The organism is Candidatus Planktophila lacus, assembly GCF_002288325.1.
Taxonomy (GTDB): Bacteria; Actinomycetota; Actinomycetes; order Nanopelagicales; family Nanopelagicaceae; genus Planktophila; species Planktophila lacus.
Window position 1 is genome coordinate 1 of the sequence record NZ_CP016780.1, and the last position, 57671, is coordinate 57671.

Consider the following 57671-nt stretch of genomic DNA (forward strand, 5'->3'; position numbering starts at 1 on the left):
CTGGGTTGAGGGTTGTGGATAACCGCTTGCTTTTCTTAGGAAAGAGCCTTACTTTTCACCTCTGTCCACAGGCATCCGTCAAAGTGGCTCTAAATGAAGGCTAAAGCCCAACTTTAGACCACAGCCTGTGGATAACATTGTGGATAGTCCAAGGGGGCAATTATGGCAGTAGTTGAGATAGAACTCGCCGACCTTTGGGACCGGGTTATTGAGCACGTCTCACTCGGAGAACCACAACACCGCGCCTTTCTAACAATGACTAAACCGCTCGGTTTGATCCAGAGTGATGGTGGAATCACAAACCTACTTGTTGCAGCCCCAAATGTTTTTGCAAAAGATGTTCTCGAGTCCCGACTTCGTGTTGTTGTTAATGAAGTTCTTACTCGCGAACTTGGAGATAAAACAAATATCGCAGTGATGGTCGATGAGTCGCTCGAACTCGCAGATCACCCAGCGCCAGCGGTTGTTATTGAAGCAGCGCCATCACGTCCGGGCACTGGCCGCGACAACACCGAAACTGGCACTCGTAAAAACGATGAGCCTTCGCAATTAAATCCTCGTTATATTTTTGAAACTTTTGTTATTGGTGCATCAAACCGTTTTGCTCACGCCGCGGCTGTTGCAGTAGCTGAAGCGCCAGCAAAGGCTTACAACCCACTCTTTATTTACGGAGAGTCTGGGCTTGGCAAGACTCACTTGTTGCACGCTATTGGCGCCTATGCCAAAGAGCTTTATGGCAGCGTGCGAGTTCGGTATGTTTCATCTGAAGAATTCACCAACGATTTTATTAACTCTATCCGCGACGATAAAGCCTCTGCTTTCCAGCGACGTTACCGCGACTTAGATGTTCTTCTTGTCGACGATATTCAATTCTTGGAAAATAAAGAACGTACCCAAGAAGAGTTCTTCCATACTTTTAATACGCTCTATAACGCCAATAAACAAATAGTTATTTCATCTGACCGCCCACCAAAGCAATTAACAACTTTGGAAGATCGACTACGTTCTCGTTTCGAGTGGGGTTTGATTACAGATATCCAGCCGCCAGAGCTTGAAACCCGTATTGCGATTCTGCGCAAGAAAGCTGCGCAAGATAAATTAAATGCACCGGATGATGTTCTCGAATATATTGCAAGTAAAATTTCTACAAATATTCGCGAGTTAGAAGGCGCTCTTATTCGCGTTACTGCTTTTGCAAGCCTTAACCGCCAAAGTGTTGACTTAGGACTTGCTGAAATTGTTTTGAAGGATTTGATTCCAAGTGGAGCCGGCCCAGAAATCACCGCGCCGACAATCATGGCCCAGACCGCCGCTTACTTCAGTTTGACGATCGATGATCTCTGTGGAACTTCACGTTCTCGGGTTTTGGTAAATGCGCGCCAGATCGCGATGTACTTGTGCCGCGAGTTAACTGAGCTTTCGTTACCGAAGATCGGCCAGACTTTTGGCGGTCGCGACCACACAACTGTTATGCACGCCGACCGAAAGATCCGCCAGTTGATGGCTGAACGCAGGTCTATTTATAACCAGGTCACCGAGTTAACCAACAGGATTAAATCTCAAAATAGGGGTTAGGTGCTTTGTCCGATTTCTTACAATTTAGGGTGCCTACCCCCAACTGTGGAGAAATTGTGGACAACTGTGGATTTCAACGGGAAATCTGTGGTTAAAACGGAGTTAAAGAAGTTTCGTTTTTAAGAAAAGGGGGTTTGCGATGAGAGAAGCGCTTAATACACACAGAAACGTTGGGTTTGTCCACAACTTTCCAACAGGTAAAAACGCCTCTGAGCAGGACTTTTCTTCGTTATCCACAGATATCCGCGGTGGTTACTACTACTACCTATATATACAAGAAACCCGCCCCCAAACGAACCCCACAGCTTTTAAATCTCTAAAAACCCAACTAACTAAAAACCTACCTGCTGTGCAAGACTTTCAACTAAAGAAAAAGAGGGTTACGGCGTGAAATTCACTGTAGATCAAGGCGCGCTTACAGATGGCGTCAACTGGGTATCCCGGAGCCTTTCAACCCGCCCAATTAAAACCGAGCTACTCGGAATCGTTATCGACGCCACCGGCGATGAGGTGATCCTCTCTGGTTCTGATTTAGAAACCTCAAGCAAATCTTTCTTTAAAGCAGATATCGCACAACCCGGAAAAGTATTGGTTCCCGGAAAGTTACTTGCGGAAATCTCTCGCTCTCTTCCAAATAAACCAATCACAATCACTTTAGATGGTTCTCGTGTTCTTGTTACTTCAGGTTCAGCGAAATTCACACTGCCAACCCTTTCAATCTCTGAATACCCAAACTTGCCTGAACTTCCAGAAACAACCGGAGTTGTTGCAAGTGATGTTTTCGCAACCGCAGTTGCACAAGTTGCAATTGCAGCAGGGCGCGATGATTCACTACCAACACTCACCGGTGTTCATATCGAAATCAACGAAGAGACTGTCACGTTGGCTGCAACCGACCGCTACCGTTTAGCAGTTCGCGAATTTAATTGGCAGCCAACCTCACCTGGCGTCTCAACAACATCACTGTTGCGCGGGCGCACAATTGCCGATGCTGCTAAATCTTTAACTGGTTCAAAGAACGTTTCGCTATCTTTCGCACCAGCAACTAGCAACGATCGCCTCGCAGGATTCTCTGGCGAAGGTAAGTCGATGACATCGCGCATGTTGGATGGAACCTTTCCTCCATACCGCCACCTGTTGCCACAAGAAGTAACAACCACTGCAATCGTTGAAGTTGCACCATTCCTAGATTCAGTTCGCCGCGTTGCACTCGTTACCGATAAAACAGTTCCACTTCGCCTTGAGTTTGCAAATAACTCAGTCTCACTTGAAGCGGGCGCCGGCGAAGAAGCGCAAGCAACTGAAGCAATTGAAATCTTGTTAAACGGTGAAGCGATCTCAATCGCCTTCAACCCAGTCTTCCTAGCGGATGGCCTGCAAGCTGTCGGAACTTCATTTGTACAAATTTCATTCACTGGTTCAAATAAACCAGCGATCCTCATGGGCAAATCAGAGCGCGATGGCAAGGTAATCGAAAACTATCGCTACCTCTTGATGCCGATGCGCTACGCCTCTTAAGGCCACTTAAGTGCGCGTTAAAAAATTAGCGCTGACTAATTTCCGCTCATATAAGTCCCTCGAGCTAGAACTAGATCCTGGACCAACCACCTTCGTTGGCAATAACGGCTCCGGCAAAACAAATATCGCCGAAAGTTTGATCTATCTCGCATACCTTTCTTCACACCGTGTATCGCAAAATCTTCCACTTCTACATCTTGGAACCGATCAAGCGATCATCCGCGCCGAGATTGAACGTGATGATCGCACTTTACAAGTAGACCTAGAGATAAATGCCAGTAAAGCCAACCGCGCGCGGTTAAATCAAAACCCAACCAAATCACAACGCGAGATTCTGGGCGCCCTACAAGTTATTTACTTCTCACCCGAAGATTTAGATCTAGTGCGCGGTGAACCAACCCACCGCCGCGATTTTCTAGACAAACTTTTAATCACGCGAGCCCCAAGACTTGCTGGAGTTATTTCTGATTACGACCGCGTTGTTAAACAACGCAACACTTTGTTGAAAACTCGCGCGCCCGAAAACGCGCTGGCGCCATGGACAGAACAATTAATTAATTTAGGCGCACAATTAAGTGCTGAAAGAATTGCCTTGGTTGAAGAGTTAAACCCATATGTAACCGCAAACTATGCCAATTTAAATGAAGTAAAACCTGCTTCAATCTTTTATAAATCTGCAACAGATGGCTTAACCACAAATACCGACGAAAACATCCAAGCCCTAACAACGCGCCAACTAGAAGTAGCCCGTCAAGAAACCGAGCGCGGAGCATCACTTATTGGTCCACATCGCGATGACCTACATCTACAACTCGGCGATTTTCCAGCAAAAGGTTATGCCAGCCACGGTGAATCCTGGTCGATGGCTATCTCACTTCGTATCGGATCTTTTAACTTACTTAAATCTGAAGGCGCCGAACCCATTTTAATTCTCGACGATATCTTCGCCGAACTTGATACCGCCCGCCGCGCACAGTTAACTTCAGTTACAAAGATGTCTGAACAAACAATTATTACAGCAGCAGTTGAAAGCGATCTTCCACCAGAGTTATTATCAAGTAAGTACTACGTATCCCCAGGTGTAGTAAGTAAAGAAAGGGCAACCGATGTCTAAACGCGACCTTGCCTTAGATTTATTTCGCAGCTACAAAACCGGATTTATAAAGAAAACAAAAGTTGTTGAAGAGCGCACCTCAAAACCCGGCGACCCAACTCTTATCAATGAAGTAATTGAAGATTTAATAACGCAGCGCGATTGGCATTTAGGTATCGCCGAAGGAACGCTCTTCTCAAATTGGAAATCAATTGTCGGCGATGAGATCGCATCTCACACAACACCACTCTCACTTCTTGAAGGCGCACTACTTGTGCAATGTTCATCAACTGCATGGGCAACACAATTAACTGCGGTTGGTTTAGATCTTCTGCACTCGGTTCAAAAAAGCGCTCCTGATGCCGGCGTGGAATCTTTAAACTTCATCGGGCCTCAAGCGCCTTCCTGGAAGCGTGGACTTCGGACCATCAAAAACGAACGCGGCCCGCGCGACACCTACGGCTAGAAAAAACGTCCACCCACTAGGAACCCTCACCCCTGCACGGAAAACGGCGCATTACCCACACCTAAGGCTTATTGTGGCTAGCGCCTTTTCTTTTTACCGATAGGATTAGAGCGCTTAGTTAAGGAATTCCCCTTCTAGGTGCCTTTTAAGACCAGAACCTGATTTTGTGAGGAGCCTTTAGTGTCCGAGAAGTCCGGCGGTTACGACGCCAGCTCGATCACCGTCCTTGAGGGCCTCGACGCTGTCCGTAAACGCCCCGGCATGTATATCGGCTCAACTGGCGAACGCGGCCTCCACCACCTGGTCTATGAAGTCGTCGACAACTCTGTAGATGAAGCGCTCGCAGGTTACTGCGATGAAATCAATGTGACTTTGATGCCTGATGGCTCACTGCAATGTATCGACAATGGTCGCGGTATTCCGGTTGATATCCACCCAGTTGAAAAGAAGCCAGCGCTCGAAGTTGTTCTTACAGTTTTACACGCCGGAGGAAAATTCGGCGATGGTGGTTACTCAGTCTCTGGTGGTCTACACGGTGTAGGTATTTCTGTAGTTAACGCACTTTCTACTGATCTTTCAGTTGATGTACAACGCGATGGTTTCTTCTGGTCACAAAGTTACAAACTTGGTGTTCCTACCGCGCCAGTTAAAAAAGGCGAAGCTTCAACCAAAACCGGTACAACAGTTCAATTCTGGCCATCTGCCGAAATCTTCGAAACCACAGATTTCTCATTTGAGATTTTATCTACCCGTTTCCGCGAAATGGCATTTCTAAATAAAGGTTTACGTTTAACCCTTACCGATCTGCGCCCTGGCCATGTTGACGATAAAGGCGAACCACTACACGTAAATTACAAATACGACGGCGGTATTGCAGATTTCGTAAAGCACTTAAATTCAACGCGCGGTGAAACCCACAAATCAATCATCTTCTTCGATGCCGAAGATAAGAAAGCCAAACTTTCTCTCGAGATTGCCATGCAATGGAACGCCGGCTTCTCTGAATCGGTCTACACCTTCGCAAACACAATTCACACCCACGAAGGCGGAACCCACGAAGAAGGTTTCCGTACCGCACTTACATCAGTTGTAAACAAGTTTGGCGAAGAAGCCGGATTCATTCGCAAAAAAGAAGATCGCCTAACTGGTGATGATGTTCGCGAAGGTTTAACTGCAATTGTTTCTATAAAACTCGGCGAGCCACAATTTGAAGGCCAGACAAAAACTAAACTTGGCAACACTGAAGCAAAATCATTTACCCAAAAGGCTGTCAACGAATTCTTAACACAATGGTTTGAACAGAACCCACAAGAAGGTAAAGACATTGTTCGCAAGAGCATCGATGCCGCAGCAGCACGCGTTGCAGCGCGCAAAGCGCGCGATCTATCGCGCAACCGCAAAGGTTTACTCGAAGGCCGCGGCATGCCCGGCAAGTTGGCCGATTGCCAATGGACCGACCCATCAAAGTGTGAGCTCTACATCGTCGAAGGTGACTCTGCAGGCGGTTCCACAAAAGGTGGACGCGATTCGCGTAACCAAGCAGTTCTGCCAATCCGCGGCAAAATCCTTAACGTTGAAAAAGCACGTATCGACCGCGTATTACAAAATAACGAAGTACAAGCGCTAATTACTGCACTCGGCACTGGTGTTCACGAAGATTTCGATATCGAAAAACTTCGCTACCACAAGATTATTTTGATGGCCGATGCTGACGTCGATGGACAGCACATCCGCACACTGCTCTTAACTTTGTTATTCCGCTTTATGCGCCCACTTATTGAAAAAGGTTTTGTTTACTTGGCGCAACCACCACTTTATAAAATTAAATGGGGCGGTAAAGATCCGATTGAATATGCATTCTCTGATCGCGAACGTGATGGCATGATCAAGATCGGTCTTGATGCCGGAAAGCGTTTACCAAAAGATGACGGTATCCAACGCTTTAAAGGCCTTGGCGAAATGCCAGCGAAAGAACTTTGGGATACAACAATGGATCCAGAACACCGCGTGCTAATTCAAGTAACTCTTGAAGATGCATCTGCAGCTGATGATCTCTTCTCCGTTCTTATGGGTGAAGATGTTGAACAACGCCGCGCATTTATTCAACGTAACGCTAAAGATGTTAGATTTTTGGATATCTAAATGGCTGACGATAAAAAACCTAAAGATGTAACACCGGTCGATCGCACTGGCATGGTTAACCCTGGTGATGATTTCGATCGCATTGAAACAGTTGACCTTCAAGTCGAAATGGCGCGTTCGTATCTCGACTATGCAATGTCTGTCATTGTTGGTCGCGCGTTGCCAGATGTGCGCGATGGTTTAAAGCCAGTTCATCGCCGCGTTTTATATGCGATGTACGACGCTGGTTATCGACCAGATAAGGGTTACTACAAATCTTCACGTATCGTCGGTGATGTCATGGGTAATTACCACCCACACGGTGACACCGCGATCTATGACACCGTTGTTCGCTTAGCCCAGCACTGGTCTCTGCGCTATCCATTGGTAGATGGCAACGGAAACTTCGGTTCTCCCGGCAACGATCCAGCAGCAGCTATGCGTTATACCGAAGCCCGTCTATCGCCTATCGCGATGGAGATGATGCGCGATATCGATGAAGACACCGTTAACTTCTCACCAAACTACGACGGCCGTTCGCAGGAACCAGATGTTCTACCAAGTCGTTTTCCAAACCTGCTTGTAAATGGTTCTGCAGGTATCGCAGTTGGTATGGCAACAAATATTCCGCCACACAACCTGCGTGAAATTACCGAAGGTGTTATCTACGCACTAAAAAATCCAGATATCAAACCTGAAGAGTTATTAAACGAACTTCTAAAGATTGTTAAAGGCCCAGATTTCCCAACCAAAGCTTTAATCGTTGGACGCACTGGCATCGAAGAGGCCTACCGCACAGGCCGTGGTTCAATCACGATGCGCGCAGTTGTGCAGGTTGAAGAAATCAATAAGCGCACCTGTCTTGTAGTTTCCGAACTTCCATATCAAGTTAACCCAGATAACTTAGCCCTTAAGATCGCCGAACTTGTTAAAGATGGCAAGATCAAAGGCATCGCCGATGTGCGCGATGAAGGCAACGAGCGTCTTGGCCAACGTCTAGTAATTGTTCTTCAATCTTCTGCAATTCCTAAAGTTATTTTAAATAACCTTTATAAACAGACTCAATTACAAGATACCTTCGGCGCAAATATGTTGGCACTTGTCGACGGCGTGCCACGCACCCTGCGTTTAGATGAATTCATCAAGTTCTACATCGAACACCAAGTAGAAGTAATCATCCGACGTACTAAATATCGTTTGGCCGAAAAAGAAAAACGCGCCCACATCTTGCAGGGCTACCTCAAAGCACTCGATGCTCTTGATGCGGTTATCGCTTTAATCCGTGCATCTACCACCCCTGAAGAAGCGCGCACCGGTTTGATGAAGCTACTTGATGTCGATGAAGTGCAAGCAAATGCAATTCTCGATATGCAACTGCGCCGCATCGCGGCGTTGGAGCGCCAGAAGATCAACGACGAATACAAGGGGCTTATGGCCGATATTGTCGAGTTAAACGAGATCTTGGCCAGCGAAGCAAAGCAGCGCCAGATAATCATTTCAGAGCTCACTGAACTCACTGCAAAATATGGCGACGAACGCCGCACCCAAATTGTTGCTAGCGAAGGTGATTTCTCGGCTGAAGATTTAATTCCAGATCAAGATGCGGTCGTCACAATTACTCGTGGTGGCTATGCCAAACGTACCAACGCAGATCTTTATAAATCACAACGTCGCGGTGGCCGCGGCGTAAAAGGCGCAGCGCTAAAACAGGATGACGTGGTGGATCACTTCTTTGTTGCCAGTACACACGACTGGTTATTGTTCTTTACCAACCAAGGTCGCGTCTACCGCGCCAAAGTTCACGAACTTCCAGATGCTGGACGCGATGCGCGCGGACAACACGTTGCAAACTTGATGGCCTTTAAGCCGGACGAGTTAATTGCACAAGTCTTGTCATTTAAGGATTACACCGCATCTCCTTATCTAGTTCTTGCAACTAAAACTGGTTTGGTTAAGAAGACGCCACTTACTGAATACGACTCACCTCGTACTGGTGGCTTAATTGCAATCTCACTAAAACCTGGCGATGAAGTTGTATCCGCAGCGCTTGTCAACAAAGGCGATGAATTGTTATTAGTTTCCAAGAAAGCGATGTCACTTCGCTTTGCTGCAGATGACGAATCCCTTCGCCCAATGGGTCGCTCAACTAGTGGTGTTATCGGAATGAAGTTCCGCACCGATGATGAACTTCTAACAATGGCGCGCATTGATTCACAAACAGCGACAGCATTTGTATTTACCGCAACCGATGGTGGTTACGGAAAGAAAACTCCACTCGATGAATATCGTTTACAAGGCCGCGGTGGTATCGGTATTAAGGCTGCCAAGATCGACGAAAATTCCCGTGGTTCACTTGTTAGCGCGCTAGTACTCGCAGATACCGATGAAATCTTGGCGATCACATCTGCAGGAACCGTTATGCGCACACCAGCTGCTGAAGTCCGCCAAACCGGCCGCGACTCAATGGGTGTTCGCTTAGTAAACCTCGATGAAGGCGTTGCACTGGTCTCTGTTACACAGAACCAGGAAGATGAGATTTCGGGCAAATAACGCTAGTCTTGCCCACCTGCGCTAAGGCGCGTTTTGGTCTCTTGAAGAAGTTCAAGTAACCTAGCGCTTCTGCAATAAAGAGAGATCTTTCTTGCGGGCCCATAGCTCAGCCTGGTTAGAGCGCTTCCCTGATAAGGAAGAGGTCGGTGGTTCAAGTCCACCTGGGCCCACCCGTTCTAACACGGGGACCTAGCTCAATTGGTAGAGCACCGCCTTTGCAAGGCGGGGGTTAGGGGTTCGATTCCCCTGGTCTCCACAAATTTTAATTTTGGAACCAGTAAAACTGGTCTCCACACAGTTCTTATTTAATGTAATTCATCCACTTAAACGATTGGCTACAAATATGTCATCAACAGCAACTCTTCACACATCACTCGGCGACATCGTTATCGAGCTCTACCCAAATCACGCACCAAAGACAGTTGCAAACTTTGTTGAACTTGCAACCGGTGCGAAAGAGTGGACCGATCCACGCGATGGCAAGAAGACAACTGCAAAGTTGTACGACGGAACAATTTTCCACCGTGTCATTTCAGGTTTCATGATTCAAGGTGGAGATCCACTAGGAAAAGGTTTCGGCGGACCTGGCTACCAATTCGCTGACGAATTCCACGGCGAACTTCAATTTGATGCGCCATACATTCTTGCAATGGCTAACTCAGGCCCAGGAACAAATGGTTCACAGTTCTTTATCACTGTTGCACCAACAACTTGGTTGAACCGCAAGCACACCATCTTTGGAGCAGTTAAAGATGCTGCTTCTCAGGCTGTTGTAGACAAGATCGGTTCAACTCCAACAGGTGCACAAGATGTTCCTGTTACACCAGTTGTAATCAATAGCGTCACAATCGCTTAACTTTTAAATATGTACCAAATGAAGCGTTCTGCAACGCTCTCATTAATTACAGTAATTTCAGGTGCGTACTTATTAAATCTGGTCTATCCAGAGTTTTACGATTACACAGCCCTCTTTCGCCCATTTGTAGACTCTGGTGAATACTGGCGACTCTTCACTGTCGCACTTGTTCACGGCGGACTCACACATCTATTTTTTAATATGTTCTCACTTCTAGTTTTAGGAAATCCCATCGAAGCTGCTCTTGGCAAAGCGCGCTTTCTTGTAATTTTCTTTACTTCGCTTTTAACCGGATCCCTATCTTCGATCTACCTAACAAACGATCTCTACGTTTCGGTTGGTGCATCAGGTGCAATCTTCGGCTTATTCGGCGCCTTCATCGCACTTCGCAAGCGGATCAACGACGGCGTACGCGATATCTATGTAATCGTCGGACTGAACTTCGTATTCGGCTTCATCCTGGGCGGGGTCGACTGGCGCGCCCACCTTGGAGGCCTTGTCGGGGGCTACCTAACCACCGCGGTATTGCTTCGAATTACACGCGTGTAATTCCTCCACACCTGTGGATGCGGCCTGTGGATATCTTTCTAAACGTGAAACTAAGGATTCCGAAGCGCAAGGACTGTAAAAGGCTTTTCCCCAGTCCTTAGCAAGGAATCCTTAGTTCTTAAGATTTCGAAGCAGAACTTGAGCCACATCCAAAACCTCAACGTCGCTTTGTCGCGCAACCATTCCATCGCCAACCATCACGCGACAGAACGGACATGCAACTGCAACTTCGTCGACGCCGGTTGAAATAGCTTCGTCAACACGATTTAAATTAATACGCGTTCCAATTTTCTCTTCCATCCACATACGTCCACCGCCACCACCGCAGCAGAATGAACGCTCCTGGTTACGTGGCATCTCAGTGATGTCGCAACCCGATGCTTCAAGTAATTCACGTGGTGGTGCATAGATCTGATTATGACGACCCAAGTAACAAGGATCATGATAGGTAAGTTTCTGTTCGCTCTTATGTGGACTTGGCTTTAAACGCTTCTCTTTAATCAAAGTGTTAAGTAATTGAGTGTGGTGCAACATCTCAAGCTCGAAGCCACTCTGCGCGTAGTCACGACCAATTGTTGTAAAGCAATGAGGACAGGTAACAACAACTTTCTTCTTACCCTTTGGGCGACCTGCGAATACTTCATTAAAGGTTTCGATGTTTTCGCGTGACAGGATTTGATATAGGAATTCATTGCCAGCACGACGTGCGGGATCTCCCGTACACGTCTCGCGCTTTCCAAGGACTGCGAAGTTAACACCGGCCATGTGTAGAAGTTCTGCAACAGCCTTAGTCGTTTTTTTGGCGCGTTCTTCATAGGCACCAGCACAACCAACCCAGAATAAATATTCAACTTCATCTGGCAATACACCTTCAACAACGCGAACTGGGAAATCACACTCAGCAATCCAACCTTCACGATCTTGTTTATTTGCGCCCCATGGGTTGCCGGCTTTTTCCAAGTTACGGAATGTGCCACCTAGTTCCGATGGAAACTCTGATTCAACTAATACTTGGAAGCGGCGCATATTTACGATGTGATCTACGTGTTCGATATCAACCGGGCATTCATTTACGCAAGCACCACACATCGTGCAAGACCAAAGCACGTCAAGAGAAATAGGGGCGTTTTCACCTACTAGGGCCTCTGTTTCAACGACCTTAGCCATAGCGTGATCGCGCATCGCCATAATCAAAAGCTTTGGCGAAAGCGGTTTATCTGTATGCCAAGCAGGACATTGCGATTGGCAACGTCCGCACTCGGTACAAGAGGTCATATCGAGCAGACCCTTCCAAGAAATATCTGCCCGGTTACCTAAACCAAAGACATCATCTTCGGCAGGATCTTCAAAGTTAACTGGTTTACCGTGCGACAACATTTCAGGCAGTGCGCCAAGTGAATTACTGCCATCGCTATTGCGCTTGTAGAAAATATTAAATGGCGCAAGGAAGCGGTGCCAGGCGATACCCATTGTGAAATTACTTGCAATAACAATGAACCAAGCCATTGATGTAACAATTTTTGCAGTGGCAACCCAAACGATCGCACTCTCCAAAGCGCTAACGCTCATTCCTTGGAAAGCTATAACAGCAGGCCAAGAGATTGCGTAATGCCAATTCCAACTTGTCTCACCAGCAAGTGCGCCTTCAAGACCGCGCAGTGCGATTACACAGAAGATAATTACAACAATTGTTGCTTCAACGTAATACGCCTTACCCATACCCGAACGAGCAAAACGGTTGAGCATGCGAAAACGTGTAACTTGGCGAATACCAATCAAAGTAACAATTCCAACACCGGTTGCCATCGCAATAAACTCCGCGAAGAGTTCGTAAACAACCCAATGCCCAATAAACGGCAATGCAAACTCCGGATTTAAAACCTGACCGTAAGCGGTAACCAAAGTTCCAAACAACGCACCGAAACCGATCATGACAAACCAGTGTGCAATTCCAGTTGCAGTGAAGTTGAGCATCTTGGTGTGGCCCAAAACTTCCTTCAACATATTCTTAAAGCGCGCGCCCTGATCATTGCTGCGCGTTGGATCAGCTTGGCCCTTGCGGTAAATCCCAATCAACTGGCGCACCCGAACCGTCGGCAGAACCAGAGCGACAACGGTGATCGTGTACGAAAGTGTGGCCAGGGCGATACGCATAACGCGAGGTTACCGAGCGGGGCGGGAATAAGCAGGCAGGCCGAGGAGTTATACGGGATGCCCCAACCTTGAGTCGCACCTACTCAACCTTTTGAGTAAGATGGACTCAGGTTAGAGCAGCCTCAACCCCAGATCGGGCTTGAGATGAGCTAACAAGCTAAGAAACGTAAAAAGGAGCAATACATATGGCTAGAGCAGTCGGAATCGACCTCGGAACTACAAATAGCTGCGTATCGGTACTTGAAGGTGGAGAGCCAACAGTTATCGCAAACGCAGAAGGCGCTCGCACAACCCCATCGATCGTCGCCTTCGCAAAGAATGGCGAAGTCCTCGTCGGTGAAGTTGCTAAGCGTCAATCGGTGACAAACGTTGAACGCACAATCCGTTCCGTTAAGCGTCACATGGGTACTAACTGGACTATCGATATCGATGGCAAAAAGTACACACCACAAGAAATTTCTGCACGTATTCTGCAAAAGCTAAAGCGCGATGCTGAGGCTTACCTAGGTGAAACCGTTACAGATGCAGTTATTACTGTTCCTGCTTACTTCTCTGATGCAGAACGTCAAGCAACAAAAGAAGCCGGCGAAATTGCGGGCCTCAATGTTCTTCGCATTATCAACGAACCAACTGCAGCAGCGCTCGCATACGGTCTTGATAAAGCAGATCAAGAACAAACAATTCTCGTATTCGACTTAGGTGGCGGAACGTTCGACGTTTCACTTCTTGAAATCGGCGATGGCGTTGTTGAAGTTAAAGCAACCGCTGGTGATAACCACCTCGGTGGCGATGACTGGGATCAAGCACTCGTTGATCACTTGGTACAAACATTCGGTTCTAAGAACGGAATAGATTTAACCAAGGACAAGATGGCGATGCAGCGCGTTCGCGAAGCAGCTGAAAAAGCGAAGATCGAACTCTCATCTTCACAGCAAGCTTCAGTTAACTTGCCTTACATCACTGTTGATGCAGAGAAGAATCCACTCTTCCTTGACGAAACAATTACACGTGCACAATTCCAAACACTTACTGCACCACTTCTAGATCGTTGCAAGAAGCCATTCCAGCAAGTTCTTAAGGATTCTGGAATCGCAATCGGCAATATCAAGAGCGTTGTTCTTGTTGGCGGTTCAACTCGTATGCCAGCGGTCGTTGATCTAGTTCGCGATCTAACCGGCGGAAAAGAGCCAAATAAGGGCGTAAACCCTGATGAAGTTGTTGCAGTTGGTGCATCACTTCAAGCCGGTGTTCTTAAGGGTGAAGTTAAAGATGTTCTCCTTCTCGATGTCACACCGCTAACACTTGGTATTGAAACCAAGGGTGGAGTTATGACCAAGATGATCGAGCGCAACACAACTATCCCTACAAAGCGCAGCGAAATCTTTACAACCGCTGATGACAATCAGCCTGCTGTTCAGATCCAGGTTTACCAGGGCGAGCGTGAAATGGCTGCTTACAACAAGAAGCTAGGTATGTTCGAACTAACCGGAATTGCTCCAGCCCCACGCGGAGTTCCACAAGTTGAAGTTACCTTCGACATCGACGCTAACGGAATCGTTCACGTTGGTGCAAAGGATCTAGCAACCGGAAAAGAACAATCAGTCACAATCAGCGGTGGCTCATCCCTTTCAAAGGAAGAGATTGATCGCATGATGGCAGATGCTGAAGCTCACGCGGCAGAAGATGCACAGCGTAAGGAAGAAGCAGAGATCCGAAACAACGGAGACTCACTTGTCTACCAGACTGAAAAGTTCATTGCGGATAACGCAGAAAAACTTTCAGAAGGCGAAGCAGCTGAGAAGAAGACCGAAGTTGAGGCAGCACTTGCTGAACTTAAGACTTCACTCGGTGGCGCAAACTTCGAAGCAATTAAGTCAAACACTGAAAAGGTTGCAACGCTTAGCCAAGCACTTGGTTCAGCGATGTATGCCGCAGCAGGAGCCGCAACCGGTGACGGTGCAGCAACTGAAGATGGTGTTGAAGACGCTGAAGTAATCGACGAAGGCAAGGAATAAGAGTGACAGAGCAAACAACTTCTGAAGTTGTTGAGCCTGTTGAAGAAGTAAACGATGCAGTGGAGGCTGCCCCGGATCAGGAGACTGATCCGGTGGCAGTGCTCACCGCTGATTTACAACGACTTCAGGCCGAATACGCCAACTACCGCAAACGTGTAGAACGCGATCGCGCACTTGCTCACGAGCTAGCGATTGGTGGAGTTTTAACCGAACTCCTTGCAACTCTCGATGACATTGCCCGCGCAACCGAACACGGCGAACTGACAGGCGGATTTAAATCTGTTGCAGATCAAATTGCAGCAGTGACAACCCGCCTTGGCTTAGAAAAGTACGGCACCGCCGGTGAGGAATTTGATCCACAAATTCACGAAGCCCTTCTGCATGACACAAGTGCAGATGTAAAGGTGCCGACTGCAACAAAGATTTTGCAGCCTGGATATAAATTTAAAGAACGTATCTTGCGCCCTGCTCGCGTTGCAGTTACCGATCCAGCCGAAACGCCTGCGGAGTAATTACTTTCCATGGCCGCTAAAGACCTTTACGAAAAGGATTTCTACAAGATCCTCGGAGTTGGCAAATCTGCCAGCGGCGATGAGATCAAGAAAAAATACCGTTCTTTAGCGCGCGAACTTCACCCTGATAAAACAAAAGGTGATGCTGCTCTTGAAGAGAAGTTCAAAGCTGTCTCTGAGGCTTACGACATCTTGTCTGATGGAAAAAAGCGCGCGGAGTACGACCAAGCGCGTGACATGTTTGAACGTGGCGGCATGCGCGCACCACAAGGTGGACAAAATTTCCAAGGTGGAGATTTCTCCGACATCTTCGGTGGCGGCAATCCTCAAGATATCTTCGCTAACTTATTTGGTGGCGGCGGCCGACGCGGCCCGCGTAAGGGACAAGATCTTCAAACCGAAGCAACAATTACCTTTAAAGAAGCGGCTTTTGGTACAACTTTAGAACTTCGTTTATCTGCAGATGGTGGACCCTCACAAACTATTTCAGCGCGTGTTCCTGCTGGTGTTAACGATGGCGCAAAGATTCGCGTCAAAGGTAAAGGTTCTAAAGGCGAAGCGGGTCCAGGCGATCTATTTATCTTGCTACATGTAAAGCCCCACGCTGTTTTTTCACGCAAGGGAGAGAACATTGCACTAACCGTGCCAGTTACATTTACTGAAGCAGCACTTGGCGGAGATATAAAAGTTCCAACACTTACTGGTGATGAAGTCACCTTACGTATTGCACCAGGAACTTCCAATGGTCGCGTACTTCGCGTTAAAGGCCGCGGAATCACAAAAGGCGCAACTGTTGGAGATTTACTAGTAACTATTGAAGTACAAGTTCCACAACGCGTTGAAGGTGAAGCACTTGATGCGCTAAAGAAATATGCAGAAGCAACTGCTGATCAAGAAGTGCGTAAAGAATTTAACACAAAGGCCTTGCAATGAGCGACAAAGAAAATTTAGATAACCAGCAACCGGATGACGAAGCAGGTTTATACGTCATCTCTGTCGCTGCCGAACTTTCAGGTCTGCACCCACAAACCCTTCGCCAATACGATCGCTTAGGTTTAGTTTCACCAAATCGAACAGTGGGTCGCAACCGTCGCTATTCACTTCGCGATATTGCTTCTCTTCGTATGGTGCAACGCTTAACAGGTGAAGGCATCAATCACGCCGGAATTAAGCGAATCATCGAACTTGAATCTGCAATGGCAAATATGGCAATTGAGGTCGCGCAACTTCGCATCGAAGTAGATGCGCTTCTGAAGGAAAATCCACCGAAAGCGCTTGCTACACGGAAGAAGAACGAAGTTATTGTCTACGAGGATGAGAACTAAGCGCTCTTAAAAGCGTTAACTCTTCCCTTCCAATTACTTAAAGTCTTTTCTGCCGGAGATTGCAAGACTTTCTCCAAAACAGTTGCATAAACATCTCTAAAATCTGTAGTAACCGCTAAATCACCATCAATAAGTTTTGTCAGCGATGGTTGATCACCATAGAAACCACCTTGTACGCGATCTCCAATCAAAAACATTGGGCCGGCAGTTCCATGATCTGTACCGTCTGAACCATTTGCCTGAACACGTCTTCCGAATTCGCTGTAGATCATCACAGTTACATCTTTATCTCGCCCAGATGGTTTTAACTGGCTCAGGAATCTTGTGATGCTCTCCGAAACCGTGCCGAGCAAGAGCGCCTGTGCATTCGCTTCATTGGCATGGGTATCAAATCCACCTAAAGAGACCGACCAAACTTTTGTCGGCGAACCTGCCGCAATTAACTTAGAGACAATATTTAATTGTTGACTTAGGTTTGAATCTCCGCCTGCGTTGCCTCCAGAAATCGTGGGTAAATCATCGGCAAGTGGCGCAGGTTTAACTAGAACAGATGTGATATTTCCTGAGACGCTAAACAAATTGCGCATTGAAGTAGCTGCTGCGGCAAGTAGCGGAGAGTCTTTCTGCGACGGAGCGGACAATCTTGAAAATGCCTTTGCCATCGCACCTCCAGGAATGATTAATCCACCAAGTGGCAGCGCTGAACCGCTTTGCTTCTTTCCCGCAAGAAGTGGAGGAAGAACCGAGCCCAAACTTATTGAAGTCAGTGGATCAATTGGCTGTGTATCTAACCAACGCCCCAACCATCCCGTGTTTAAATGGTTCTGAGGTGAACCGCTCTGCCAAATTGCCATAGATGAGAAATGAGAACGGTCAGGCTTTGGATAACCAACACCGCGGACGATGGCAACCTTCTTCTCATCCCATAACTTCTTAACTCCAACCATTGAGGCGTTAAGTGCTAGATCATCTGACAGCGGCAACAAAGTCTCTGGTTTGTAATTTAAATCAGGGCGCGCAGAATAGTAAGCAGGATCCTTATATGGAATTACAGTATTTAAACCATCGTTACCACCGTAAAGAGTGACTACAACCAAAATTGGTGTACCTGGGGCGAGCGGTCGTGTGATCGCGGCGTTAGCAACATCGTCTAGAGATAGAACTGAAGAAGCAACCGCTGTTGCACCCGAGTACTTTAAAAATTGTCGGCGCGTAACAGTGCGCATTCCCAGTTGTTCGCAGGACATTGTCGGTTTTTCGTTCATACACTCACCACATATTCCGGGCTACAGATTGCTAAAGTAATTAGACGTTGCGGATTATCACGAACTTCACGTAAAGCAAAAGTTGTCCGTGGACTCCATTCGACAACACCCAATAGATCTGCGAGGTAATTAACTCGTCTTTCCGGCGCCAATTCGATCAGCGCAGTTAATTTCGCCTGGCCTGATAGCCATGTTGCGAAAGCGATTCGGAACTGGGCGCTTGCAGAACTCAACCACGCCTCATCAACTGGCCAACCACCTACATTTGGTGGAGATAGCGGAATCTGCGCGAGCTTATCTAAATAGCCATTTAACTTTGAAAATGATGGGAGAAGAGATGGTGTTAATTCAAGTGCGCGACATACCGCAACAAACCACTCGACCGGCGACTTAACCATCGAGTTCTCAGAACTAGCAACATCACCCGAGGATATAAAAGCGGCAACCAGCTTTGATATATCTCGTTGTGAGAATGCACTTATGGCCGCATGGCTAACTGGTAGTGGATTAGCCGAAGATATAAACCGGTACCAAACTCTTTCAGCGATAAACTTTGCGCAATTTTCCTGATCCACCAAATGGCTAATTACTTGATCTGGAGTGAAAACTCCGGTCTTACCTAAAACCGTTACTGCGCCAGCATCTCTGCGTCGCGGATTGAGAACGATCTTTCCTGTGCTTCGAACCATCTGATAACCAGTAAAGGCGCGAGCCAGCTCCTTAACATCTGTTTCGGTGTAACGATTTACCCCAAGAACAAATAGCTCCATCATTTCGCGAGATAGGTTTTCATTAGGCGCCTTAACAGTGTTTTCACCGCCATCAAGCCATATCTGAAGCGCTCCATCTGCAAACATCTCTTGCGAGAATTTACGAAAATCACCCAACGCGTTACGTCTAAAAGTCTCTAGTTGATTAAACATCGGCAAGGCGTAATTAACTTTGCCAATTGATGTTGCCCAATGCCCGTGCCAAAACCAAATCAACTTCTCTTGTAGTTGATTATCACCTTGCACCATTTGATCGAGCCACCACAGAACTAAAATCTGATTTTGATTTCTTAACGCTTTCGAAAACTCTAAAACATCTGGGCTATTTGCTTCGGGGCGCTTACCGAGATCAAGCATCACAGGAGCAGGAAGTACTGAACCGGTGCGCGAAGTGTTTGATATCAACTCTGACTTTTTAGCGCCAACTCCAGCGTTCAGTGCAGCAGAGAATTCTCCAGGCTTAGGCCCAAATCCAAAGCGATGGAAGAGGCGCGCTGTTTCTAAACGCTGCTGATTCATGTTGTGAGAGTAGGTCTATTGGGTTAACAATGTAAGGTTGCCACATGAACTCACACGAACTTCTCCGAGAAGAGATCAAAAATAAAGCCGTTGTTCACGGAAAAGTCATACTTTCATCCGGAAAAGAAGCCGATTACTACGTAGACCTTCGTCGTGTAACACTCGATCATGTCGCCGCTCCACTTGTCGGCGAAGTAATGCTTGAACTAACCAAAGATCTTGATTACGAGGCAGTTGGCGGTTTAACGCTCGGCGCAGATCCTGTTGCGACCGCGATGATGCATGTAGCTGCGCGCAACGGCAAGAAAATTAACTCGTTCGTAGTTCGCAAGGCTGAAAAAGCCCACGGCTTGCAACGCCGCATTGAAGGCCCAGATGTTGTTGGCAAGCGCGTCTTAGCTGTTGAAGATACTTCAACAACCGGCGGTTCTGTATTAACGGCAGTTGAAGCCCTTAAAGAAGCTGGCGCAATTGTGGTTGGCGTTGCCGTAATCGTAGAACGCGGCGCAAAGCAAGCGATCATTGATGCTGGATACGAATACCGCGCAGCATTTCAACCCGCAGATTTAGGTCTTTAAGGAATTAACTTAAATGGCGTTTAGTGCGCCATTCGCGCAGAATTTCTAGCGCAACCGGCAAGACGCTTATCGCAATAATCAAACCAACTATTGGAAGCAGATATTTATCAACGCTTCCCTCGATACGTTCGCCTAGAAAAAAGCCCAAGCCAATTACCGATTGCGTCCAAATAACTGCGCCAACTACGTTCCAGAGGAAGAATTTCTTTGCAGGCACTCCCACAATTCCGCACATCGGATTTATCAACGTTCTTACAAATGGAATAAAGCGCGCTAAAACCAAAGCCTTACCGGTGCCATATTTATTTAGCCATTTCTGCGTTGCTTGCACTTTCTTCTGATTAAAAATGCGGCCATCGGGGCGATCAAAGAGCTTTACCCCGTATTTTGCGCCAATCCAGTAGCCAGTCTGTGATCCGATAATTGCAACAAGCGGTGCTGCAATTAATAACGAAATGATCTCAATTTGCACACCATCGAAGACTTTTGCAGCCGCACCCGAAGCGCCGACACCTGCTAGAAATAAAAGTGAGTCTCCTGGGAAGAATAAACCGATCAATAAACCAGTTTCCATAAAAATTATGGCGAGAATGCCTATTAGGCCAAGTGTTGAAATTATCGAATGCGCATCAAAGAGATTAACCGTTTGGGAAAAATGCATACCTAGAGGATAAGGTACGCGCCATGTCTTCGCATTCAGGCTCGGGGTTGCACTTCTCACCTGAGCGCAACTGGATGAACGACCCAAATGGGTTGATCTTCTATAAAGGTAAATACCACCTCTTCTTCCAACATAACCCTTTCGAAAATATTTGGGGCAATATGTCATGGGGACATGCAGTCAGCGAAGATTTGATTAACTGGAAAGAGTTGCCAGTAGCTATTGCCTGCGATGATTCATACGCAATTTTTTCGGGTAGCGCGGTAGTTGATTACTTTAATACAACAGGCTTTGGCACTTTAGAAAACCCGGCCATGGTGGCTATCTACACCGCACATAAACACGACGATTCACACCAAGCGCAGGCTTTGGCATATAGCCTCGACGAAGGTTTGACCTGGGTTAAATATGAAGGCAATCCGGTTCTTGATTTACAACTAAACCACTTCCGCGATCCAAAAGTGATGTGGGATAGAACAACAGAATCTTGGTTAATGGCCATTGTTCTTCCCAAAGAAAGAAAAGTCTCTTTCTATTCATCAAAAGATCTAAAGAATTGGGCGCATTTAAGTGACTTTGGCCCAGTTGGCGCCACCGATGGCGATTGGGAATGCCCGGATCTATTTCCTCTATTTGTAGACGGCAATGAAAGCAGTACCAAATGGGTTCTGCTAATTTCAATTAACCCAGGTGGTTTAACTGGTGGATCCGGAACACAATATTTTATTGGTGACTGGGACGGAAAAGAATTCATTGCCGACGATGTAAAAACTAATTGGTTAGATTACGGCCGCGACAATTACGCCGGTGTCACATTTAACGACGTACCAAACCAGCGCCGCGTCTTTATCGGATGGATGAACAACTGGGAATATGCACACGGCTTTCCAACATCACCATGGCGCGGAGCGATGACGCTTCCACGCGAGCTAACACTGGTCTCTAAAGATGGAAAGATCTCACTCGCTGCAAATCCAGTTGCAGAGCTAGATAACTATCTTGGTGAGAAGCTATCGGCAGGAGACAAATCAGAGCAGTTGCAAATAAAGGCATCTATTTCGACAAGCGAAGGTCTTTCAACAAAGTTTCGCGTAACCGCAGATGCCGGAAGCTATTTTGAGTTTGGCTATGACGCCAAAAGTAAATCTCTTTTCGTTGATCGCAGCAACGCTTGGAATGAAATCCCCTCATCCCATATTCATAGCGCACGTCTAACTGGCGATGAAAAGACTTTTGATATCTGCGCAATTGTTGGCAGCGCATCAGTTGAAATCTTCGCGGTAGGTGGAACTCTTGTAATAACGGATCTTTTATTTCTATCTGGGGTGAGCCGTAGCGTTTCCTTCGAGATCGCCGAAGGATGCCAGCCACCCCGTTCGATCGCCGTTCGGGCTATCGCGCCACGCCGTTAAAGCCCCGCATAGCACTGCAAAAACCTGCAAAAAACCCTGAAAATGTCATTACATCGTTACGAGCAAAGCACCAATTGTCCGATTTTGGGTTGCGCGGCTCGTGTATTTTTCCCCTCAAATCAGTCGGTAACTCTCTGCCGGCTGCCCCTTGAGAGGAAATATATGAAGAAGACACAGCTTGGAGCGCTTCTAATCGCTTCAGCAGTTGCACTTTCACTTGTTTCTGTAGCGCCAACTGCTACAGCAGCAACATGTGCAAAGAAGACAACTGTAACAATGCTCGGAACAATTAAGACTGAAATCCAAGACCAGTTCTTGGCTGCAGCATCTAGCTACAACAAGAGCCAGAGCTGCTACACACTTAAGTCGATCCCTGGTGATCGCAACATCACATTCCTTCAGAACGTAACTCCAAAGTACGCTGCTAAGGATGCTCCAACAATTATGTACGACCTACAATTCATTCCTGAAATGGCTGACAAGGTCATGGACTTGAAGGGTACAAAGCTTGCAAAGCTAACTACCAAGGAACTTCTTTCAGCAGGAAATGTCAACGGTAAGCAAGTTGGTCTTCCATCAACAGCTGAAGCTTTCGGACTTCTTTACAACAAGAAGGTAATCAAGGCTGCAGGTATCGATGTTACAAAGATCAAGACACGTGCAGATCTAGAAGCAGCATTTAAGAAGCTTCAAGCACAGGGCAAGAAGTCAATTCACTTCTCAGCTATCTGGTGGTCACTTGGTGCACACTTCACAAACATGTTCCACACAACTGCAGGTAAAGACCGTGAGGCTCGCCTTAAGGTTCTAGATTCACTTGTAGATGGAAAGTTGGACCTTACAAAGAATGCAGCATTCAAGAACTGGATCGCTACATACGACCTTCTAAAGAAGTACAACGGATCACCAGCAAACCTCACAGACACTGAATACGATGCTTCAATTGCAGCACTTGCAAGCGGAAACTACGGATTCATGTTCCAAGGAAACTGGACAGAGCCAAACTTGATGACAGCAGCAAAGGGAACTGATTTCGGAATCATTAACCTTCCAATGAGCAACGATGCAAAGGGATACGGAAACGATTCAATCCCTGTCGGCGTTCCTGGCTACTTCATGATCGATAACGAGCAGTCAACTAAGGCTGAGCGCGATGGCGCAATTGACTTCCTTACATGGCTCTACACATCACCTCAGGGACAGCGCTTCGTTGCTGATCCAGTAACTGAAGGTGGAATGGGATTCATCCCGGTATACAAGGGCTTCAAGACAGAGCCAGCTACAAGCATGTCTCGCGATATCGCGAAGTATGTAAACGCTGGAAAGACTCTTGACTGGATTAACTCTTACTACCCAGGTGGACTCCAGGAAGAAGTTGGAAAGGTATCTATGCAGCAGTACTTCACCGACAAGATCAGCTCAGCTGACCTTGCTAAGGCGATTCAGGATGCATGGAAAGGCAAAGCAAAGACTTGGCGTGGAGAAGCGGCGTAATTTCGCTTCCACCACTTTTAAGTCAAACAAGAAGTAAATAAAATCATCCTGAGGCGAGGAAACTCGCCTCAGGATGATTTTCTTCAAGTGAAAAAGAATTAGGAGATCCAAGTGAGAAAAGCAAGGTCATTGAAGAAATTCATGAAGTTTGCTGCCCTGCCACTTGCAATCTTTACAGTCGTTCTTGTAGTTCCTTTTGTGAATGGTTTCTATTACACCTTCACCGATTGGGATGGATTTAAAGTCGATAAGTTTGTTGGGTTTAGCAATTATGCAGAGTCATTTGCAGATCCAAAATTTTGGACAACTCTTCGATTTACAGGGCTCTTCGTTGTCGTCTCTCTAGTTTTAGTAAATGTAGTGGCCTTCGGACTTGCACTCATCGTTACTTCGAACTTACGAAGCCGAAACTTTCTTCGCACCCTATTCTTTGTGCCAAACCTCGTGGGCGGTGTAGTCCTCGGTGTTATTTGGCAATTTATTTTTAATAGCGCAATTGTCGCCCTGGCAAATAAATACGATTGGGAGCTCTTTAAACAATCGTGGCTGCAAGATACAAATAAAGCATTTTGGGCGCTGATCATCGTTACCGTTTGGCAATCATCTGGCTACATGATGATTGTTTACATAACGGGGCTAGTTTCAATTGAAAACGATGTTCTTGAAGCATCGCAGATTGACGGAGCCTCCCCTCTAAGAACTCTTTTTGCAATCAAGATTCCTTTGATGGCCCAAGCCTTTACCATCGCGCTCTTTTTGACGCTGCGAGGGGGCTTCATGGCTTATGACGTGAACGTTGCACTAACCGAAGGCGGACCGTTCCGCACAACTGAATTGATTTCTCTGCACATCTTCCAAGATGCTTTCGGCGAAGGAAACTTTGGTACCGGTCAATCAAAGGCTGTCATCATGTTCATCGTTGTTGCACTTGCCGCCCTGGTTCAAGTAACAATCTCTAAGAGATACGAGGTCCAGCGATGAATACCCGCGCACGTTGGGGCAGGCGAGCCACCTTCGCAATTGGGATTACCTTGGGCTTTGCTTATGTCTTCCCATTCTTCTTAGTCTTCGTTAACGCACTCAAGCTCAAATATGACATCTTGGCTAACCCATTAGCCCTGCCAGTAACAATTACTTGGGAGAACTTCCAACAGGCATACACCAAAATGGAGTTCTTCCGATCACTCACTAACTCACTCATCATTACAGTGTTTAGCGTTTCACTTCTTATTATTTCCTCATCGATGTTGGCCTATTACTTAGCTCGCACAAAATCAAAACCATCGAAGTACATTTTCTTGGTACTTGTCGCTTCCATGATCGTGCCATTCCAAGCGCTGATGATTCCATTTATCTCTCGATTCGCTCCATTCGTCTCCATAAATAACCGAGCTGCGCTGATCTTCTTCTATATTGGATTCGGAACTGCACTATCTACATTTTTATATCATGGCTTCATCACAACGATCCCAACCGAGATCGATGAAGCGGCATCCATTGATGGAGCATCAGATATGGTCGCATTCTGGAAAATCATCTTCCCAATGATGCGTCCAATTACCGCAACCGTTGCAATTATCAATGCGCTCTGGATTTGGAACGACTTCCTATTGCCGCGCCTAGTTCTTACCCAAGAAACGCAGACGCTGCCACTTTCTACCTACCTCTTCTACGGCCAGTACTCTATTGAGTATGGACAAGCTATGGCAGGGCTTGCACTTGCAGTTATTCCAATTTTGGCCTTCTACTTAGTTCTACAGAAGCAATTTATCTCCGGTATTGCCGCCGGCGCCGTTAAGTAATTCGTAAATAAAAAGAGAAAGAGAAAAATGTCTTTATCTAAAGATAAAAATTGGTGGCGTCAGGCTGTCGTCTATCAGATCTATCCGCGTTCATTTAAAGATTCAAATGGCGATGGTCTCGGTGATATCAAAGGCATTACCTCAAAGATCGATTACCTATCTTCACTAAGCCTTGATGCCGTTTGGTTATCACCTTTCTATCCATCAGCACTTGTAGATGGCGGTTACGATGTTGACGATTACCGCGATGTTGATCCAAAACTTGGTTCACTTGCAGACTTTGACGAGATGCTCACAAAACTACATGCAGCCGGAATCCGTATCTTTGTAGATATTGTCCCTAACCACTCTTCAAATTTGCATCTTTGGTTTAAAGAAGCGCTAGCCGCAGAGCCTGGTTCTGCAGCGCGAAATCGCTATATTTTCCGCGATGGCAAGGGCGCTAATGGCGAACTTCCACCAACTGATTGGCCTTCACACTTTGCGCCAAGTGCTTGGACCCACGAATCCAAAATGGGCGGCAAGCACAACCAGTGGTACTGCCACTTATTCGCACCAGAACAACCTGATTGGAACTGGGATAACCGCGAGATCGAAGAAGATTTCTTAAAGACCCTTAAGTTCTGGGCAGATCGCGGCGTAGATGGTTTCCGTATCGATGTTGCACACGCAATGAAGAAAGATTTATCAGAACCACTTAAGAGCCAACCACGTTTTGCTAGCCATAAAGAGCTCGATGCGGCTAAAGGCACCAACGTGTTATTTGACCGCAACGAAGTTCATGAAGTTTATAAAGAATGGCGCAAGCTATTTAACCAATATGACCCACCACGCGTTGCCGTTGCAGAAGCAAATGTTTCAGCAGAAGCTCTCGTTAAATACGCCAGCACCGATGAACTCGGCCAGAGCTTTAACTTCGAATTCTTGGATGCCGCATTTAACGCATATGAATTCAAAACAATTATCGATCGCGCACTGGGTTATGCCAAGAAAAATGGTTCATCAACTACCTGGTGTTTAAATAACCACGATCAGATGCGTCCGGCGACAAAGTTTGGTCTGCTGCCAACAGTCGACCGCATTCGTTGGCGCAACTCAAACGGAACATCAAGTCCACTCGATGAAAAACTCGGAACCCAATCTGCAGTTGCTGCATCGATGTTGATCATGGCACTTCCTGGCTGCACATATATCTACCAAGGCGAAGAACTCGGAATCCACGAAGTTATGGATATCCCTGAAGATCAGATCCAAGATCCGCAGTACCTGCGCAACCTAAAAGCAGATAAGGGTCGCGACGGATGCCGTGTCCCACTTCCTTGGACAAAGAGCGGTTCATCATTTGGATTCGGCGATGGTGGAGCGCATCTGCCACAACCAAAGAACTTTGGCGACTACTCAATTGAAGTTGAAAGCGCCGATCCAAGCTCACCACTTTCAATTTTCCGCAAAGCTTTGGCGCTTCGCAAAAACTTGATCACCGCAGAAGAGATCACCTGGCACGAGACCGGTGACAACTCAGTTCTGCACTTCTCCCGCCCAAATGGTCTGCACTGCATCACCAACTTCGGCCGCAACTATTACAACTTCGACGGCATCGGCGAAGTCATCCACGCATCTGGCCCCTTAGCCGAAAAGGGCGTTTATCTCGTCCACGGCATTGAAACCACCGGCAACGATCTGCCACCAGCGACCACGGTCTGGGTCCGCTCCTTCCGCTAGCCCCAATCCAGCCCGCCTGTTTTGCAATGTAATAGATATGTATATGTAGACTCACGCCCATCTTCGCGTCCTTACCCTCGAAAAGGACGCACTGACTCTCCAACGGAGGAGAACCCATGCGAGCATCTGCCGCCCTGTCCAATGTGCAAGTAACCGGCGCAAACCTAAATATCACCTACGTGGTCCTAGCGATTTCACTTCTCGCTCTTGCGATCGCCTGGGTTCTACGCGCCCAAGTTCTCGCTGCCAGCGAAGGCACAGAAAAGATGCGCGAAATCGCAGCTGCTGTGCAAGAAGGCGCTGCTGCATACCTTGCGCGCCAGTTCCGCACACTTTCATATTTCGTAGGAATCGTTTTCTTCCTACTCTTCGCACTTCCTGCTGACACAACTTCAATCCGCGTCGGCCGTTCACTCTTCTTCCTTATGGGCGCAGGTTTCTCTGCACTCGTTGGTTACAACGGAATGTGGCTCGCAGTTCGCGCAAACGTGCGCGTTGCTGAAGCTGCTCGTCAGAAGAACGCAGAAAAGGCAGTGCAGATCGCATTCCGCACCGGCGGCGTTGTCGGTATGACAACAGTTGGTCTCGGACTTATTGGTGCAGCTGGCGCAGTTGTTATCTTCCGCGAAAACGCACCAACCGTTCTTGAAGGATTCGGTTTCGGCGCAGCGATGCTCGCAATGTTTATGCGCGTCGGCGGCGGAATCTTTACCAAGGCAGCAGATGTCGGAGCTGACCTTGTCGGTAAAGTTGAAAAGAATATTCCTGAAGATGACCCACGCAACGCAGCAACAATTGCAGATAACGTCGGCGATAACGTTGGTGACTGCGCTGGTATGGCTGCAGACTTGTTCGAGTCATATGCCGTAACACTTGTTGCCGCACTTATCTTGGGTAAGGCTGCTTTCGGTAACGAAGGTTTGATCTACCCATTGATCGTTCCTGCAATCGGTATCGTCACTGCAGTTATCGGTATCTTCCTCACCAAGATGCGTTCAACAGATAAGTCAGCAATGGCTGCTATCAACCGCTCATTCTTCTTATCAGCAGTTATTTCTGCTGGTTTAACTGGTCTTGCAACATTTACATACCTACCTGCAAAGTTTGATCAACTTACAAACTTCTCTCCAAAGGTTCTTGAAGAAGCAGGAAATATCAACCCACGCGTGCTTGCATTTGGCGCTGTATTAATCGGTATCGCACTAGCTGCAGCAATTCAGGTTCTAACTGGCTTCTTTACCGAAGTTGGAAAGCGCCCAGTAAACGATGTTTCTGCTTCATCTCAAACAGGTGCAGCAACCGTTATTTTGGCTGGTATCTCAGTTGGCTTCGAATCAGCTGTTTACTCAGCGATTTTGATCGCAGCCGCAGTATTCGGCGCATTTTTACTCGGTGGCGGATCAATCGTCTTGTCACTCTTTGCAATCGCAATCGCAGGTACCGGTTTGCTAACAACAGTTGGCGTAATCGTTGCGATGGATACATTTGGTCCGATCTCAGATAACGCACAAGGCATCGCTGAAATGTCAGGCGATGTTAAGGGCGAAGGCGCACAGATCCTTACCTCACTAGACGCAGTTGGTAACACAACTAAGGCGATCACTAAGGGAATTGCAATCGCTACTGCAGTACTTGCCGCAACCGCGTTGTTCGGTGCATTCACCGATGCAATCAAGGAAGCAGTTATCAAGGCTGTTGGCGAAGGCCAAGAAGTTGCACTTCAATACCAAGGCGTTCTCGATGTTGCAGATCCACGTAACCTCGTTGGTCTAATCATCGGCGCCGCAGTTGTATTCCTCTTCTCCGGTCTTGCAATCAACGCAGTTTCTCGCGCAGCAGGTGCCGTGGTTATGGAAGTTCGTAACCAATTCAAACTTCACCCAGGAATTATGAAGGGCACTGAAAAGCCTGAATACGGCCGCGTTGTTGATATCTGTACTCGCGATTCACTACGCGAGCTTGCAACACCAGGACTTCTTGCAGTGATGGCACCAATCGCAGTCGGCTTCGGTCTCGGCGTTGGAGCACTCGGTGCATACCTTGCAGGTGCAATCGGCACCGGAACACTTATGGCTGTCTTCCTTTCAAACTCAGGCGGAGCTTGGGATAACGCGAAGAAGATGGTCGAAGATGGAAATTACGGCGGCAAGGGCTCAGATGCTCATGCTGCAACCATTGTTGGTGACACTGTCGGAGATCCATTTAAGGACACCGCCGGTCCTGCAATCAACCCACTTATCAAGGTTATGAACCTCGTTGGTCTCTTGATTACACCTGCAATCGTTGGCTTCGCACTTCCAACACAGCAGTCAACATCGTTGATCATCGCACTCGTTGCAGTTGTTTTGATTATCGGCGCGTTAATTCGCAGCCGTCGCCAAGCAACTTCAATCGAGTACTAAGAGATTTACTTCCCCACTCTTAGGACGAAATGGCAAAAGACCTAAAGAAACTGGTGATCGTTGAATCACCAGCGAAGGCGCGCAAGATTGGCGACTACCTCGGCGATGGCTACATCGTCGAGGCTAGCGTCGGCCATATCCGCGATCTTCCTCAGCGCGCAGCCGACATTCCTAAAGAGGTAAAGAAGCTCGCTTGGTCTAAAGAAGGCGTCGATATCGAAAATGATTTCGCACCTTTATATGTCATTAACCCAGATAAAAAAGCCAAGGTCGCCGAACTCAAAGAGTTAATGAAAGGCGCCGACGAGTTATTACTGGCAACAGATGAAGACCGCGAAGGCGAAGCGATTGCTTGGCACTTAGTTGAAGTCCTTGAACCAAAGATTCCAATTAAGCGCATGGTCTTCAATGAAATCACCAAAGAAGCAATTCAAGCAGCTGTAGATAACACTCGCGATCTTGATTACAACTTAATTGATGCCCAAGAAACTCGCCGCGTCCTTGACCGCTTATACGGCTACCGACTTTCTCCCGTTCTTTGGAAGAAAGTTATGCCACGTATTTCGGCCGGCCGCGTGCAATCAGTTGCTACAAAGTTAATCGTTGAAAAAGAACGCGAACGCATGGCCTTCATCTCATCTTCTTGGTGGGATCTAAATGCAACTTGCGAACTTGGCTTCACCGCTCGCCTACTTTCTGTTGAAGGCAAGAAAGTAGCGTCAACAAGTGACTTTGGAGCCGACGGCGCAGTTAAAGAAAAGTCCCTTGAAAACATCTTGCTCCTTGATGAAAAGTCAGCGCACGCGCTTGTTGATTCACTTAAATCAACTGCGCTAACTGTTAAATCAATGGAGGAATCTCCACGCACCGAACGCCCTAAGCCACCATTTACCACTTCAACCATGCAGCAAGATGCTGGTTCACGACTTGGTTGGGGCGCACAAATCACGATGCGCGTTGCACAGCGTCTGTACGAAAACGGTTACATCACCTACATGCGTACCGACTCAATCAATCTTTCCGCACAAGCAATCAACGCCGCACGTGCTGCTGCAAAATCTCTTTACGGCGCAGACCATGTTGCCGATGCTCCACGCGTTTACCAAGGTAAATCAAAGAACGCCCAAGAAGCGCACGAAGCGATTCGCCCAGCAGGAGATACATTTAAAACTCCAGGCGAACTTGCCCCAGAACTCTCTCGCGATGAATTCGCACTCTACGACCTCATCTGGAAGCGCACTGTCGCATCCCAAATGGCCGATGCCAAGAAGATGCAGATGCGCGTTGACTTCGATGCCAAAACTTCAGATAACAAAGACACAATCTTCCGCGCCAACGGCAGCGTAATTACATTTCCAGGATTCCTTGCCGCATACGACGATATCGTCGATGAAAACACCAAGGTCGATGAAGAGGCAACCGATAAGCGCCTTCCTGCAATGTCAGTTGGCCAATCAATCAAGGTCAGCGAATACAACTGCGAAGGCCACGACACCAAGCCACCTGCGCGCTACACCGAACCAACTCTCGTTAAGAAACTAGAAGAACTCGGTATCGGCCGCCCATCAACATTTGCTTCCATCATTCAAACAATTCAAGATCGCGGTTACGTTTACAAACGCGGTCGCGCACTTGTTCCAACATTCTTAGCCTTCTCAGTTACTGGCCTTCTCGAAACCCACTTCACCAAGCTCGTGGATTACGACTTCACAGCGTCAATGGAAGAAGATCTAGACAAGATCGCAGCGGGTGAAGCCGGCCGCGTTGATTGGCTCCGCGATTTCTATTACGGCGTAGACGGACAACCAGGACTTGATGAACTGTCACTCGATCTCGGTGGCATCGATGCCCGCGCAACAAACACCATGAATTTATCTGACACCATCGAAATCCGCGTTGGTCGCTACGGCGCTTACCTGCAAGAAAATATTCCAGATCAAGATCGCAAACTTGCAAACATTCCTGAAGAACTTGCGCCAGATGAGTTAACTCTTGAAAAAGCTATCGAGCTTCTCGCTGCACCATCAGGTGAACGCGAACTCGGTACCGATCCAAACACCGGACTTGAAGTAATTGCAAAGTCAGGACGCTTTGGTCCTTACATCACTGAAGTTTTCCCAGAAGAACCCGTCGAACTAGATGACAAGGGCGAACCAAAGAAGAAGCGCAAGAAGAAAGATGCACCAAAGCCAAAGACCGCTTCCCTTCTTTCTACAATGACTCTCGACACCATCACCATTGATGATGCGCTAAAACTTCTCTCACTTCCTCGCATCCTTGGTACAAACTCCGCCGGCGAAGATATAACTATTCAAAACGGTCGATATGGCCCATACCTAAAGGCTGGCGCTGATTCACGCACACTTACCAGCGAAGACCAACTCTTCTCGCTTTCACTCGATGAAGCACTTGAGATTTACTCAAAGCCAAAAGAGCGGCGTCGCGGCGTTGCCAAGCCACCACTTAAAGAACTCGGTAAAGATCCAGCAACTGAGAAAGAAGTTATCGTTAAAGATGGTCGCTTCGGTATGTATGTAACCGATGGCGAAACCAATGCGACGCTGCGTCGCGGTGACACTCTTGAAGCGCTAACTATTGAGCGCGCACTCGAACTTCTTGCCGGACGCCGCGCATGGGAAGCCGAAAACGGTCCATCGCCAAAGAAATCACGCAAGAAAGCAGCGAAAGTTAAGCCTGGTGATGCTGCGCCAACTCTTACCAAGAACACCGTAAAGAAGGCTGCAACTAAGAAAAAAGCATCGAAAAAAGCTACTGGCAAAGCCAAAAAGGATTAAAGATGAGAAGAGCGTTTCTTACAGCTTTACTATTAACGCTTTCACTATTTGCGCCGCTAGGAACTGTAAATGCGGCAGATGTGCGGTCGTCCTGGGACTTCAATAAGTTATCGGATGTTACAGATCCAAATAAAATGCGTGCAATCTTTGGGTTCTTCCCTAATCGTTCAGTAAACGATGATTACAGCTTTACGGTAACTCTTCAGGATGCTAAGCCCTATCAATACTTCAGCGTCCTGCTTTCGCCTTGCACATCATTTAAAAAAATTGATATGAATTTTGATGCTTGCATTGAGAATGTTGCTTATCGCAAAAAGGGTGATACGAAGTGGAGTGATTCCGCTCTTTCCAAGATTTCCTTGGGTGAACCAACAACAACCATTAAAAAAGGTGGAGATTTAGTTGTTGGCAAACCTGTCACGAGCGATTCCAAAACATTGAGACCTCCGGGAGATAGAGCAACAATTTGGGAGATGCCAGGTGCAAAACATGCCAAAGGCTCGAGTTACCTAGTGCGTGCAACCATTAGGCACCCAGGCGCAGATAACATCTCCTCCATAGACGGCGGCTTACAGCGTTTATTCAAGATGGAGATATTGCCGATCAGCTTCACCGCATCTGGCGCAACAATCACCCAAGACAAATTCAAAGTTGAAGAATTTCCTGAAGGATATGAATACAAACTCAAACTGCGTATGGGAGTTTTCATTAAATCCCTATCCGGGTGGTTCTTGGGCAGAATCCAAGACCCGTCTATCGATAGAAATGGACCAGCGGGTTATTTAGAAGTTTCTGGTACACCAGCAAAGGTGCCAGTCGGAATTACAAATGTAATTAATAAATCAGAGATTCCTCAAAAATATTTAGGTAAGTGCCCAGAGGTTGGAGGCTGCTATTGGACAGCAAACACCTTTGGCAAAGCTGCGTTCTTTCCAGCCATCGATAGACCAGACCCACAACTATTAGCCGATTTTGAAGAAGTTCCAGGTGGAGTAAAAACTGCTGCAACGTTGACGCATTGGGAACTCGACTCATCTCGCTTAAGCGACGTGACCACCTTGAATTCTTCAGCGAAGCAATGCACAGACAAACTTTATGGGCCGAGCGCCAGAGTGTTTATGGGAGCTGTTAGTTCGAATGCAACGCTCTATCAAGGAACGCCGCCGGAATGGGATGAGCTTTCAAAGTCCTTCTCATTCAAAGTCGCATCACCACATTTAGATGAAAAAGGTTTGCCGAATAAAGGTTTCTACACGCTTTACATTCCGGTAGATCAGGCTAACTGCCGATGGGGACAAGATGCTTCACTTCCACAGGCACAAGTGCAGATCGTTAACAAAGATGGGACTTCATCAATTACGACCGCCGTTGCAACACAAGAAAATGGATTATTGAGATTTAACATCGCAGGTTTTGGATACTCCTCACCAACCATTAGATTGAAAATGGGAGAGCAGTCATTCGCTCCTACTCAATCTGTCGAGAAAGCAACTACTGCACCAGCTAAAAAGGTCATTAATTGCGTAAAGGGAAAATCTGTCAAGCAGGTAGTTTCTCTGAAGCCGAAATGCCCTACGGGATATAAAAAGAAATAAAGGGCTAAACTCCCACTATGGACCGCGAGAAATGGCTAATTACTGGCGGTGCGGGCTATATCGGTACACATATTGCTGACCTATTTATCTCAGATGGCAAAGATGTAGTTCTACTAGATTCGCTCTACCAAGGACTTTCTTCACGCGTTGATTACCTGCGCAAGAAGCACAACACCGATATTCCACTAGAAGTAGTAGATATTCGCGATTACACAGCGATAGAAAACATTCTAGAAAACAACAACTTTGCCGGCATCGTTCACACAGCAGCGCTTAAAGCAGTTGGCGAATCTGTTGAGAAGCCAGATGAGTACAAAGAAGTTAACTTCACTGCAACAACAGAGTTGTTAAATCTTGCGCAAAAGCATGGCGTGAAGAAATTCTTGTTCTCTTCCACCGCAGCTGTCTACGGTAGCCCAGACACCATGGATCCTTGTAAAGAGAACGGTCCGCTTGCACCAATCTCTCCTTATGGCTCAACAAAGCTTGATGCCGAAAGCAAAGTTACTGAATTTATAAATACTCCAGGTAACTCTGGAACATCGCTTCGCTTCTTCAATGTTGTTGGCACCGCAGCACACGAGCTGCTCGATAACTCTATTGAAAACCTTGTACCAATTGTCTTGGGCAAATTAAGCAATAACGAAGCGCCAGTTATCTTCGGCACTGATTACCCGACTGAAGATGGCACATGCGTACGTGACTATGTAGATGTTCGTGATATCGCGGCAGCGCACTTGGTTGCAGCTAACGCAACTAAGCCAATTCCAGCAATTATCAACGTCGGCACAGGCCGCGGCGCATCAGTGCGCGAGATCGTAAAGTTAGTGCTGGAGGCTATAAATAAGAGCGATGCTCAGGTTATTGAGGCGCCACGACGTGCTGGAGATCCAGCATTTCTATGCGCAAACGTTGATTTAGCTGCGATAGAACTTGGATTCAAATCAAAGTACAGCCTGGAAGAAAGTATTCGTAGCCTCTTCTAATTAAACCTTGGCACCAGGCGATAAAACGTTTATCCCCATCTTCTTCGCATTCTTTGCCATCTGTTTATCGTAAGTGATCATTCCGTCAATCGAACCAGATATGAGAATTGCGGATGCAACATGAATAGCATCAAGAGTTCGAAGCGAGACATCCTCATTAAATGCTTCAGCAAAGTTTAAAACCTTTTGTTCTAAAGTCAGGGATTCGATTTGAGCTAAAACATCATCCGCAACAAAGATCATCTTGGGATTAATCCGATTTACTGTTCGCTTCACCTCGACGCGAGTAATTGCGGATGTAACCATGCGGTTCTTCATAGCCTTATCTAATTCGGCTGTTTCCTTCTCAATAAAAATTAACTTGAGAATTGCAGAGCTATCGATATACCAACTCAATATCGTTCCTCAGCGCGCATTTCCATCAATACTTGGGTTGAAGTCTTAGAACCCGTCATTTTTACACGGCCTGGATGTGGTCGCCAATCGGGATTACGCGCAGGTTTAATCAAACCGCTTTCAATGTACTCATCGTAAAGCGACTTGGTAATTGGCAATATGCGCGCAACCGGCACACCATGTTCGGTGATTTCGATAATTGCACCATCTTTAACTTGATCTAAAACTTTTGAAGCATTTTGGCGAAGTTCGCGCACACCAACAGAATCGACAGCCACCACTTTTGTCGCAGGCTTCTTAGCTGGACTTCGCGTTGCGCCAGTCGGCTTTGGTTTACGTGCTGCAGTTGTCATGCTGCAAAGGTAGCACAAACGGTAAAAGTGCTACATCTAATTAATCGCCTAGTTAAAGCCCTTTTCGCCCCTATTTAGCGCCTCGATTGCGCCCGATAGACTTCACACATGCCCGCTAGCCTGCCGACCCCTGCCGCCCCGGCGCAGGATGCAACGCGCAGCGTTCTGGCTATCCCCGCATTCCGCAAGCTATGGAACTCGATGGTCTTCTCATCCCTGGGTGATTGGCTAGGACTGCTTGCAACCACGGCACTTGCTGCACAACTTTCTGGCGGATCTTATGCAACTGCAAACTTTGCAATCGCGGGCGTTTTTATCGCCCGCCTTCTGCCCGCAGTTTTCTTAGGCCCAATCGCCGGAGTTATCGCAGATCGCTTTGATCGCCGCAAATTAATGGTCACCGCCGACATTTTCCGCGCCGGACTTTATATCTCGATTCCAATCGTTAATACATATTTCTGGTTATACGCCGCAATGATCTTGGTCGAATGTTTAACACTCTTCTGGTCACCGGCAAAGGAAGCAACGGTTCCAAATTTAGTTGGTAAAGATAAGTTAGAGAGCGCAAATCAAGCATCACTTTTGGCCGCATACGGCACAGCACCAGTTGCTGCGATCTTGTTCTCGCTCTTAACGCTCTTTGCCTCAGCTATCGAATCGCTATTTCCATTTTCAATTGGTACCTCTGTTGATATTGCACTGTATGCAAATGCTGCAACCTTCGCATTCGCCGCATTTACTATCTGGGGCCTTAAAGAGATTCCAAAGGGCGCCGCTGCCGAAAAAGCTAAAGATGAAAACATTTGGAAATCACTTCACGATGGCTGGAAATCGGTAAGCGAAACCAAGTTAATCCGCGGCCTTGTAGTCGGCATGATCGGTGCCTTTTCTGCAGCCGGTGCTGTTATTGGTCTTGCCCGCACATTCGTGGGCGATCTCGGCGGCGGTGATGCTGCATACGGTGTCTTGTTCGGCGCAGTCTTTACCGGTCTTGCAATCGGTATTGCATTTGGCCCAAAGATTTTTGCGCAATTTTCACGCCGCCGTTTATTTGGAGCATCACTTACAACGGCCGGCATCTTCCTTGTTCTCCTCGCCTTAATACCAAACCTCGTTCTGGCGGTCTTTACGGTGATCTTCCTTGGCGCATTTAGCGGCATCACCTGGGTTACCGGCTTCACGATGCTGGGCATGGAAGTTGCCGATGAAGTACGCGGTCGCACATTCGCATTCGTGCAATCACTTATCCGCATCACCTTGGTTGCAGTTCTTGCCATCGCACCCGCAGTTGCCGCAGCTTTCGGCGTTCATACCTACAAAATTCAGAACGTAACCTTCGACTTCAACGGCGCACAAGTAACAATTCTTATCGCAGGTTTAATTGCAGCGCTCATCGGCGCAATTTCATATCACCAGATGAAAGACCGTCCAAGTGTTTCGCTCTGGTCAGATATTGCAAACGCACTCAAGGGCGAACTCGGCGGCATCACCGGTGCACCAACAACTGGCGTCTTCATCGCATTCGAAGGCGGCGAAGGCACCGGCAAATCAACACAATCAAAACTTCTTAAAGAGTGGTTAGAGGCCCGCGGTGAAAGCGTTGTCTTATCGCGCGAACCCGGCGGCACAGATTTAGGACAAGGCCTGCGCAAGATTTTGCTCGGACATGAAACAGGTGTTATCAGCCCGCGCGCTGAAGCACTTCTTTATGCCGCAGACCGCGCACACCATGTCTTTTCAATTATTCGCCCAGCCCTTGCTGAAGGCAAAGTTGTAATTACCGACCGTTACTTTGATTCATCAATTGCCTATCAAGGCGCCGGCCGCGTACTTGCACCAGGAGAAGTTGCTCGTATTTCTCGTTGGGCAACTGAATCTCTTTTCCCAACGCTAACAATTGTTATCGACTTGCCCGCTGAAATCGGTATCGGTCGCCTGCACAACCCAGATCGTTTAGAAGCAGAACCACTTGCCTTCCACGAGCGCGTGCGCCAAGAGTTCTTGCAACTTGCTCGTCTTGATCCAGAACGTTATCTAGTCGTAGATGGAAAACAAACGATTCAAGAAATTCACAACGCGATCATCGCGCGCGTTGCCGAACTTCCAGCAATTGCAAAAACTGATAAGCCTGCAAAGAAAATCTTCAAACGCTAAATGAAAACATCCGTCTTTGACTCTCTAGTCGGCCAATCCCACATCACCGAAATCTTGCAAGGCGCAGTCGCGGCATCGCGCACCAACGCCGAATCTCAAGAAACTTCTAGACACGGAATGACCCACGCCTGGATCTTCACCGGCCCGCCCGGTTCTGGTCGCTCATCTGCCGCAGTTGCCTTCGCCGCAGCCCTGATCTGCCCAAATGGTGGCTGTGGCACCTGCCAGGAGTGCCGTAGCGCCCTGACCGGGGGTCATCCCGACGTCGAGATCATCCGCACCGAAGGCCTTTCCATCAAGATCGATGAGGTCCGCGAGCTCCTGACTCGCACATCCTGGGCGCCCTCCATGGGCGGCTGGCGCGTAGTCGTTATGGAAGATGCCGACCGCATGACCGAATCCGCCGCCAACGCACTTCTCAAAGCGATCGAAGAACCCGGCGCTCGCACCGTTTGGTTGCTTTGTGCCCCAACGCTTCACGAGATCTTGCCCACCATCCGCTCGCGCTGTCGCCACCTGCAACTGCGCACGCCATCAACCCAAGATGTCACCGCCGTTCTCGAAAACCGCGATGGCATTTCACCTGCCATGGCAGATTTCGCAGCCCGGGTTTCACAGGGCCACATCGGCCGCGCCCGTTACATCGCAACCAATGAACACGTGCGCAGTAACCGCGCCCAAATCATGAAGCTGCCACTTCAACTTTCCTCAATCGCCGCAGCATTTCAAGCAGCACAAACACTTGTGGACCTCGCAACGCAAGAAGCAAACGCGGCAAGTGAAGAGCGCGATGAGAAAGAAACCGCAGCGCTCGCCGAGGCATATGGCAGAGGCGCAACCGGTCGCGGCATGGCAACCGGTGGATCAAAGGCGATCAAAGAACTTGAGAAAGAACAGAAATCTCGCGCCACCCGCATGGTGCGCGATTCATTAGATGGCGCCCTACTTGATATCGCCACTTTCTATCGCGATGTCATGATGGTTCAGGCTGGCGCCACAGATTCCATAATCAACATAGATATGACCGATCAAATAACCGCTTATGCGCATAAAACACCCGCTCACGCGACGGTAAAGAAGGTCAACGCCATAATGGAAGCCAGGACCAACTTGAGCCACAACGCAGCACCACTTTTAACCATCGAAGCCTTGATGTGTCGTTTGGCCTAATGAAAAAACGCACCCCTTTTCTCACCGCTCTAACTCTCGCCTTTGCACTCGTTGCAACAGGATGTGCTTCCAATGTAGCGATTGAAAAACCACTCTCTGATTTAGCTGCCTATGAAAACCAGAAACTCGACTGGGCAACTTGCTACGAAGATTTCGAGTGCACCGACTTGCGCGTACCAATTGATTACGCCGACTTAACCGTTGGAACATTCAAGTTAGCCGTGCTTCGCTACAAAGCCCAAGATCAAAAGAATCGCATTGGCTCACTAATCGTTAACCCCGGCGGCCCCGGCGGCTCTGGCGTTGACTACGCCTATAACGCCGAATACGTCTTTGATCCCGATGTTCTCGATCGTTACGACATCGTGGGCTTCGACCCTCGCGGTGTCGACCGCAGCGCACCAATTGAATGTTTAACCGATGAAGAAACCGATGCCAGTTACGCATCTGATGCCAAGCCCGACACCGAGGCAGAACTCGAAAAGGCGCTCGCGGATTCAGAGGATTTCATCAAGAAATGCGAAGAGAAGAACGAATTCTTAACCCATTACTCAACAGCAGAATCTGCCCGTGACATGGACATCCTGCGCGCAGCACTTGGCGATAAGAAAATTAATTTCTTCGGAAAATCCTACGGAACCTACCTCGGCACACTTTATGCCCAGTTCTTCCCAGACAAAGTCGGCCGCATGATTCTCGATGGCGCACTAGATCCAAACATTTCAATCCTCGAGCAAAACATTTCTCAAGCAGTTGGCTTCGACATTGCACTCGATGCATTCCTTGCAGACTGCGCAAAACAAGATGATTGCCCACTTCCTGCAAACCGCCAAGAAGCAATAGCCGCAATCATCGCACTCTTCACAACGGCGGCCACCAATCCACTTCCACGCAAAACAAAAGTTGAAAATGACGACCGCGTAGCCACCGAATCACTGATTATTCTCGGCACCGCATCAGCTCTTTACGATGACGCTGACGGTTGGCCAAAACTTCGCACCGCATTCCTTGAAGGCCAACGTGGTTTTGGTGACACATTCCTTGATCTTGCCGATCAATACACCGGCCGCTCATCAGATGGCATGTACATGTCCAACGAGCTAGATTCCGGCGCCATCATCGACTGTCTTGATTGGCCCGACACTCGCGGCATCGACAAAACAAAAGAAGATGCAAAACGCTTCACCGACCGCGCACCAGTCTTCGGTCCATACCTTGCTTACACAAATATCGCCTGCAAGTTCTTAACACCAGCCCCTAAAGACAAACTCACGCGCACCACAAACAAAATTACTTCTATTAATACCGCGCCAATAATTGTCATCGGTACAACCCGCGACCCTGCCACCCCTTACGACTGGGCAGTTGGTCTCCACGAAATATTCACTACTTCAAAACTAATCTCCCTCGACGCCGATGGCCACACCGGCCAAGGCCGTGGCAGCGCCTGCGTTGATAACGCCGTGGATTCCTACTTACTCCAAGGCAAAATGCCTAAGAAAAACTTAACCTGCACCCTTTAGGCAGGAACTTGCTTGTAACCCTTAGGGCAAACGGGCTTAACTGCTAAAACCTTCTTCACAGTCTTACCTTTCACACATTTTATTGCGACCATTTTATTGGAAGGAGAAGTCTCCGATTTCCCTTCAATGGGCGGCGGAATGTCTTTACCCATTCGGATTTTTATGGTCGGTGATGAATAACCAAATCCGGCAATATTGAATCGGAAATTTCCATCTTCTGTTGTGGCGGCAACAGTCGTGACAGACGTCTTGCCATCCGAATTAACAATTTGAACTTCAGCTCTCGCCGATGCCGTTGCTTCGCCCCAACGGCATTTAGCCAATTCAGTCGGTATATAAAGTGTATAAAAACCCTTATTTGCCAAACCTCTCTCATCTAAGTGTGGAGAAGCGACCCTAAAAGTAAAGGAGTTATTTGTTTCGTCCCATTCAGGCGGAGAGGTTTGAAACATAGTTGCATTTGAAAATACTGCTCCCTGGAAGACCCGTGCGTTAGCAGAGTATCCATATACATCCATGATGCATTTGGTTGCACTTTTGTCGGCTGCCATTTCATAGAAGAAGGAAGAGTCCAATGACCAAGATGAAAGAGTAGCGACCGTGCGTACTCCTCCAGGCGCCGACTCCCATCTTCCTAAACTTTCGGGGTCCCAACCTTCTTCATTTGTGTAAGTAAATGCCTTGTTATAAAGCCTATTTATGCTTCCACATGGCCCCTTTGTTTTCATTCGAACTTCGGCACACCAAGTTGGATCAAAGTATTTATCCGCATTCGCCACTGGAATATCATTAGTAAGTCCAATAGGTACAAATGCAGGAGATCCAGTTATCTCCAAATAGCCTTCTGGTCCATTCCTATCAATTTTTGGTTCTGAAATGCGGCCGAAAAACCACCCAGTTAGGGATTTAATGTAAACCCCCATTCGCAGTCGAACTTGGTACTCAAATCCTTTTGAAAACTCTTCAACGCGCAACTTGTCTTGCGTTACGACACCACTGTTTACAGGGTAACTACTTGGGATAAGTTCTGATTTAAATGTCATCTGACAACAATTATCAGTGCTACCAATAAATCTAGTTCTCAATAAATAGTCATTTCCAGCTGAATGAGGTGAACCAGTCATTGTCCAGAGCGATGCCTTGTCGCCACTAGGTCTACCACTATTCTCATCAGACGCGATTGGCCCAACTATGACTTTCCCCTTAACTATCGTTGTAGTTGGTTCTCCTAATTGAACCTTGCTCAACGCCGCGATCTGCCAAGAGTTTGAACCTTGTTTCCGATAAGAAACTTTTTCAATGCAAGTCGTGTAATTCAAATCAATTTTTTTAAGACTCCCGCATGGAGCAAGCACTGATTGAAAAGAATTTGCACCGCTATTTCCAGTGATCCAGCTATGGTCATCCTGAATTGAAGTTAGTGCGCTAAATCCAAAAAGAGCTCTAACTTGGTCAGCAGGCAAAGTGCTCAAACGATCCATGTCCCAGACAGTTCTCTTCTGTTCAGCAGACACGGGCGCTGCACAAGCGATCAAAAGCCCAAAGACCATAACAGCCGCCGCCATCTTCTTCATACCCAAAGAATAGGCACCCCAACCGCACGAAACCAGCCTCAACTTGGTAAACACCACCCCATTCCATGGTGCAAAATTGCCCCATGCGCTTAGACCATGTCTCATATGTAACTTCCCATGATCAATTAGCCGACACCGTGCAACGCCTGGGTTCGCGCCTAGGAACAACATTTGTCGATGGCGGTATTCACCCACGTTTTGGAACTCGTAACTTCACCGCACCGCTTCTCGATGGAAAATACATCGAAGTTGTTTGCCCACTAGATCACCCAGCAACCGAACAAACACCATGGGGTAAAGCAGTTTCAAAGAAAGCCCAAGAAGGTGGCGGATGGCTTACTTGGGTATTTAGCACCGAAGACATTGCACCAATTGAAGAAAAGTTCGGCCGCAAGGCTGTAGATGGTCACCGCACACGTCCAGATGGAACAGACCTTAAGTGGAAGCAAATTGGCGTAAAGGAAATTACTGATTCAAGAGAACTGCCGTTCTTTATCGAATGGTTAACTGAAGATCATCCATCAAAAGACGGTTCAACTGTTTCCAAGATTGAAAAGATTGTCATTTCAGATAAAGATCAGCTTTCTGATTCATGGTTTAAATCTGAAATCCTCGGTGCTCTCGAAAACGTTTCAATCGATTGGGTTGATCCTTCAAGCCAAGATGGCGAAACTGGAATCGTTTCCGTCCATTTGAGCACGCCGAACGGTTCGGTAGTGCTGGATTAGAAACATTTCTAAGCGTATTAAACTCATTTAAGTTTTAGAAATATTCTTTTCGGTAAAATTCTTACTATGATGAAAAGATATTTAAGAACACTTGGTGCGTAAACTAGGCTTTTGCTCTTTGATAGCCCCTTTACGGATAGCAAAGCAACATGTTCTGGCGTTATAGAAAAGGGACGATTGCCTAATCGTTTTGTCATTTTCGTCACGACGAAACCAGGCCTAACTATGCATACATTAACTCCTGAATTATGCAGGTAATCAGAGAGCCCTCTCGCATAGAAATCTAGTCCAGCCTTAGTGGCACCGTATATATAATTTTCTTGCCTAGGCCTCAAAGACGCGACACTGCTGATGACTAGAATGGATCCATGGCCTTGCCATAACATCTTTTCGGAAACTGTCTTTAATGCAGCAATCGAGTTAGTGAAATTTATATTACATTGCTCAACCATTTGAGAGACACTAGATTCGGGAGCAATACTCCCAAGCATTCCACTAGCGAGAATGAAAAGATCTATGTCAGCCCCATTAAATGAGTTCTCGATAACCTGTTCGTCAAATTTTGCATTTAAATCTAGAATATAGTCAGCCATTTCGCTGATTCCTAGGCGCACAATTTTTGCATCTGGCGAAATATGCAATTTTTTCAAAATTGCATTCGCGATATCACTGTTTGATCCTAAAACTAAAACATTCTGATACTCGCCGAAGCTATTCTTCACAGGTCAAGTCTCCTAGATTGATCCGAGACCCAAAAGCCAAGCGGGTCCATTTCCATTTTTATCCTTTTCCATTCCGAGAATTGCTCATACATGCTACGAAATACTCTTTGCGACAAACGCGAATCCTTAACCAAGTAAACTTTACCGCCCATTTCTATGATGCGTCGATCCAAGTATTCAAGAAAATCACTCAAATTCGGTGTATTCCTCGGTACATCAATCGCTAGGGACCAACCAGGCTGCGTAAAACCCAAGAAACCAAGTGAATTAGGGCCCAATTTTTTTAATACGGACATAGGCGAAGCAATACGATTCTCCCTCAGCATGATCAATAACTCGTCTAGGAATTCGAATTTATTATCCGGAATAACAAATTGATACTGTAGAAAACCAGGCTTACCATAAAGATAATTCCAGTTCCCTACGGAATCTAAAGGGTGCATAAATTTACGAACATCCACATTTTTTCTAAACGAGGGCTTGTTAAACCAAACTGAATTAAATAGGCGAACCGTGAATGGAGTAATAATGTTAAACCCGCGGCTAAAAAAAAGTCTAATTTTACGCGGTTCTGAGGCTTTAAACAAACTTCGTCCAGTAAATCCTGTTAATTCAGTGCGTTTTGAATGATTTCCTAGAGTCAATATCCCTCGTCCCGAATAATCACCTGAAATATCAATCCACGCCACGGAGTACTGAAATAATTTGTCTTGTGTTTGTAACAGGTCAGAAAGTTCAGCAAGACTTTGAAATCTGAGATTCTTCGTAGAGATATAGGAAGACTCTATGGATTTTAATTTAATATCAGCTTCGAGAATTGTTCCAGTTAATCCTAAGCCGGCACAAGTAGCCCGAAACCAATCTCGCGTACTTCCTTCTGGGAACAAATCTCGCTCATCTCCATTAGCTAACAAAATTCTAATTCTTGCAACGTGGTCGCAAAATGACCCGACTTTATGATGCGATTTTCCGTGAATGTCAGCGGCGATGGCTCCACCAATTGTCACATATTCAGTCCCAGGAACAACAAAAGGATATTTATGTTTAGCAATGGCTGCACGTTCCAATTCGCCAAGCGTGACGCCCGACCCACAACATACCAAATTGGCATTTTCAAGAAATGTGATTGATTTTAGAAACTTAGTCGAAATTGAAACACCATTTGAATTCAGAGCTGAATCGCCATAGGACCTTAAATTCCCCGTGGCTATAGCTCCGCGCCCGTCCGAATCTGAATTGAAGTCATCCGAAGATGAAGCAATTCGCCTTGGCCTAGAAAAAATAGTTCTACCCCAACCTGCATGTGGAGTTGGTTCGACGAGGTTAACCATAAATTGGAACCGCCAGAAGTACTATGACAACAATTCCGCATAGCGGAATGACGTAATCTTGGAAAATTAAATGTTCAGGGCTCTCCGCGTTTTCAAGTCCCCGCATCCAAGAATATCTCAAAAGTCCGGTGAGCATTGGAAACAGACTTGCCTTCACCCAGACGCTATCAGGGTACGTGCCTAACGCCCAAAGGAAATATGCGGTAAGGCATAGAGTAATTGCAAGGGTAATAACAGACTCCAAAAAGCTAACTGAATACCGCAAAACGACCTTGCGTGCATGTTGTTTCGGATACTTTTGTAATTCTGAAAGCCTCTTCGTGGCAATTATGAAGAGGGAGCCAAAAATAACAACAATCAAGAAATGTTCGGACACTGGAAGACCCAACAAAGCTGCACCCGCTAAAGGGCGAAGTAGAAAACCAAAAGTTAACATCACCATTTCAACAACAGGAACGTGTTTCAAGCCCAACGAATACAACAAGGTGTTTACGAAGTAAACATAGATGCAAAAGAGAAAATCAAGTGGAACAAACTTAGCGAAGGCCAGAATCAACAAAATTAGCAACAAGTTTACAACAACAAAGTCAATAACCTTCAGATCACCCTTCGCAAACGGACGATGGGACTTTGAAGCGTTTAACGCGTCATTCTTTCTGTCGATCCAGTCATTGGTGACATATCCCAAACTTGCAATGAACGAAAAAATCATAAAGCCCGAAACTAGTTTTGTAGTTGTGTCGTAAGTAAAAGTTATTCCAGCCGCAAATGGGGCTGCGAAGAGAAGTACGTTTTTCACCCACTGTTTAGGCCTGACCAGGACGCAATATGATAAAACTTTGATGGAGAAAATCGAGTTCTTCATGGCAAAATTCTAATCTGCGATGTCAACTCTTTCATGATTTTCGGTCGCATTTTAGAAGAATAAATAAAACTCACCAATCTGAGTCTAAAATTAAGCGTTCCGCTACATATGAGCAATAGGATGTCAACTGTGGAAATTTTGAACGAACCAAAAAATCGACCAAGGTTTTCTATTTCTCTTAAAAAGAAATTTAATATCGCACCCCTCTTCATAACCGTATTAAGTGCTTTGATAGTGTTTTACATTGGCTATTTTCCCGAGATTTTTAACTTAGGTCAAAATATCCAGTCTCTTAAATCGTTGAGCGCTCAAACATCCTCAATTCATCTATCCGATGATGTAATGATTTCCTTGAGAGCGGGAATGAATATAGGTAGTGGCGGATTTCCTGATTTCAACTCAACAGATGTATCCCAACCATCTACTTCCTATTTAGCACCGTACATCTTTTTCTTCACTTCAAAAATTTTTGGAAATTTCTTTGGAGTTATCGCCTATGCATTTCTGGGTCTCTTTTCATATTTATTGACGTGCTACATATTGATGCGAAACACAAAATCAAAATTTCTTGGCTCAATTCTGATTATTGCTCTCACACTAACTTCTACGACTAGAAGCTATTCACTGAATGGATGGGATCATTTATTCCAAGGACTCTTTTTGGTGACCGCGACAAGTATTGCATTGAACAATATTACAAAAAAGTCCAGTGCGGTCGTATTCAGTTTGGCACTGGTTATGGCCGTACTTTCACGTCCGGATAGCCTTGTGTTAGTGATCGGAATGAGCCTAACAGCGCTTATTCAGAATCGTGACAGCATCCGAGTTTTTTTGAAAGCAATCATTTTTGCAGTTTTTGTATTTTTGTTATTTATTGTGGTTAATTGGGCACATTTCGGATGGATTCTTCCCACCACCACACGTTTGAAGTTCGATGCAAGCCCATCATTCGGGTATTCAGCCAACTATCTTTTCCGAAATGGAATCATCAATTATTCTGTCATTACTTTGCTGTGTGTTCTCGTAGTTATTTGTTGTTTATTCATCGATTTGCGAAAGAGAAAAGCATTAATACCTTTACTGTCGAGCGTAGTTATTACTAGTTTTATTACGACTTATAACAGCGATATATTTTCTGGAGGCCGATTGTACTGGGGCACCACCTGCGTGCTGATTTGCGTTGTACTAATGGCAATAGGAAATCCTTACAATCCCTTTCGCCCTTTCAAGAATTACCAGAGCAATCAATTTAGAATCTCTTTGGTTCTGTCACTTTGCCTTATGTCTCTTAGTGCTTTTGGGACATTTTCCAGTGATTTTAGGAACCGTATTTTAGCTGTCTCTGTAACTGAGCTCAGTAAGAATTCGTCTCCTACTTCCAAGCAATATTTGATTACAAGATGGATAAATATGAACTTAGACCCTTCAGATGGTTCTATTGGCATGTTTTATCTGGGTATGGCTTACCACCTACCAAGATATGAAATTGCGGATTTTCTTGGAAAGGCTGATGAAGTTATTGCAAGTTCGAACGTGAAGTGGGGACCACCCGGGCATAACAAGTGGGACATTTCTAAATCAATTGCTAAGTGGAATCCACAAGTAATTATCCCCCCATCAAATATGTCTGAGTTGACTACGGAAGAAGCTAACTTAAGAAGTGGCGCACGGGCGGACTGGGGTTTTGGGCCAGATCTTAAACTCAATCAAACTATTCTTTCGGAGTATTCATATTGTTTCATCAGCGGCAAGTATTTAAACCAAAATGACTTTCACGGATTTTACCTTAAAAATAGTTTAAAAAATATTTACTCTAATGAATTAACTTGCGATTAGAAGGTTATAAAAGCTCACCGGATTCTCATCATCTGTGAAATAAGGTTTTCCGAAACCTTTTCCCTATGAGACTTACTGGAAAAAACTATTCCAGTGCCGGAGCGAACTCCAGTCTCCAGTTTTGAATCTTCCTTTGGTACCCAAACTTCGAGATGTTCGTCTACCGGAATCAGGTTTAGACCAATTACCACGCTGTCATAAGAATCGAATTTGTATCCAGAATCAAGCTCTATTTGGAAATCATCGATTACGGCCAACCAATCTCCGCCCCATTCGATTAATGCGTTAAGTTCATCTTCCGTGGGTATTGCATCGAGCCAATGGGCATCTAAATAGGCAAAGATCGAATTTGATTTCGAAACATTAAACAAAATTTCACGAATTTTCTGAGCTGAATCACCAACGATTAATTCGATGTCCAAATCTTTGTGATTATTTTCGAACCTCCTTTTGGCTCGTTGAGCAAAATAAGGATCAATTTCCACGGAATAGGTTTCGCAGTTAAAAATTCTAGCCAAATAGGGAGTTGAAGATCCAAGGTATGTCCCTGTTTCAATCACCGTCCCTATTTCTAAGTCTAGAGATAGTCCGGAGATTAAACGCATCCGCCTAACTTGCCCATTGAATGGCAGAGATGACCAGTTGTCCATAAATACAGAGGGTTCAATATGATCTAAAAATAAATAGGCAACCGAGGTGGGAAAAAATTTTTTCGGAAGTTTATTTCTCAGCATTAACCACAACTTACCCTTGATTGACACTCTCGAATCTTAACAGATGGTTAAAGCCAGTCAGGTGTTACCTCAACCCAATTATTTGGTGTGTTTGTTATAAATTCCTGACCCTTCACATTATACCGTGGGAAAGCAATCATGGATTCAGGAGATGACAGCAATCCCGAAAGATAGCTGAATGTTGAATTAGAAATGATCAGCTTGGATGCACGCGACATTAACATAAGCACCTCCGCCGGATCGAAACTCGGATCATCATCCACCACAATTAGACTATTGATTCCTTCAATAGATAAAAACTCTGGAACCTTCGAGTTATCATTACTAAAGACAACGACTAATTCATTTGATAGAGATACATTAAGCGATTCAAAAGCTCGAGCATAGTATTCTTTAGTCAAAATTCCATACGATGAAGGATTGTTAAAGTAGTCTCCGAATCTTAGGTGAACAGCTACATAATTTTTGTTGATTAGCTGTTCGGAGTATTTTAAAAATCTTTCTGATTTGGTCCTGAGCTGAAGTTTTCGAACTTCTTCAGGTAACAGAGAATAGTATTCAAAATTGGCGAACCAACCGCGAATTTCAACGGTACAAAATCCTCCTGTATTATTCTGAATTTCCCAAGTCAAATTTTTAATATTCGAACGATCCTCATCCAATTGTTTAATAATTTGGTTCAATGGAATAAATCTCGTGAGTTTTCGCATCATTTTCAAGTACAAGCCTTTAACCGTGTATTTAGAATAATTTTCAATAACTAGATTTTGATTTGGCTCCAAAAAAGACCTGATATCAAGCGTGCCGCGAGTGTGTGATTGATCAATTTCACTAAGGTCAAAGCGAATTTCCTGACATAACTCTCGAGTTAAGTACAATGCGCCAAAATACTGTAAAAGTTGGTTGCCTAAGCCTCCGGCAGCTCTAACTCGAATGAGGTTAACCATAGTTACCGCTTATGATATAACCTTTCGGAAAACAACTTGTTATCGTAAGGCCACGTGTGGCTAACAAATAAATCAGATTCTTTTCAGCAATCTAGCCAAGAAGCGTGATGCCTAGTAATTAACCCAAGTATCGTTATCTGGGTAGGCTATCGTATTTTGAACTCCAAAGACTTTAAGAGTGTAAGAGGTATATACATTGAAATTTAACAATTGCGAAGATAGTGAACTTGAGTTGTGCACAAAGCCAATAGTCGCATTCGTTCATTTAGGAAACAATCCCGCTAGTACATTGACGTGGTATGCGTCAGAAGTCGATAAAAACTTAAGTAACAAACACCTTTGTTTAATCACAGATAATCCAAAAGAATTTCTAGATTTTCCTGGAGAAATCTTGATCTATGATCGATCGGAAATAAACAAAGGCCTAAGTAGATTCTCAAAAACTAATTCCGCTTTCAAGAAGTTATCTGGAGGCTATTGGAAATACACGACCGAAAGACTTTTTGCGCTAAGTGCGCTCTCTTCTTGTTTTTCTGATAGTCACCCCGTAATTCATTTAGAATCAGATGTTCTACTGCTTGCAAAAGATGATCAAGTAAGAAATGTCTTAGTTAAGGTTAAGAAAACAAGCGTCGTAAGATATTCAGACTCAGACGGCATCGCCAGCATTTTGATAGCTCCCACCATATCTAATCTTATTCAAAGCCTAAATGCTTTGGGAATAATATTGCTGAACGATCGTCATATTTTTAGCGATATGGAATTACTCGGTAAAGCGCTGAACCAAGGCGCATTGAATGAGTTGCCAAATTCACCAATCGAAGCGTGGCCAATAGATTCAGAAAAGAGTTATTCGATATTCTTCGACGGAGCATTCTTTGGACAATACTTGTTTGGCCTAGACCCAGTTCATTCACAGCAATACTCATTTAACGGATACAAAAATCCCAACTGCGCATATCCGTTAAGTAAATCTATATGGGCATTGTTGGAGCCCTCTGAGTACGAAGGACTTTCCCTAGCCATACTTGAAAACAACCATATAAGTTTTCCGCTTTGCTTACACGTTCACAGTAAAATGTTGATTGAATATCCAAAAATTAATGAAGTCTTTTGGAGGAAACTTATATCAGATATCAATGCACAGATCTTCTCGCTCAAGGTTCCTGTTCACGGTTCTCAAATCCACTCAAGTAACATCAAGATCCAGCACCGAATGTTTATTTTCCTGTACAAGAGGATACAAAATCTAAAAAAAGGACTTTTTTCTTAAATCTAGCCTAGAATTCAAACCGTGCGTATCGCGATCATGCAGCCATATTTCTTACCATATATAGGTTATTTTCAATTGATATCCTCTGTGGACAAATTCATCTTGTATGACGACGTTCAATACACTAAGAAAGGGTGGATAAATCGAAATAAATTTCGCACCTTGAGTGGCGAATGGAAATTTTCTATCGCAGTTGAGTCACATTCAGAAAAAGCAAAAATTTCAGAAATAAAAATTGCAAAAGAATATGACCCAGTCAAAATACTTACCCGAATAAAGAATGATTTAGGGCGACGTGATGGTTTTGAGAAAGAAGCCATGACTCTAATTTCCAATGTATTTGAAAAAGTAGATGAAAACTTATTCAAGTATGTATCTCAATCCATTATTGAAATATCCAACTTTCTAGATATACCAAAAGATCGCTTTGCTGTTTCATCTGAATTAGGAGACTTTTCAATGGAAAAAGGGGAGAATAAAGTAATTGAAATATGTAAGGCTTTAGGCGCAAAAAAATATATAAATCCAATTTCAGGATTCGAACTCTACAGTCGAGAAAATTTTAGTTCCAACGGGATTACTCTAAATTTTTTGAGCCCAAATTTAGAGAAAAGTTGTGAAAATGGCTACCCTGTTTCTATCGCTCAAGAATTGCTAATGATGAAGAAAAAAGATGTCGTAAGCCAATTATCGTCAGGGACTATCGAGTGAATACCTACCAGTCTAAAGAATTCAGATGGAGGAAACTTGGTAATTTGGTAAATCCAAGTGAGTCAGGTATTCCAGCCTGGATTAACGATTATGTTCAAGCTCCAAACTGCATGGTCTACGAAGATTTCGTCAGAGTTTACTTCTGTACACGAGAACCGAAAGATTCAAGGAATCAATACGTAAGTCGTGTTGGCTTCTTCGATACAGGTTTTGAAAACAATTTTTCGAATAAGAAGTTCAGCGATTCTCCAGTACTTGCTCTTGGGCCTCTTGGAGCCTTTGATGAATTCGGGACTTATCCATTTAGTCCAATCAGATACAAAGGGAAAGTTATCGCTGCTTATGGAGGGTGGACGCGTCCGGAAGCTACCCCATTTGACGTGAGCATCGGAATGGCTAGAGAAAATTCTGCAGGCTCCGATTTTGCTCGAGTTGCAAACGGACCGATTTTAACTAAATCTTTAAAGGAACCATTTGTTATTTCAAGTCCGAAACTTCGTTTCTTTAATAATCAGTTTTATTTATTTTATATTGCCGGAAATGAGTGGGTAACTTCTCATTCGGTTCCAGACCCAATTTACTCAATCAAATTAGCTGTTTCGAAAGACGGTGAGAACTGGGAAAAGATAGGAAAAAACCTAATCCCAGATATTCTCTTCCAAGAGGCACAAGCTTCTCCTGATGTCATCTACATCAACGGGACGTATCATATGTTCTTTTGCTACAGACATGGCACAGACTTCAGAGACAATAGTCGAGGATATCGTATCGGTTACGCACAAAGTCAGGATCTAATAAATTGGACAAGAGATGACAGTAAATCCGATTTGGAGACTTCAGATGAAGGATGGGATTCTGAAAGTGTTAGTTATCCCCACGTTTTCGAGTTTAAAGGTAAAACTTACATGATGTACCTTGGAAATGGTGTGGGAAAAACCGGCATAGGGCTTGCAAAGTTGGAAGATAAATGAAAATAAGGCTAAAAAACAGGGGCCTAATCTTCAATATAAATGAGTTCAAACCATTTTCGGATTATCAATTTGCTCAATCACCTCAATTACTTGCCTTTGAAGACTATTACCGAGTTTATTTCAGTTCACGCCATAAAAATTTAGTCAATGGGATGCCCATTTCCGAGGTTCTGTATGTGGATTTCGATCCTAATTTTAAGTCAATTATTGATTACAGCCGAAAAGAAGTACTGAATAAACCCATTATGGGAGCTTTTGATGAGCACGGGGTATTTCCATTTCATCCATTTAGAACCTCAGATAATGAGCTATTCGCCTACTTAAGTGGATGGAGTCGCAGAACCTCGGTACCCGTGGAAACGAGTATTGGAATAGCAAAAAGTGTTGATGATGGTAAGACATTTACTCGACTTGGGCCAGGCCCGATATTGACGGCTAGCCTGAATGAACCATTCCTCGTGGGAGATCCTTATATCGTCGAGCAAAACAAATTATTACACATGTTCTATATCGCAGGAGTCGAATGGAAGTATTTTGAGAGCGAAACTGACCCTCAGCGAGTATACAAAATAAAGAAAGCTACATCGATCGATGGCATCAACTGGATTAAGAATCAATTTGAATTAATCAGTGACGCCATCGGACCTGATGAATGCCAAGCACTTCCAACAGTCGTTAAAAATCAGCAAGAATTCATCATGGCATTCTGCTTTAGATCTGCCTACGGATTCCGTAATGAACCAAAACTGGGTTATAAATTAGACTTCGCAGCATCCAAAGATTTACTCAATTGGGAACGCAGGAAGATTGAAGTAACAATTTCCGAACATGAATCTAGTTGGGATCGCGACATGCAGTGTTATCCAAACTTGAGTCTATTAAAGGGAAAGTTGCACTTACTTTATAATGGAAATAATTTTGGAAAATTTGGATTCGGGCTTGCAGTTGAGGATCTTTCATGAATAAAGACAAAATTCAAGTGCAATTTGAAATCACGTTGGAAGAATTAGTAGGATATTTTGAAACAATTGACCAAGAATACTTGAATCAATTACTTATTGAGGTGAATTTATCTCAATACGCAACAAAACTGATCGAACGGGCTAAAAAGATCATTTTGCGTGACGGATCAAAAATTATTGCATCGCTCTTCTATTATGAAAGTGAGGATGAAATATTTATCAGTCACTTAAGTGTATGCAAATCTTCTGAAAGGCAAGGACTCGGAAAGACTGTTGTAGAGTCGCTTAAGTCCAAGGTCCGCCAAAGAGTGATTATCCTTGAGGTCGATGTTAATAACATAAATGCTCGGAAGTTCTATGAGATAATGGGATTCAAGGAAAAATCAAATAGATCTAAAAAAATAGTAATGGAGCTATCGTGGACGTGAGAAACTATGACAATGAAGCCCTTGACAACGAGTCGCGCCAATATAGATATTCAGTCGATTTCCATGTCAGAGAATTCTTTATTCAACGACTTTTTGATAATGGGTATATAAACAAAAATGACAAATGTCTTGAAGTGGGTAGTCATGATGGATCTATGACACGCCAATTACTAGAAATATATGCGAACGTAGATGTGTTGGAACCAGCGGAAATTTTTCATGAAAAATTAAAATCAGAGTTCGGTGAAAGAATCAATCTATTTGCCGGGCTTACATATGAGGTTGACTTTGAGAAAAGTTATGATGCAATATTTCTGGTGCATGTTCTTGAACACATGGAAAATCCTATTGAAGAACTAGCTAGACTTGGGACGTGGCTTAGAAATAAAGGCAAAATTTTTGTGCTGGTACCAAATGCTCATGCACTTTCTCGACAAATTGCTGTCTCAATGGGTCTAATCAACGCATGCGAGGCTGTTATGCCAGGGGAAGCAGCCCAAGGACACCTTAGAACTTATTCACTTAAGCAACTTGAACAGCATGCAGAAGAGTCGGGATTAATTGTCTTGGAAACCGGTGGAATAATGACAAAACCATTGGCTAATTTTCAGTTAGATTCCGCACTTGAAAAGGGAATTATTTCCTTTGAGTACCTAACCGCATTAAATGAATTATCAAAGATTGATGGAACAATGGGGTCATCCATTTACTTAGTGCTGAGTAACTAAAGAACCCGCCGCCGTAGATATTTTGCAACATGCATAACACCAAGACCCGGCAGTTGGTTGGTGGAGTTTTCGCAAACTATGCATGTATTTAACAGATTTTTTCCCGCAGGTTTAAATGCATGAGTGCTGCGTCGGATTTCTTCAGTCCTTGGATGCATACCACGCGCATCTTCATATCCAATGTCTTTTACGAAAGAATTTATCGGCGCAACATAAGGAATGCCTAGACACAACGCTGCATAAGACATCAATGCGTCACCATAGCTATCGGTATTTACAGCGGCATTAAAAATTCGGTACCAACGCTCCACCACTAGTTCTTGTTTAAGTCTATTAATTGAATAAATCTTTCTAAATTGGCTTTGAATCAACTCTCTAGAAATACTTTTGTCATTCCAAACTTTAAGAAACGATTCAAACACCTCTGAAGTCAAACTTGTTGCCCATTGTTCCGGAAAATATGTGTAACGAAAATCAAGAGTAGTCGCTGAATGAGGCGTTGTGGAAAATGCAGTAGCAATGGAAGGTAATCCTTGACTCTCCGTATGTCTCTTAAGAAAATCCAACCCTTCGCCCTCAATAAAATTATCTTCTTCTAATGAAATGAGTCGTCTGTCTGATTCGAAAACCTTGCCCATTATTCGAATTGCATGAGAAGTTAGGCCTTTATTAACGTCCCAAACCACCGGGATGATTCTTGAATCGAAATTTGCTAATTTTTCCGCTGTGGCAATAGTCTCCTTTCTCCAAGACGCCTCCTCTTTTGATGCATTTGCACGTAGCCCGTCTATAGAAACGTAGAGTTTATCTAAACCACCCCAGTTGCAGATTCGCTTTATAGCTCTAGCTGTCTGCTCTGGTCGTCTGTACGAAAAGAGAACTGTATTAGCTTTTTTCAAGTTAAATGTTCTCTCTTACAATTTCCTCTAATGTCTTTTCAAAATCTAGAGTTGGAATAAATCCGAGCTCATGAAATGCCTTTTCCGAATTAAGAGAGTAACGGCGATCGTGACCCTTTCGGTCAGGAACATGAACAATCTGATTGGAAGGGAGTTGAAGTAAATCGAGAATTCTGTGAGCGACGTCCAAATTTGTTAAATGGTATCCAGAACCCAGATTATAAACTTGGTTATCATTGCCCTTCGTCGCAGCTAACCAGATTCCGTTTGCATGATCTCTTACGTTTAACCACTCACGCGTCTGAAGACCGTCTCCATACAACGGGAGATCCTTTTTCGCTATCGCACATTTAACAAAAAACGGAATCAACTTTTCTTGGAACTGTCCTAAGCCATATGTATTGGATCCTCGCGTAATCTTAAATTTTAATTTATGAGTTCTTCCCGCGGCCATAATTAAAAGTTCTGCAGCTGCTTTAGAAGCAGAATAAGGAGAACTGGGGAAGATTCCATCCCCCTCTTTTGAATCACCTTCTTCCTTATCTCCATAAACTTCGTCTGTAGAAACTTGTACCAATTCTGTTTCAGGATTTTCTACGATTATGTTAATTAAAGATTGCACCCCGGAGACATTGGTTTCTAAGAAAAGATTGGGGTTTAATATTGAATTGTCCACATGTGATTCGGCAGCAAAATTAAATACATACCTGCTTCCTGGAATATGAATACGTAAGGCAGCCTCGTTATTTATGCTTGATTCCACGAAGATTAACCGTGGGTCCGAATCAACAACATTAAGCCTATTAAGATCTGCGGCGTACGTTAATGAGTCGATCACTATTAGTTGATCAATTGAGGGTGAAATACGCTCGTCCGTAAGAAGCAGGCGAACAAATTGGGAACCGATGAATCCGGCACCGCCTGTGACTACAATCCGCATGTAAATCCGTTTCCCTAGTTAGTTGCGATAGTCTATCTTTATGAAAGGCTTGATTCTTGCTGGAGGCACGGGTTCGAGGTTGTATCCCAGCACATTATCCACAAATAAGCATCTTCTGCCAGTTTATGACAAACCGTTGATCTACTATCCATTAAGCACGTTACTTATGGCAGGCTGTAGAGATATTGCGATAGTTAGCAACGAGGACCACCTGAATTCTTTTCAGAAACTTATTGGAGACGGCTCACGATTCGGAGCGACAGTAACTTATTATTCTCAAACTTCGGCCAATGGAATTGTTGGAGCCCTCAAATCTGCAAGAAATCTAAATGAAGATGATTCAGCGCTAGTAATTTTAGGCGACAATATTTTTTTTGGAGGAGGAATCGGGGGAAGCTTTAAATCTCTAATGGGCAACACCTCAGCTTCAATTTGGGTTAAGAAAGTGCACAATCCTTCAGATTATGGAGTAATAACATTAGATGTCCAAGATATACCTTTGGAAATTGTGGAAAAACCTAGAAATCCAAATAGTAATTTGGCTATAACTGGCCTCTACTACCTCCCCCAAGGATTTGTTAATTTGTTAGACAAGATTGAGCCTAGTGAGCGTAATGAATTAGAAATCACAGACTTAATTGAGTATTTCATGAAAAAAAGGAAACTTGAAGTGAAACACTTAAGTCGAGGTACGGCCTGGTTTGATGCTGGCACGCCGGAACGTTTATTTATGGCAGCAGATTATGTGCGAATTATGCAGGAACGCAGTGGAGAAATTGTGGGATCTCCAGAAGAAGTTTCAGTTCGAAATGGATTACTTACTATTCAATCATTTAAAGAACTTACCAATCAGATGCCTGAGTCTGATTATAAAGAATCCCTGCTCTCTATTGAGCTACTAGCAAAAAACGAATTTTCATGAAGTATCCACTAATCCGCCCTGATGTACCGGAGCCGAAATTTTGGATAAATCAACTTAACTCTGCTTATGAAGAAAGCCATTTCTCGAACGGTGGACGTATCTGGCAAGAATTCAACAAAAAAGTTGTAGAAAAAATCAGAGCCAGTGCAGCAGTCGGTGTAGCAAATAATACCGTTGGGCAAGTGGCAGCTTTACATGCAGTTGAAATTTCCGACCAGTTGGTTTTTATTTCTAATTTTACTTTTCCAGCAACTTTACAGGCGGTTCATATGGCCGGTGGAATACCGGTAATCTGCGATACAGATGACTGGAGTTGGGAAATATCACTTGATTCCGTGAAGTCAGGTATAAAAATGTTTGGAAAACCAAAGGCAGTGGTGGTGACCAGAGTCTTTGGGCAAAGGCTCAATCACGCTGAGCTAATTGATTTCCTTGCATCAGAGAATATTGAATTGATTTTTGACTCGGCTGCGGCATTTCCGCTTGCCGAGCTAAATAAAAATACAGAAACCCTCAGGGAGGTTTATTCTCTGCATGCTACAAAAGCATTTGGAATAGGGGAAGGTGGGATCGTAACCGGACCAGATCGCTTCATAAAAAGCGTCTGGAAGCATTCTAATTTTGGTTTCACTTCACCAGACGAATTCTCTGATGGAAATAATGCAAAAATGGACGAATTCGCTGCCGCTAGAGGAATAGCCGCGCTTGATAAATTACCCGAGACTTCAGAGAAGCGCAAGAAATTTATAAAGGACACCTATTCCGGGAT

49 protein-coding genes and 2 tRNA genes (1 of these 51 running past the window's edge) are annotated in these 57671 nt (G+C 45.3%); 37 read left to right on the forward strand and 14 right to left on the reverse strand.

Features of this window, described 5'->3' with window-relative positions:
- Window positions 1-162 precede the first annotated feature (162 nt).
- The 10 genes from dnaA (at window position 163) to A1sIIB106_RS00055 (ending at window position 10728) form a co-directional block, all read left to right on the forward strand.
- Window positions 163-1575 carry a chromosomal replication initiator protein DnaA gene (gene dnaA / locus A1sIIB106_RS00005; RefSeq protein WP_095676889.1) on the forward strand — a complete coding sequence of 471 codons (1413 nt, stop codon included), beginning with the start codon at window positions 163-165 and terminating at the stop codon, window positions 1573-1575.
- Window positions 1576-1962: 387 nt separating this feature from the next.
- The gene (dnaN, locus tag A1sIIB106_RS00015; protein WP_095676891.1) at window positions 1963-3093 is read left to right on the forward strand and encodes a DNA polymerase III subunit beta; all 1131 of its coding nucleotides are present in this window, start codon (window positions 1963-1965) and stop codon (window positions 3091-3093) included.
- A 10-nt stretch (window positions 3094-3103) separates the two neighbouring features.
- Window positions 3104-4207 carry a DNA replication/repair protein RecF gene (gene recF / locus A1sIIB106_RS00020; RefSeq protein WP_095676892.1) on the forward strand — a complete coding sequence of 368 codons (1104 nt, stop codon included), beginning with the start codon at window positions 3104-3106 and terminating at the stop codon, window positions 4205-4207.
- The gene (locus A1sIIB106_RS00025) at window positions 4200-4652 is read left to right on the forward strand and encodes a DciA family protein (RefSeq protein WP_095676893.1); all 453 of its coding nucleotides are present in this window, start codon (window positions 4200-4202) and stop codon (window positions 4650-4652) included. The genes recF and A1sIIB106_RS00025 overlap by 8 nt, the downstream gene beginning before the upstream one ends.
- Before the next feature lie 180 nt (window positions 4653-4832).
- Complete coding sequence (gene gyrB / locus A1sIIB106_RS00030; protein ID WP_095676894.1) at window positions 4833-6794, forward strand: DNA topoisomerase (ATP-hydrolyzing) subunit B; 1962 nt, start codon at window positions 4833-4835, stop codon at window positions 6792-6794.
- Window positions 6795-6845: 51 nt separating this feature from the next.
- Complete coding sequence (gyrA, locus tag A1sIIB106_RS00035; RefSeq protein ID WP_420021963.1) at window positions 6846-9323, forward strand: DNA gyrase subunit A; 2478 nt, start codon at window positions 6846-6848, stop codon at window positions 9321-9323.
- 95 nt (window positions 9324-9418) lie between these two features.
- Window positions 9419-9493, forward strand: a tRNA-Ile gene (locus A1sIIB106_RS00040).
- Window positions 9494-9506: 13 nt separating this feature from the next.
- Window positions 9507-9579: transfer RNA gene (locus tag A1sIIB106_RS00045), tRNA-Ala, on the forward strand.
- 87 nt (window positions 9580-9666) lie between these two features.
- Window positions 9667-10179 carry a peptidylprolyl isomerase gene (locus tag A1sIIB106_RS00050; protein ID WP_095676896.1) on the forward strand — a complete coding sequence of 171 codons (513 nt, stop codon included), beginning with the start codon at window positions 9667-9669 and terminating at the stop codon, window positions 10177-10179.
- A 9-nt stretch (window positions 10180-10188) separates the two neighbouring features.
- Window positions 10189-10728: a rhomboid family intramembrane serine protease gene (locus A1sIIB106_RS00055; protein WP_223299489.1), complete on the forward strand. Its 540-nt coding sequence runs from the start codon at window positions 10189-10191 to the stop codon at window positions 10726-10728.
- A 111-nt stretch (window positions 10729-10839) separates the two neighbouring features.
- On the opposite strand, the gene A1sIIB106_RS00060 is transcribed toward A1sIIB106_RS00055, so the two are convergent.
- Complete coding sequence (locus tag A1sIIB106_RS00060; RefSeq protein ID WP_095676898.1) at window positions 10840-12882, reverse strand: (Fe-S)-binding protein; 2043 nt, start codon at window positions 12880-12882, stop codon at window positions 10840-10842.
- A gap of 185 nt (window positions 12883-13067) precedes the next feature.
- On the opposite strand from A1sIIB106_RS00060, the gene dnaK reads away from it, so the two are divergent.
- Genes dnaK through A1sIIB106_RS00080 form a run of 4 tightly spaced genes read left to right on the forward strand, consistent with a single transcriptional unit; the run spans window position 13068 to window position 16734 of the window.
- Window positions 13068-14897, forward strand: coding sequence for a molecular chaperone DnaK (gene dnaK / locus A1sIIB106_RS00065; protein WP_095676899.1), 1830 nt, complete (start codon window positions 13068-13070; stop codon window positions 14895-14897).
- 2 nt (window positions 14898-14899) lie between these two features.
- Window positions 14900-15409 (forward strand): nucleotide exchange factor GrpE, encoded by a 510-nt coding sequence (gene grpE / locus A1sIIB106_RS00070; RefSeq protein ID WP_095676900.1) that lies wholly within the window; start codon window positions 14900-14902, stop codon window positions 15407-15409.
- A gap of 9 nt (window positions 15410-15418) precedes the next feature.
- Window positions 15419-16342 (forward strand): DnaJ C-terminal domain-containing protein, encoded by a 924-nt coding sequence (locus A1sIIB106_RS00075; RefSeq protein WP_095676901.1) that lies wholly within the window; start codon window positions 15419-15421, stop codon window positions 16340-16342.
- Window positions 16339-16734 carry a heat shock protein transcriptional repressor HspR gene (locus A1sIIB106_RS00080; protein ID WP_095676902.1) on the forward strand — a complete coding sequence of 132 codons (396 nt, stop codon included), beginning with the start codon at window positions 16339-16341 and terminating at the stop codon, window positions 16732-16734. The genes A1sIIB106_RS00075 and A1sIIB106_RS00080 overlap by 4 nt, the downstream gene beginning before the upstream one ends.
- Here the strand turns inward: A1sIIB106_RS00080 and A1sIIB106_RS00085 are convergent.
- Window positions 16731-17999, reverse strand: a complete 1269-nt coding sequence (locus A1sIIB106_RS00085) for a DUF1501 domain-containing protein (protein WP_223299490.1) — start codon at window positions 17997-17999, stop codon at window positions 16731-16733. The genes A1sIIB106_RS00080 and A1sIIB106_RS00085 overlap by 4 nt on opposite strands.
- Window positions 17996-19288 (reverse strand): DUF1800 domain-containing protein, encoded by a 1293-nt coding sequence (locus A1sIIB106_RS00090; RefSeq protein ID WP_095676903.1) that lies wholly within the window; start codon window positions 19286-19288, stop codon window positions 17996-17998. The genes A1sIIB106_RS00085 and A1sIIB106_RS00090 overlap by 4 nt, the downstream gene beginning before the upstream one ends.
- Before the next feature lie 44 nt (window positions 19289-19332).
- Here A1sIIB106_RS00090 and pyrE point away from each other — a divergent pair, with 44 nt between their 5' ends.
- Entirely contained in the window at window positions 19333-19866 is a 534-nt protein-coding gene (gene pyrE, locus A1sIIB106_RS00095; RefSeq protein ID WP_095676904.1) for an orotate phosphoribosyltransferase, read from the forward strand.
- Window positions 19867-19870: 4 nt separating this feature from the next.
- Here the strand turns inward: pyrE and A1sIIB106_RS00100 are convergent, their stop codons facing one another.
- A complete protein-coding gene (locus A1sIIB106_RS00100) occupies window positions 19871-20527 on the reverse strand; it encodes a DedA family protein (RefSeq protein WP_095670477.1) in 657 nt (218 codons plus the stop codon).
- A 23-nt stretch (window positions 20528-20550) separates the two neighbouring features.
- Here A1sIIB106_RS00100 and A1sIIB106_RS00105 point away from each other — a divergent pair, with 23 nt between their 5' ends.
- From A1sIIB106_RS00105 to galE, 9 genes are all read left to right on the forward strand, one after another.
- Window positions 20551-21939, forward strand: a complete 1389-nt coding sequence (locus tag A1sIIB106_RS00105) for a glycoside hydrolase family 32 protein (protein WP_095676905.1) — start codon at window positions 20551-20553, stop codon at window positions 21937-21939.
- Window positions 21940-22101: 162 nt separating this feature from the next.
- Complete coding sequence (locus A1sIIB106_RS00110) at window positions 22102-23433, forward strand: ABC transporter substrate-binding protein (RefSeq protein ID WP_190277174.1); 1332 nt, start codon at window positions 22102-22104, stop codon at window positions 23431-23433.
- 141 nt (window positions 23434-23574) lie between these two features.
- Window positions 23575-24414 carry a carbohydrate ABC transporter permease gene (locus A1sIIB106_RS00115; protein WP_095676907.1) on the forward strand — a complete coding sequence of 280 codons (840 nt, stop codon included), beginning with the start codon at window positions 23575-23577 and terminating at the stop codon, window positions 24412-24414.
- Window positions 24411-25235, forward strand: a complete 825-nt coding sequence (locus A1sIIB106_RS00120; RefSeq protein ID WP_095676908.1) for a carbohydrate ABC transporter permease — start codon at window positions 24411-24413, stop codon at window positions 25233-25235. Before A1sIIB106_RS00115 ends, A1sIIB106_RS00120 begins: the two co-directional genes overlap by 4 nt.
- A 27-nt stretch (window positions 25236-25262) precedes the next feature.
- Complete coding sequence (locus tag A1sIIB106_RS00125; protein WP_095676909.1) at window positions 25263-26957, forward strand: glycoside hydrolase family 13 protein; 1695 nt, start codon at window positions 25263-25265, stop codon at window positions 26955-26957.
- Window positions 26958-27073: 116 nt separating this feature from the next.
- A complete protein-coding gene (locus A1sIIB106_RS00130; RefSeq protein WP_190277175.1) occupies window positions 27074-29359 on the forward strand; it encodes a sodium-translocating pyrophosphatase in 2286 nt (761 codons plus the stop codon).
- Window positions 29360-29388: 29 nt separating this feature from the next.
- Window positions 29389-32154 (forward strand): type I DNA topoisomerase, encoded by a 2766-nt coding sequence (gene topA, locus A1sIIB106_RS00135; protein WP_095676910.1) that lies wholly within the window; start codon window positions 29389-29391, stop codon window positions 32152-32154.
- 2 nt (window positions 32155-32156) lie between these two features.
- Window positions 32157-33749 (forward strand): hypothetical protein, encoded by a 1593-nt coding sequence (locus tag A1sIIB106_RS00140; RefSeq protein ID WP_095676911.1) that lies wholly within the window; start codon window positions 32157-32159, stop codon window positions 33747-33749.
- 17 nt (window positions 33750-33766) lie between these two features.
- The gene (gene galE, locus A1sIIB106_RS00145; protein ID WP_095676912.1) at window positions 33767-34735 is read left to right on the forward strand and encodes a UDP-glucose 4-epimerase GalE; all 969 of its coding nucleotides are present in this window, start codon (window positions 33767-33769) and stop codon (window positions 34733-34735) included.
- Here the strand turns inward: galE and A1sIIB106_RS00150 are convergent, their stop codons facing one another.
- Both A1sIIB106_RS00150 and A1sIIB106_RS00155 read right to left on the reverse strand, forming a co-directional pair.
- Window positions 34736-35131, reverse strand: a complete 396-nt coding sequence (locus tag A1sIIB106_RS00150; RefSeq protein WP_190277176.1) for a type II toxin-antitoxin system VapC family toxin — start codon at window positions 35129-35131, stop codon at window positions 34736-34738.
- Window positions 35128-35484 carry a type II toxin-antitoxin system Phd/YefM family antitoxin gene (locus tag A1sIIB106_RS00155; protein WP_095676914.1) on the reverse strand — a complete coding sequence of 119 codons (357 nt, stop codon included), beginning with the start codon at window positions 35482-35484 and terminating at the stop codon, window positions 35128-35130. The genes A1sIIB106_RS00150 and A1sIIB106_RS00155 overlap by 4 nt, the downstream gene beginning before the upstream one ends.
- Before the next feature lie 108 nt (window positions 35485-35592).
- Between A1sIIB106_RS00155 and tmk the strand changes: the two genes are divergently transcribed.
- Genes tmk through A1sIIB106_RS00170 form a run of 3 tightly spaced genes read left to right on the forward strand, consistent with a single transcriptional unit; the run spans window position 35593 to window position 40331 of the window.
- Window positions 35593-37638 carry a dTMP kinase gene (gene tmk, locus A1sIIB106_RS00160; RefSeq protein ID WP_095676915.1) on the forward strand — a complete coding sequence of 682 codons (2046 nt, stop codon included), beginning with the start codon at window positions 35593-35595 and terminating at the stop codon, window positions 37636-37638.
- Window positions 37639-38808, forward strand: coding sequence for a DNA polymerase III subunit delta' (locus tag A1sIIB106_RS00165; RefSeq protein ID WP_095676916.1), 1170 nt, complete (start codon window positions 37639-37641; stop codon window positions 38806-38808). It begins immediately after the preceding gene.
- Window positions 38808-40331 (forward strand): alpha/beta hydrolase, encoded by a 1524-nt coding sequence (locus A1sIIB106_RS00170; protein WP_095676917.1) that lies wholly within the window; start codon window positions 38808-38810, stop codon window positions 40329-40331. Before A1sIIB106_RS00165 ends, A1sIIB106_RS00170 begins: the two co-directional genes overlap by 1 nt.
- Here A1sIIB106_RS00170 and A1sIIB106_RS00175 read toward each other — a convergent pair.
- Complete coding sequence (locus A1sIIB106_RS00175; RefSeq protein WP_095676918.1) at window positions 40328-41905, reverse strand: hypothetical protein; 1578 nt, start codon at window positions 41903-41905, stop codon at window positions 40328-40330. The genes A1sIIB106_RS00170 and A1sIIB106_RS00175 overlap by 4 nt on opposite strands.
- A gap of 83 nt (window positions 41906-41988) precedes the next feature.
- Here A1sIIB106_RS00175 and A1sIIB106_RS00180 point away from each other — a divergent pair, with 83 nt between their 5' ends.
- Complete coding sequence (locus A1sIIB106_RS00180; RefSeq protein WP_095676919.1) at window positions 41989-42633, forward strand: VOC family protein; 645 nt, start codon at window positions 41989-41991, stop codon at window positions 42631-42633.
- A 23-nt stretch (window positions 42634-42656) separates the two neighbouring features.
- Here A1sIIB106_RS00180 and A1sIIB106_RS00185 read toward each other — a convergent pair whose 3' ends face one another.
- Genes A1sIIB106_RS00185 through A1sIIB106_RS00195 form a run of 3 tightly spaced genes read right to left on the reverse strand, consistent with a single transcriptional unit; the run spans window position 42657 to window position 45551 of the window.
- A complete protein-coding gene (locus A1sIIB106_RS00185; protein ID WP_095676920.1) occupies window positions 42657-43355 on the reverse strand; it encodes an SDR family NAD(P)-dependent oxidoreductase in 699 nt (232 codons plus the stop codon).
- Window positions 43352-44686: an FAD-binding oxidoreductase gene (locus A1sIIB106_RS00190; RefSeq protein WP_095676921.1), complete on the reverse strand. Its 1335-nt coding sequence runs from the start codon at window positions 44684-44686 to the stop codon at window positions 43352-43354. Before A1sIIB106_RS00190 ends, A1sIIB106_RS00185 begins: the two co-directional genes overlap by 4 nt.
- Window positions 44679-45551: a UbiA family prenyltransferase gene (locus A1sIIB106_RS00195; RefSeq protein ID WP_095676922.1), complete on the reverse strand. Its 873-nt coding sequence runs from the start codon at window positions 45549-45551 to the stop codon at window positions 44679-44681. Before A1sIIB106_RS00195 ends, A1sIIB106_RS00190 begins: the two co-directional genes overlap by 8 nt.
- 129 nt (window positions 45552-45680) lie before the next feature.
- On the opposite strand from A1sIIB106_RS00195, the gene A1sIIB106_RS00200 reads away from it, so the two are divergent.
- Entirely contained in the window at window positions 45681-47387 is a 1707-nt protein-coding gene (locus A1sIIB106_RS00200) for a hypothetical protein (protein ID WP_125932731.1), read from the forward strand.
- Window positions 47388-47401: 14 nt separating this feature from the next.
- Here the strand turns inward: A1sIIB106_RS00200 and A1sIIB106_RS00205 are convergent, their stop codons facing one another.
- On the reverse strand, window positions 47402-48148 hold the full coding sequence (locus tag A1sIIB106_RS00205) for an O-methyltransferase (protein ID WP_095676924.1): 747 nt from the start codon (window positions 48146-48148) through the stop codon (window positions 47402-47404).
- 20 nt (window positions 48149-48168) lie between these two features.
- A complete protein-coding gene (locus A1sIIB106_RS00210; RefSeq protein WP_095676925.1) occupies window positions 48169-49068 on the reverse strand; it encodes an alpha-1,2-fucosyltransferase in 900 nt (299 codons plus the stop codon).
- A gap of 196 nt (window positions 49069-49264) precedes the next feature.
- Between A1sIIB106_RS00210 and A1sIIB106_RS00215 the strand changes: the two genes are divergently transcribed.
- The 6 genes from A1sIIB106_RS00215 to A1sIIB106_RS00240 are packed head-to-tail and all read left to right on the forward strand — an operon-like array spanning window position 49265 to window position 54141.
- Window positions 49265-50341 (forward strand): hypothetical protein, encoded by a 1077-nt coding sequence (locus A1sIIB106_RS00215; RefSeq protein WP_095676926.1) that lies wholly within the window; start codon window positions 49265-49267, stop codon window positions 50339-50341.
- 21 nt (window positions 50342-50362) lie between these two features.
- Window positions 50363-51052: a WbqC family protein gene (locus A1sIIB106_RS00220; protein WP_125932732.1), complete on the forward strand. Its 690-nt coding sequence runs from the start codon at window positions 50363-50365 to the stop codon at window positions 51050-51052.
- The gene (locus A1sIIB106_RS00225; RefSeq protein ID WP_095676928.1) at window positions 51049-52023 is read left to right on the forward strand and encodes a glycoside hydrolase family protein; all 975 of its coding nucleotides are present in this window, start codon (window positions 51049-51051) and stop codon (window positions 52021-52023) included. Before A1sIIB106_RS00220 ends, A1sIIB106_RS00225 begins: the two co-directional genes overlap by 4 nt.
- Window positions 52020-52985 carry a glycoside hydrolase family protein gene (locus tag A1sIIB106_RS00230; RefSeq protein WP_095676929.1) on the forward strand — a complete coding sequence of 322 codons (966 nt, stop codon included), beginning with the start codon at window positions 52020-52022 and terminating at the stop codon, window positions 52983-52985. Before A1sIIB106_RS00225 ends, A1sIIB106_RS00230 begins: the two co-directional genes overlap by 4 nt.
- Window positions 52982-53413 carry a GNAT family N-acetyltransferase gene (locus tag A1sIIB106_RS00235; protein ID WP_095676930.1) on the forward strand — a complete coding sequence of 144 codons (432 nt, stop codon included), beginning with the start codon at window positions 52982-52984 and terminating at the stop codon, window positions 53411-53413. Before A1sIIB106_RS00230 ends, A1sIIB106_RS00235 begins: the two co-directional genes overlap by 4 nt.
- Window positions 53410-54141: a class I SAM-dependent methyltransferase gene (locus A1sIIB106_RS00240; protein ID WP_190277177.1), complete on the forward strand. Its 732-nt coding sequence runs from the start codon at window positions 53410-53412 to the stop codon at window positions 54139-54141. Before A1sIIB106_RS00235 ends, A1sIIB106_RS00240 begins: the two co-directional genes overlap by 4 nt.
- On the opposite strand, the gene A1sIIB106_RS00245 is transcribed toward A1sIIB106_RS00240, so the two are convergent.
- Together A1sIIB106_RS00245 and A1sIIB106_RS00250 are read right to left on the reverse strand one after the other, a co-directional pair.
- Complete coding sequence (locus A1sIIB106_RS00245) at window positions 54138-55040, reverse strand: hypothetical protein (protein ID WP_095676932.1); 903 nt, start codon at window positions 55038-55040, stop codon at window positions 54138-54140. The two genes, A1sIIB106_RS00240 and A1sIIB106_RS00245, sit on opposite strands and share 4 nt — an antisense overlap.
- 1 nt (window position 55041) lies before the next feature.
- Entirely contained in the window at window positions 55042-55980 is a 939-nt protein-coding gene (locus A1sIIB106_RS00250) for a dTDP-glucose 4,6-dehydratase (protein ID WP_095676933.1), read from the reverse strand.
- 40 nt (window positions 55981-56020) lie between these two features.
- Here A1sIIB106_RS00250 and A1sIIB106_RS00255 point away from each other — a divergent pair, with 40 nt between their 5' ends.
- Window positions 56021-56902 (forward strand): sugar nucleotidyltransferase, encoded by an 882-nt coding sequence (locus A1sIIB106_RS00255; protein ID WP_095676934.1) that lies wholly within the window; start codon window positions 56021-56023, stop codon window positions 56900-56902.
- Window positions 56899-57671 carry the 5' portion of a DegT/DnrJ/EryC1/StrS family aminotransferase gene (locus A1sIIB106_RS00260; protein WP_095676935.1) on the forward strand. The gene runs 331 nt beyond the window's last position, so the window shows 773 of its 1104 coding nt (coding positions 1-773); it begins with the start codon at window positions 56899-56901; the stop codon falls past the right edge of the window. Before A1sIIB106_RS00255 ends, A1sIIB106_RS00260 begins: the two co-directional genes overlap by 4 nt.

Bases quoted from the DNA above. Each gene is read 5' to 3' on its own strand.
- dnaA (WP_095676889.1), top strand. From the start codon at position 163: ATGGCAGTAGTTGAGATAGAACTCGCCGACCTTTGGGACCGGGTTATT.
- A1sIIB106_RS00025 (WP_095676893.1), top strand. From the start codon at position 4,200: ATGTCTAAACGCGACCTTGCCTTAGATTTATTTCGCAGCTACAAAACC.
- gyrA (WP_420021963.1), top strand. From the start codon at position 6,846: ATGGTTAACCCTGGTGATGATTTCGATCGCATTGAAACAGTTGACCTT.
- A1sIIB106_RS00050 (WP_095676896.1), top strand. From the start codon at position 9,667: ATGTCATCAACAGCAACTCTTCACACATCACTCGGCGACATCGTTATC.
- A1sIIB106_RS00055 (WP_223299489.1), top strand. From the start codon at position 10,189: ATGTACCAAATGAAGCGTTCTGCAACGCTCTCATTAATTACAGTAATT.
- A1sIIB106_RS00060 (WP_095676898.1), bottom strand. From the start codon at position 12,882: ATGCGTATCGCCCTGGCCACACTTTCGTACACGATCACCGTTGTCGCT.
- dnaK (WP_095676899.1), top strand. From the start codon at position 13,068: ATGGCTAGAGCAGTCGGAATCGACCTCGGAACTACAAATAGCTGCGTA.
- A1sIIB106_RS00075 (WP_095676901.1), top strand. From the start codon at position 15,419: ATGGCCGCTAAAGACCTTTACGAAAAGGATTTCTACAAGATCCTCGGA.
- A1sIIB106_RS00080 (WP_095676902.1), top strand. From the start codon at position 16,339: ATGAGCGACAAAGAAAATTTAGATAACCAGCAACCGGATGACGAAGCA.
- A1sIIB106_RS00085 (WP_223299490.1), bottom strand. From the start codon at position 17,999: ATGAACGAAAAACCGACAATGTCCTGCGAACAACTGGGAATGCGCACT.
- A1sIIB106_RS00090 (WP_095676903.1), bottom strand. From the start codon at position 19,288: ATGAATCAGCAGCGTTTAGAAACAGCGCGCCTCTTCCATCGCTTTGGA.
- pyrE (WP_095676904.1), top strand. From the start codon at position 19,333: ATGAACTCACACGAACTTCTCCGAGAAGAGATCAAAAATAAAGCCGTT.
- A1sIIB106_RS00100 (WP_095670477.1), bottom strand. From the start codon at position 20,527: ATGCATTTTTCCCAAACGGTTAATCTCTTTGATGCGCATTCGATAATT.
- A1sIIB106_RS00105 (WP_095676905.1), top strand. From the start codon at position 20,551: ATGTCTTCGCATTCAGGCTCGGGGTTGCACTTCTCACCTGAGCGCAAC.
- A1sIIB106_RS00110 (WP_190277174.1), top strand. From the start codon at position 22,102: ATGAAGAAGACACAGCTTGGAGCGCTTCTAATCGCTTCAGCAGTTGCA.
- A1sIIB106_RS00115 (WP_095676907.1), top strand. From the start codon at position 23,575: ATGAAGTTTGCTGCCCTGCCACTTGCAATCTTTACAGTCGTTCTTGTA.
- A1sIIB106_RS00120 (WP_095676908.1), top strand. From the start codon at position 24,411: ATGAATACCCGCGCACGTTGGGGCAGGCGAGCCACCTTCGCAATTGGG.
- A1sIIB106_RS00125 (WP_095676909.1), top strand. From the start codon at position 25,263: ATGTCTTTATCTAAAGATAAAAATTGGTGGCGTCAGGCTGTCGTCTAT.
- A1sIIB106_RS00130 (WP_190277175.1), top strand. From the start codon at position 27,074: ATGCGAGCATCTGCCGCCCTGTCCAATGTGCAAGTAACCGGCGCAAAC.
- topA (WP_095676910.1), top strand. From the start codon at position 29,389: ATGGCAAAAGACCTAAAGAAACTGGTGATCGTTGAATCACCAGCGAAG.
- A1sIIB106_RS00140 (WP_095676911.1), top strand. From the start codon at position 32,157: ATGAGAAGAGCGTTTCTTACAGCTTTACTATTAACGCTTTCACTATTT.
- galE (WP_095676912.1), top strand. From the start codon at position 33,767: ATGGACCGCGAGAAATGGCTAATTACTGGCGGTGCGGGCTATATCGGT.
- A1sIIB106_RS00155 (WP_095676914.1), bottom strand. From the start codon at position 35,484: ATGACAACTGCAGCACGTAAACCAAAGCCGACTGGCGCAACGCGAAGT.
- tmk (WP_095676915.1), top strand. From the start codon at position 35,593: ATGCCCGCTAGCCTGCCGACCCCTGCCGCCCCGGCGCAGGATGCAACG.
- A1sIIB106_RS00165 (WP_095676916.1), top strand. From the start codon at position 37,639: ATGAAAACATCCGTCTTTGACTCTCTAGTCGGCCAATCCCACATCACC.
- A1sIIB106_RS00170 (WP_095676917.1), top strand. From the start codon at position 38,808: ATGAAAAAACGCACCCCTTTTCTCACCGCTCTAACTCTCGCCTTTGCA.
- A1sIIB106_RS00175 (WP_095676918.1), bottom strand. From the start codon at position 41,905: ATGAAGAAGATGGCGGCGGCTGTTATGGTCTTTGGGCTTTTGATCGCT.
- A1sIIB106_RS00180 (WP_095676919.1), top strand. From the start codon at position 41,989: ATGCGCTTAGACCATGTCTCATATGTAACTTCCCATGATCAATTAGCC.
- A1sIIB106_RS00190 (WP_095676921.1), bottom strand. From the start codon at position 44,686: ATGGTTAACCTCGTCGAACCAACTCCACATGCAGGTTGGGGTAGAACT.
- A1sIIB106_RS00195 (WP_095676922.1), bottom strand. From the start codon at position 45,551: ATGAAGAACTCGATTTTCTCCATCAAAGTTTTATCATATTGCGTCCTG.
- A1sIIB106_RS00210 (WP_095676925.1), bottom strand. From the start codon at position 49,068: ATGGTTAACCTCATTCGAGTTAGAGCTGCCGGAGGCTTAGGCAACCAA.
- A1sIIB106_RS00230 (WP_095676929.1), top strand. From the start codon at position 52,020: ATGAAAATAAGGCTAAAAAACAGGGGCCTAATCTTCAATATAAATGAG.
- A1sIIB106_RS00235 (WP_095676930.1), top strand. From the start codon at position 52,982: ATGAATAAAGACAAAATTCAAGTGCAATTTGAAATCACGTTGGAAGAA.
- A1sIIB106_RS00250 (WP_095676933.1), bottom strand. From the start codon at position 55,980: ATGCGGATTGTAGTCACAGGCGGTGCCGGATTCATCGGTTCCCAATTT.
- A1sIIB106_RS00255 (WP_095676934.1), top strand. From the start codon at position 56,021: ATGAAAGGCTTGATTCTTGCTGGAGGCACGGGTTCGAGGTTGTATCCC.